The organism is Sandarakinorhabdus cyanobacteriorum (genome assembly GCF_002251755.1).
Classification (GTDB): domain Bacteria; phylum Pseudomonadota; class Alphaproteobacteria; order Sphingomonadales; family Sphingomonadaceae; genus Sandarakinorhabdus; species Sandarakinorhabdus cyanobacteriorum.
This window is the reverse complement of the sequence record NZ_NOXT01000121.1, coordinates 1-57359: the sequence shown is the minus strand read 5'-3', so window position 1 is coordinate 57359 and position 57359 is coordinate 1. Positions and strand designations below refer to the sequence as shown.

Genomic DNA, 57359 nt, shown 5'->3' with positions numbered 1-57359 from the left:
TTGATGGTGGCCGCCGTTGGCCGCACCAGCAGCGCGTTGTTGCCGGCATCGACAATCAGTTCGTCGCCATCATTGACCTGGGCAAACAACTGGCCGACCCGGCCCAGCACCGGCACGCCCATGGCGCGCGCGACGATGATGACATGGGCGGTGAGGCTGCCTTCTTCCAGCACCACGCCCTTCAGCTGGCGCTTGTCATACTCCAGCAGCTCGGCCGGGCCGAGGTTTCGGGCGATGAGAATGGTGTCGGCCGTAAGCCCCTGCTTGGCGGCGGTGTCGAGCTGGCCCGACAGGATGCGCAGCAGCCGGTTGGACAGATCATCGAGATCGGTCAGCCGTTCGCGCAGATAGGGATCATCGATGCTGCGCATGCGGGTGCGGTTGCGCGCCTGCACGCGTTCCACCGCGGCTTCGGCGGTGAGGCCGGTTTCGATCGCCTCGTTGATGCGGCGGGCCCAGCCTTCATCATAGGCGAACATCTTGTAGGTTTCGAGGATCTCGTGGTGATCGGTGCCGGCGACGAAATCGGCCTGGCCCATCATCCGTTCGATCTGCTCGCGCATGCGGCGGAAGGCTTCGACCAGGCGGGCGCGTTCGGTGTCGACATCATCGGCGACCGTGTGTTCCACCACCACGCGCGGCTGGTGAAACACGGCCACGCCGCGCGCCAGGCCATCGACCAGCTTCAGGCCGTTCAGCCGGGTCGGCCCGCTGTTGGCGGCGCGCAGGCGGGCGGCCTGGGCATCATCGACCAGCCCGGCACCGTGGATGAGTTCGGACAGCACCATGGCAACGGTTTGCAGCGCCTCGATCTCCACCTCGGCATAATCGCGCGGCTCGCGGTGCTGCACGGCGAGCACGCCGATGGCGGCCTCGCGGCGCACGATGGGCACGCCGCAGAAGCTGTGGAAATCATCTTCGCCGGTTTCCGGGCGATAGGCGAAATCGGGGTGGGCCTTGGCTTCGGCGAGGCTGAGCGGCTCGCGCCGGGCGGCGATATTGCCCACCAGGCCCTGGCCCATCGACAGCCGCGTCACGTGCACGGCCGATTGGGCAAGGCCTTGCGTGGCAAACAGTTCCAGCACGCCATCGCGCAGCAGATAGATGGAGGCGACCTCGCTGTTCAGCTCGGCCGCGACGATGCGCACCACCTGGTTCAGCTTGGCCTGCGCGCCCGTCTTGGCCGCCATCACATCGTGAAGACGGCGCAGGATGATGCGGGCGGCGCTGGCAGGCGGCATCAGGCGGCGGCCTCCCGCGCGTTGGCGCGGGCCAGCGCGGCTTCGGCCTCGGCGACCAGTTCGGCGATGATCTCGGCCACCGGCTGCACCTTGGTGACCATGCCCACCGATTGCCCAGCCATCAGGCTGCCGGTTTCGACATCGCCTTCGACAACGGCGCGGCGCAGGGCCCCGGCCCAATAATGTTCGATGGCCAATTGGCCGGCGGCCAGGTCCATCTCGCCCCGGTCAACGGCGGCGGCCACCTCGCGCTGGCGTTCGTTGAAGGCATCGCTGCCGGCGTTCTTCAGGGCGCGCACCGGGATCACCGGCAGGCGTGGATCGATCTGCACTGATGCGATGGCTTCGCGGGCGCTGGCGCGCACGAAGGCCTGCTTGAACCGGTCGTGCGCCACACTTTCAGCAGCAGCGGCAAAGCGGGTGCCCAGCTGCACGCCCGACGCGCCCATGTCGAGATAGGCGGCAATGGCGTTGCCGCGCCCGATGCCACCGGCGACGAACACCGGCACATCGGTGATCACCGGCAAAATCTCCTGCGCCAGCACGGTGAGGCTGACGGGGCCGATATGGCCGCCGGCTTCCGACCCCTCGATCACGATGGCATCCACGCCCGACCGCACCAGTTTCTTGGCCAGCGCGGCGGTGGGGGCAAAGCACATCAGCTTGGCACCAAAGCCCTTGATCGCGGCAATGGCCGGGCCGGGCGGCAGGCCGCCGGCCAGCACGACATGGCTCACCTGTTGCCGCGCGCAGACCTGGATCAACTCGTCCAACTGCGGGTGCAGGGTGATGAGGTTGACGCCAAACGGCTTGTCGGTGAGGGCGCGGGTGGCGGCGATTTCGGCTTCCAGCATGGCCGGCGGCATCGCCCCGCAGGCGAGCACGCCAAAGCCGCCGGCGTTGGAGATGGCGGAGACGAGGTTGCGCTCGCTCACCCAGGTCATGGCGCCGGCCATGATGGCGTGGCGCGTGCCCAGGAATTCGCGACCGCGCGCCGAGGCGGCATCAAGATGCGGCGTGGCCGTCATGCATCGTCCCCATCGGCGGGCGCCGGCCCATCCAGGCCATAGGCGGTGTGCAGCACGCGCACGGCCAGTTCGACATAATCCTTGGGGATCAGCACGCTCACCTTGATTTCCGACGTGGTGATGGCCTGGATGTTGATGCCGCGGCTGGCCAGTGCGCGGAACATGGTGGCGGCGACCCCGGCATGGCTCTTCATGCCGACGCCGACCACGCTGATCTTGGCGACATCATCGTCGGCGATCAGGCTCTGGAAACCGATGGCGTCCTTGGCCTTTTCCAGCACGTCGGTGCTGGCCGGCAGCTGCGCGCGTGGCACGGTGAAGGTCACATCGGTGCGGCCTTCGTCCTTGGCGATGTTCTGCACGATCATGTCGACATTGACATTGGCATCGGCAAGCGGGCCGAAGATGCTGGCCACCACGCCCGGCCGGTCGGCCACGCCCACCAGCGTCACCTTGGCTTCGTTGCGATCCGCGACCACGCCGGCGATCAGTTCACGTTCCATCTCGTCATCCTCGTCCACCACCAGCGTGCCGGGCGCGTCGGAGAAGCTCGACAGCACCTGCACCACCACCTTTTCCTTCATGGCCAGTTCGACTGACCGGGTTTGCAACACCTTGGCGCCCACGCTGGCCAGTTCCAGCATTTCTTCATAGGTGATCTTCTGCAGCTTGCGGGCGCGCGGCACGATGCGGGGATCGGTGGTGTAGACGCCGTCGACATCGGTGTAGATGTCGCAGCGATCCGCCTTCACCGCCGCCGCCAGCGCCACCGCCGACGTGTCGGACCCGCCGCGGCCCAGCGTCGTCACCCGGCCATCGCGGGTCATGCCCTGGAAGCCCGGCACCACGGCCACGGCCCCGGCCTTCATGCTGCTGATGATCGCGTCAGTCCCGATCTCCTCGATGCGGGCGACGCTGTGCGCGGCGCTGGTGTGGATCGGCAATTGCCAGCCCAGCCAGCTGCGGGCGTGCACGCCCAGCGCCTGCAGCGTGATGGCCAACAGGCCGGAGGTGATCTGCTCGCCGGCCGCCACCACCACATCATATTCGGCCGGATCGGCCAGCGGCGAGGCTTCGCGGCAATAGCCGACCAGCCGGTCGGTCTCGCCCGCCATGGCCGAGACCACCACCGCCACCTCGTTGCCGGCATCCACTTCGCGCTTCACCCGGTTGGCAACGTTGCGAATCCGCTCCGTTCCCGCCATCGAAGTGCCACCAAATTTCATCACGATCCGGGCCATGGCCGGCATCATCCTTCGTGCTGCTTCACTATTGCCCTTGCCTGATAGGAACGTGGAGGGGCAATGGCAAGAAAGCCCTGCCCCAGATGGGAACAAGAAAATGTCTCAAGCTGCCAGCATCAACCCCGATGAAGCCGCATTCTTCGGCAAGCTGGCGGCTGACTGGTGGAACCCCAAGGGCACATCGGCCATGCTGCACCGGATCACGCCGACGCGGGTGGCGCATATCCGTGGCGAAGCGCTGGCGCATTTCGGGCTGGATGGCCGCAGCCGCCGGCCGCTGGCGGGGCTGAGCGCCCTGGATGTCGGCTGCGGCGCCGGGCTGATGGCCGAGCCGCTGGCCCGCATGGGGGCGGCGACCAGCGCCATCGATGCCGCGCCAGAGAATATCGCGGCCGCCCGCGTGCATGCGCAGGGCCAGGGGCTTGCCATCGATTATCAGTGCATCGCGGTGGAGGATCTGGCCGCGACCGGCGCGCGTTTTGATCTGATCACCTGCCTGGAGGTGGTGGAGCATGTGGCGGGCCGCGATGCCTTTTTCGCCGCCATTGCCCAATTGCTGAAGCCCGGCGGGCTGGCGGTGTTTTCCACGCCCAACCGCACGCCGGCCAGCTGGGCGGTGGTGATTGCCGGCGCCGAATATATCACCCGCTCCATCCCGCGCGGCGCGCACGACTGGAACCGTTTCTTCACCCCGGCCGAACTGGCCGAGGCGCTGACCCATGCCGGCCTGGTGCCGGGCGAGCCGGCCGGCCTGAGCTGGCGGCCGGGTGCGGGCTTCGTGATCGGGAGCGATGTCAGCGTGAATTATTTCCTCACCGCCACGCCTCAGGCCTGACGCAGCACCACCACCAGCGCCCGCACATCGACCAGCATGGTGGCCAGTTCCATCATGGCGACAAAGAACATCGGGTAGAACAGCGCCGGCTGGCGGCTGGCCCAGGCGGCAGCCCATTTGACTGGCGCCAGCCGTGGCAGCAGCCGGGCGCCGGCCAGCGAAACCACCACCCCGATGGCGGCCCCGGCCAGAAGATCGCTGGCATAATGCAAGCCGAGATAGAGGCGGGGCAGGGCAATCATCACCAGCGCCCAGGTGAAGGCCAGCAGCCCGGCCCGGCGCGAGACCAGCCAGATGCCGGTGGCCAGCGCGAAGAACAGCACGCCATGATCGCTGGGGAAGCTGCTTTCGGTGGTGATGCCCAGCGCCTCGGCCGTCAGCCCGCCGGGCAGGCGGAACGGCAGGTCGGGATCGAGCAGCGGGCGGGGGCGGAACGGCAGTGTCTTGGACAACAAACAGCCGGGCCAGCACCTCACCCAGCCCGCAACTGGCCAGCACGGCGAGGATCAGCCGCCGGTCATGCTGGCTGCGTTCACCCGGGGCATCGCCATGGGCACACCAGGCCCACCACAACAGGCCGCACATCTCCCCGCCCTTCAACAGGGCATTGGCCGACAACGCCAGCACGAAGGCATCGAACAACGGCCAGTGGCCGTTCAGGCTGGCCATCGCATGCGACAGAACAAGATCGGGGTGGGGCAGCATGGTGAGCCTTCTTGCAAAACGGCGTGGAATGATGCCCTGCGTCGCAAGAGTGGTGCCAATCTGCGATTCCTCCAGATTTCAATGCCTTGCCTGCATAAGGCCGGCGATGGCTGCAACCGGAATTGCAGGATGAGATGCCATGCCATTGCGCAATGCGCAGATTGCGCAGCTTCGGCAGGCTTGGCGGGCCATATGATCTGGTCGCCACCGAGACGTTCGGCAACGGCAAGTCCACCGCGCCCAGCAATTCGATCGAGCAGATCGACGGCCCGCGCCGATCGGCGGCCGTCACGCCGCCGCAAGTGCTGCCTTGCGCCGCCGCATCGCCACGCCGACCAGGCCCATCCCGGCCATCATCATCGCCCACATCGCCGGTTCCGGCACCGCGCCTGCCTCGCCCACGCCGCCGATGCGGAACTGGCCGGCATCGATGATCGGGCCATCAAGCATGAACCGGACGTTGGTGATGAGCTGGTTGTCGAAGGCGCGGGCCGAGAAGAAATTCCCGCCCTGGTGGATGGCATAGGTGCCGGCGAAGATGGTGCTGAACTGGTCAGTGAAATTCAGAACCACCTGCGTGGCCTCGGCATGGGTGCCGAACAAGTCGAACTCCACCTCCTTGAAGCCCAGACCGGGATCAAGCCCGAACGACAGCTCGGTCAGCCCGCCGTCCGTCGCCTCGATCCGCGCCTGGCCGGCTGGCGGGCTGACCAGCGGCTCGATTCCGTTGAAGGTCACGCGGGTCTGGGTCTGGTTGGTGAAGCCTATCACGGTGTTGCCGATGGGATCGGGGCCGCTGAACAACACATTCTCTGCCGGCTGGACGGCGCCCGGTGAAGTATAGATCGCGATGGTTGCCGCAGCGGGAAAAGCAATCAAGCTGATTGCAGCACACTGGGCAGCAAGAAATATTCCGCGCATGGCAGTTTCCTTTCCAAGCGGCCATGTGATTATGATTCACGCAAGATAGATTATCATGAAAACATGATCTTCTATCTTCACATGAAGGACTGTTGGCCTTTCCTGAGTGCCAAGACTGCATAAGAAATTGCTGCGCTGGCAGACTCGGAAACTACCCGTCGCATGATCCGTGATTGCGTATGCTTACCCATGCGGTCTGGCGCAGACCGCCAGTTCGGGCAGGCTTGGCGCAGCGCGGCGCTTGTGCCAGCCTTGGCGGCAAGGGAGGACACGGCCATGACGACACCGCTCAAGGGCATTCACCACAGCGCCTATCGCTGCCGCGATGCCGAGGAAACGCGCGCCTTTTACGAGGATGTGCTGGGCCTGCCGCTGGCCGCCGTGGTGCAGGAGGAACGCGAGCCCGGTTCGCGCCTGCCCAACCCGTTCGTGCACCTGTTCTTCCGCATGGGCGACGGCAAGTTCATCGCCTTCTTCGACGCGCCGAACACGGTGAAGGAGGGGGATTTTGCCCTCGTCCACGGCTTTGACCGCCATGTCGCCTTCGAGGCGGAGGATGAGGCGCGGCTGCTGGAATGGCAGGCCAAGCTGAACGCCGCCGGCGTGCCCTGTTTCGGGCCGATCGATCATGGTTTCGTGAAATCGGTCTATTTCGCTGATCCCAACGGGCTGCCGCTGGAAATCACCGCCCGCGTTGCCAGCCATGATGCCATCCTGGCCGAAGACGCCAAGACCGCCCATGCCATCATCAAGGCCTGGACCGAGCGCAAGGCCGCCGCCCGCGCCGAAGGGCGGGCGGCGTGAGCTTTGCCCGCGTGCCCCTGTTGATTGCCTTCCGCGAGGCGGTGGGCCTGCGCGACACCTATGGCGGCATTGATGGGGTGGTGGCGCTGCAGGCCCATCATCTGAAGCCCGAAGCGCCGTCGGACACGATTGTCATTTTCATGCACCCGATGGGCATCATGCATTATCTGCCGCTGCCCCCGGCACTGGCGGCGGCCGGCGTGCATGTGCTGACCGCGGTGTCGCGATATCCGAACAATGATTCGGCGCTGATCATGGAGAAGGTTGCGGTCGATCTGGGCCGCTGGGTGGCGCATTGCCGCGAGGTGCTGGGTTACAAGCGGGTCGTGCTGGCCGGCTGGTCGGGCGGGGGCAGCCTGGCGCTGTTCTATCAGGCCGAGGCGAGCGACCCGCAGGTGACCCACACGCCAGCCGGCGAGCCCTTCCCGCTGGCCGAGGCCAAGCTGCCGCCGGTGGATGGCGTGATGCTGCTGGCGGCGCATGTCAGCCGGGCGCAAACGCTCACCGAATGGCTGGATGCCTCGGTGATCGACGAGGCGGGACGGTCGCGCGATCCCAAATGGAATCTCTACAGCCCGGAATGCCCGCAGCCTCCTTACAGCGCCGATTTCCTGGCCGAATATGCGGCGCGGCAGGTGGCGCGATCGAACCGCATCACCGCCTGGGCCGAAGCGCAGCTGGCCGAATTGACCGCGCGGGAGGGCCCGCATGCCGAGCGCGCCTTCATCGTGCATGGCACCATGGCGGCGCCTTGTTGGCTGGATCCGGCGGTGGATGCCAATGACCGGGCGCCCGGCCGCTGTTACCTGGGCGATCCCAGGCTGATCAACGATTCGCCTGGCGGGCTTGGCCGCTTCACCACACTGCGATCCTGGCTGTCGCAGTGGAGCCTCAAGTCCAACGCCTGTTCGTTGAAGGTTGGGCATCGCATCCTTGTGCCGGTGCTGGTGGTGGGCAACACGGCCGATGATGCCTGCACGCCCAGCCACACGCAGCGCCTGTTCGATTGCGTGCCCAATGCCGCATCGCGCGAGCTGCACGCGGTGAAGGGCGCGACGCATTATTATGCCTTCCAGCCCGAACATCTGAAGCAGGCCGCCGGGTTCGTGACCGGCTGGTTGGGCCAGCACGGCCTGGCCTGAGGCGGGGGCCCGGATCGCGGCCGGACCCCCCAAGCGTTTCAGGCGGAAACCACCGGCAGACGGCGGCGGGCGGCGACGCCAACCAGGCCGAAGCCCATGATCAGCAGCGCCCAGCCCTTCGGTTCGGGAACGGCGGTGATCGTCACATTGTCGATCACCGCACCAAAGGGCCCATCGGTGCGCCCGATGAACGAGAAGTTCTGATTGTTGGCAACGGCGACGAAGGTGACGAAGCGCCGGCCCCAGCCCATGTTGGTGGGTGAGTTGGCGGCGGTCACATCGACGGTGAAATTGGTCACCTGGGCGCCGGAGGTGGTGGTGCCAAAGCCATAGGTGGCCGGGCCGCCGAAGGGATTGCCGGCCACATCGAAGCCAACGCGATAGGTGCGGCCGACGGTGAGGCCGGTGAGGCGCTGGAAAATCTGGCCGCGATCGGTGGAGGCCAGTTCCAGCGAGCGCAGACCGCGCGAGGCGTTCCACAGGCTGGCGACCCAGTCGACACCGAGCGGGCCGACCTGCCAGCCGGTGATATCGGTGCTGGGCGCGGTGAGGTCATCGGAGGGGGCTCCGCTGAAGTTACCGAGTTCGAAACTGCCGTTTACAAAACTGACGGCGGCAGCGGGCTGTGCGGCGAGGGCGAGCAGCCCCGTGACGAGAAATCTGAACATGATACGCTACTCCACAACAACAGGGGGACAGGCCCCATGCGATGCTGTGCAAATTGCGTGCCAGCCAAATTCCGACGATCTTCGAAGTGGCTATCCTTGTGACAGATTCGTGACTGTAAACTCTGCCTGAAAATATTGCGTTTCAATTGGTTACAGAAATCTTGCGACAACATCCCGGTAACTTCTGGAAACTTTTACTTGCGTGCCGCTGCCAAGAATCAAGAAACATTCACCATTGGTGTGCGGCTTCACACTCTTGATGTTATCAAGGTTGACGATTGTTGAACGGTGGATGCGCTGGAACTTCTTCGGATCGAGCCGGCGCTCCAGATCCTTCATCGTTTCGCGCAGCACCAGCGTCTGATCGGCGGTGTAGATGCACATATAATCGCCGGCGGCATCGATGCGTTCGATATCGGCGACATCGACGCGGAAAATCTGGCCGCGATCCTTGATGTTGATGATCTTCTCATAGCGGCTGGTCTGGCCGGCGTCGCCCAGATCGTCGGGCAGCGCATCGGGCGCCACTTCGGACAGGATTTCCTTCAGCCGTTCCGCCCCGGCCATGCCCTGTTTTTCGGCGAGGCGCTGGCGGACGCGTTCGATGGTGGCGGCCAGACGCTCTTCGTCGACAGGCTTCAGCAGATAATCCACCGCCTCGGCCTCGAAGGCTTTCAGCGCGTGCTGGGTGAAGGCGGTGACGAAGACGAACAGCGGCGGCTCGATATCGGCAAGGCCGGCGACGACCTGAAAGCCGTCAAAGCCCGGCATCTGGATATCGAGGAAGACCAGATCCGGCTTGTGGGCGCGCACGGCCTTGATGGCCTCGCGGCCGTTGGCGCAACGCTCGATGATCTCGATATCCTCGAACGGTTGCAGGCGCAGTTCCAGGCCCTGGATGGCCAGCGGTTCGTCATCAACCAGGATGGTGCGGATCGGCATGGCTTACACCTGTGGTGCTGCGGCCGGCACGGCAACCGGATTTGCGACGAGTGGAGGCTTTGCGGCGAGCGGCGGCGGGCTGCCCTGCGGCGACTGCGCGTCGGTCTGGTAGGGCACGTCGATCAGGACGATCAGGCCGTGCGGTTCATTGTCGGCCAGTTCGAAGCGGTGATCGGGGCCATAGCTTTGGGCGAGGCGCTCGCGGATGTTGGTGAGGCCGACGCCAGTGCCGCCGGCTTCGGGCGCCACACCGCCCAGGCCGGGCCCGGTATCGGCGATGGTGATCACCAGCCGGTCGGCCATGCGGCGGGCGTCCACCAATATGTCGGCGCCGTCTTCCGCTGGGGTGACGGCATATTTGATGGCGTTTTCGATCAGCGGTTGCAGCAACAGGCTGGGCAGCCGGGCCTCCATCACATCGGGCGCGATATCGAAGCGGGTGCGCAGCCGGCTTTCAAAGCGGGTGCGCTCGATATCCAGATAGAGTTTGAGCGCCTCGGCCTCTTGCGCCACCGTTGCCAGGCCCTCCCGCTCGCCCACCAGACTGTAGCGCAGGAAGCTGGCGAGGCGCGACAGCATGGCGTTGGCGCGGTCGGTCTGTTTCAGCAGCACCAGGGTGGAGATGCTGTTCAGCGTGTTGAACAGGAAATGCGGGTTGAGCTGATAGCGCAGCATGGCGAGCTGGGCATTGTTGGCCTGGGCTGCCATGGTCAGCATGCGTTCTGACTGTTCGGCCAGCAGCAGATAATAGTTGATGCCGTAATAGAGCCCGGTCCAGGCGCCCAGCACCGAGAAATCCAGCAGGATGGCGCCAAGGAACTCCACGCCCTTGGGCTGCCAGCCCGGCTGGTAGAAGGTGGCATGGGCCCACACCTCCAGCGCCGAGAACAGGGCCGAGGCCGAGACCAGCAGCAGCGCGGTGGCCGTCCAGGTGAACAGCGGCTTCATGGTGATCAGCCGGCGATAGGCGGCGGCGAGCAGCAGGGTGATGGACGCCCCGGTGGCGGTCACGATGATGGCCGGCAGCACGAAGGCCAGGCCCATGGAGTTGGCCAGGCCCGACAGCGCCCGCAGCAGGAAATAGGCCAGCCAGCCACCGCCCTGCAGCAGCCAGAAGGCGCGGTTCTTGTCGTGAAAAAAGCCTCGGGCCACGCGCTCAACCATGGCGGCACCATAGCCTGCCCGGCGTCAAAGGCCAAATATCCTCAGATTTCAACCTGGCTGCCAAGCTCGACGACGCGGTTGGTGGGCAGCTTGAAGAAGTCCATCGCGCTTTCGGCGTTGCGCATCATCCAGCTGAACAGATGCTCGCGCCAGATCGCCATGCCGGGCTTGTCACTGGCCAGCAGCGTCTGGCGCGACAGGAAGAAGCTGGTTTCCATCATCTTCAGCCGTGGTCCGCAGTTTTCCACCTTCTTCAGCACGGCCGGAATGTCGATTTCCTGCATGAAGCCATAGCGGATGAGGATGCGGTAGAAGCCACCGCCCAGATCCTTGACGCCAATCCGATCCTCGTCGGAGACATAGGGCACTTCGTCGATCACCACGGTCAGGATCATGATGCGTTCGTGCAGGATCTTGTTGTGCTTCAGATTGTGCAGCAGCGCCTGCGGCACACCGACCGGACTTGTCGTCATGAACACCGCGGTGCCGGGCACGCGGGTGGCAGCGGCGGCGGCGGACTTGATGAACACGTCCATCGGCATCGAACTGTCGCGCAGGCGATCCTGCATCAGGGCGCGGCCGCGCGACCAGGTGGTGAGGCCGGTGAAGCCGATGAGTCCGATGACCAGCGGGAACCAGCCGCCATCGGGCACCTTGGTGAGGTTGGAGGCAAAATAGGCGAAATCAACCAGGGCGAAGATCGCCAGCAGCGGCGCCGCCCACCAGGCCGGCCAGCGCCAGATGGTGAGCACCAGCACGCTGACCAGCAGCGTGTCGATCAGCATGGTGCCGGTGACGGCGATGCCATAGGCGGCGGCGAGGTTGGACGAGGTCTGGAAGCCCAGCACCAGGAACATCACCAGCACCAGCAGCGCCCAGTTGACCGCCGGGATATAGATTTGCCCGAATGCCGATGCCGAGGTGTGGACGATCTTCATGCGCGGCAGGAAGCCGAGCTGGATGGCCTGCATGGTGACAGAGAAGGCGCCCGAGATCACCGCCTGGCTGGCGATGATGGTGGCCAGCGTGGCCAGCACCACCAGCGGCAGCCGCGCCCAGTCTGGCGCCATGAGGAAGAAGGGATTGGCCACCGCTTCGGGGTGGGCGGTGAGCAGGGCGCCCTGGCCAAGATAGTTGATCATCAGCGCCGGCAGCACCAGCGCATACCAGGCCAGCCGGATCGGCCGGGCACCGAAATGCCCCATGTCGGCATAAAGCGCCTCGGCTCCGGTGACCGACAGCACGACGCTGCCCAGCGCCAGAAAGGCTGCCAGCGGTTTGGCGGCGATGAATTTCGCGGCGAACAGCGGGTTGAGGGCATTGATGATGCCCGGATTGGCGATGATGTTGGTGATGCCCAGCACGGCCAGCGTGGCGAAATAGACCAGCACGATCGGGCCGAAGATGGCCCCCACCCTGGCGGTGCCGCGGCTTTGCAGCAGGAACAGCGCGAGCAGGATGGCGATGGCGATGGGCAGCACCAGCGGCGCCATGCGCGCTTCCACCACCGTGATGCCCTCCACCGCCGACAGCACCGACATGGCTGGCGTGATGATGGCATCGCCAAAGAACAGGGCGGTGGCCATCACGCCCAGCAGCACCAACTGGGCCGAGCGCGTGTCGCCCGGTGACAGGCGGGAGATCAGCGCGATGAGGGCAAGCGAGCCGCCTTCGCCACGATTGTCGGCCCGCATGATGACGGAGACATATTTCACCGTCACCACCAGCATCATCGTCCAGAAGATCAGCGAGATGACGCCATAGATGGAGGTGGGATCAAGGGCGAGCGGGTGATGCCCCGCAAAGGTTTCCTTGAACGCATAGAGCGGGCTGGTGCCGATATCACCGAACACGACCCCAACGGCGCCCAGCGCCAGCTTCAACAGCGATTGGTCGTGCCCGTGGTGATCAGCATGAGCGGACGCATCCGGTGACGCACCCTGGTTTGACATGCGAATATGCCCACCCGTTGAACAGGCGGCGGCGATTAGCATGGCTCTGCTGATGCTGCAATGCGGCAGCGCTGGCCCCAGCCATGCCAGCGCGCTATGGCTGCGGCCTCGAAGGGAGTGACGCTGATGCGCATCGGATTCCTGCTCTATGACCAGCTGACCCAGCTTGACATGACCGGCCCGGCCCAGGTGCTGAGCCGCATGCCCGGCGCCACCGTGGACTATGTCGCCAAGACGATGGACCCGGTGATGAGCGATTGTCGCCTCGCCCTGATGCCCACCGCCACGCTGGCCGATGTGGGCCAGTTGGATCTGCTGTGCGTGCCTGGCGGCTTTGGCTGTTCGGCGGCGATGAATGATGCCGAGATTCTGGACTGGCTGCGCGCCCAGGCGCCCGGGCTGCAATGGATCACCAGCGTGTGCACCGGATCGCTGGTGCTGGCGGCTGCCGGGCTGCTGAAGGGCCGCAAGGCCGGCTGCCACTGGGCCTGGGGCCATTATCTGCCGCTGTTCGGGGCCGAGTTCGTCGCCGAACGCACCGTGTTCGATGGCAACATCATTTCGGCCGGCGGAGTGACGAGCGGCATCGATTTCGCCTTCCGGGTGCTGGCGCATCTGCATGGGCCCGATGTGGCGGCGATGCTGCGGCTGGCGCTGGAATATGATCCGGAACAGCATGATGGTGGCACGCCGGCCACCGCCCGGCCCGAGATCATCGCGCAAGTGCAGGCCGCCACGGCCACGCGCCTGGGCCACCGCGACGCCGAAATGCGGGCCGCTGCCGCCCGCCTGATGGGAGAAACCGCATGATCCGCATCTTGCCGCTGCTCGCCCTGATCGCTGCTGCCCCGGCATTGGCGGTGCCCACCCCGGTGACGGTGCGGGTGATCAGCCAGGGCGCCAAGTTCATCGGCACCGGCATGGGCGGGGTGGAAGTGACGTTGGCCGATGCCGCCACCGGCGCGCCGCTGGCCAGCGGCCGCATCGAGGGCGGCACCGGCGACACCGCGAAGATCATGCCCGGCGCTCCGCGCGGCACGCCGCAGGCCGATGACAAGACGGCGAAATTTGATGCCATGATCGATATCGATGCGCCGCGCGCCGTGCTGGTGACGGTGAAGGGCCCGCTGAAGCCGGCCGGGGTCGCGGTGACCGCAAGCGCCTCCCATTGGCTGTTGCCCGGCCAGCCGGTGGTGGGCGATGGCTGGGTGCTGGAACTGCGCGGCCTCGCGCTCACCGCAAGGCGCGAGGGCGGGCAGGTGGTGGCCGATGTGTCGATGCTGTGCGGCTGCCCGATCGCACCCGGCACCTTGTGGGATGAAAGCCGGTTCCGCCTGAACGCCTGGGTGGGTGCACAGGCCGTGCCGCTGAAATGGGCGGGGCAGACCGGGCGCTTCGCTGCCGAGGTGCCGGCCGGGGCCAGCTGGGTGACGGCGGTGGACACGCTGTCGGGTGCCACCAGCGCGGCGAAGATCAGCCCCTGAGCCGGAGCGCCCGCGCCGCCACCGGCACGCCAGTCAGCGAAATGGCGGCATCGGCCCAGAACAAGGCCCGCATCATGCCGGCGGTATCGGCCTGCGCCCAGGCTGCGAACGACGCGGCCGAAGCTAGGCCATAGAATAGTGCCAGCCCGGCCAGCCACCGGTCCCGCGTCGCTTTCCAGCGCATCGCCACCACAATCGCCGCCGGCACGAAGACAAACAGGTACATGAACTCGGTGATCGCCACCGATTGCAGCCTTTGTGGCCCTGGCAGATCGGCGGGCCAATCCCGCATCGCATGGGCCAGCCAGGCATACAGGCCGGCCATGGCGATTTCGGCGGCCAGCCACAGGCGCAGCAGGGCATCGGGCACGGACGGGCGCGGGTGCGGCATGCCGATGGCATAGCGCGGCAGCTCGCCGAGCGCGAGGCTTGAAGGCCGGCGCGCCGCGCCCATCTGTGCTATGATCCTGCATCCAAAGGAGCCGACTCATGGCCAATCCGCTTGCCCGTCTTGCCGTTCGCGCCGCCGCTGCCGCCGCCACCCGCCAGATTGCCGCCCGGGTGAAGGGCGCCGATCTGGGGCCCATCGGCAATGTTGCCGCCGTCGCCCTGCCGTTTGCGCTGCGCCGCGTCTCGCCGCTGGGCCTGGCGGCCATGGCGGTGGGGGCGTGGGGGCTGGGGCAACTGGCGAGATCGGCCCCGGCTGCCGCCGCGCCGGTGGAACAGCCCAAGCCGGCTCGCGCCCCCATCGTCACCCCGCCGCCGATTGCCTGGGCGGCCGCGTCTGACGGCTATTGATTGCGCGCCTTCCCATGGCCGGCTAATCACGTCGGCAAGATGGGGAGGATGAAGATGCTGCGTTTCGTTTCGCTGTTGGCCCTTTCGGCTGCCCTCGCACTGCCGGCCGTGGCCCAGACCGCCGACAAGCCCGCCGAAAAGGCGGACAGCGCCATGCCCAGCCCCAACCGCGTGGTGGTCAAGCGCAGCGGCACCTTCGGCGGCGTCAAGATGAACTACACGGCGATCGCCGGTGAAACCTTCCTGAAGGACAAGGACGGCAAGCCCACCGCCGCCATCTTCTCCACCACGTACCTCAAGGACAATCCGGAGCCGAACCGCCCGGTGTTCTTCCTGTTCAACGGCGGCCCCGGTTCGGGTTCGCTGTGGCTGCACATGGGCGCTTTTGGCCCGAAGCGGGTGAACATCCCTGATGCCAAGGATGATGGCGCCCCGCCCTATGACATCACGGACAACCCCGAATCGCTGCTCGACGTGGCCGATCTGGTGTTCATCGATCCCGTTGGCACCGGCTGGAGCCATGCCCTGGGCAAGACCGATCCCAAGGAATTCTGGGGCGTCAACAGCGATGCCCGTTCGGTCGCCGAGTTCATCCGGCTCTGGCTCAATGAGCACAACCGCTGGAACGCGCCCAAGTTCCTGGGCGGCGAATCCTATGGCACCACCCGCTCTGCCGCCGTCGCCCATGAGCTCAACAAGGGCTATAATGATGTGGCGCTGAACGGTGTCGTGCTCATTTCCGCCATCCTCGATTTCGGGCTTGAGGCCGAGGATGAAGGCAACGAGATGCAATATATGGGCCTGCTGCCCAGCTATGCCGCCGCCGCCTGGTATCACGACAAGATCGCGGGCAAGCCGGCGAGCGTGGAGGCCTGGGCCGCCGAAGCCCGCGCCTTTGCCACCGGCCCCTACATCAGCGCGCTGATCAAGGGGAACAGCCTGCCCGCCGCCGAGCGCGCCGCCATCCGCAAGGAATTGGCCCGCCTCACCGGCCTGTCGGAAACCTATCTGGAACAGGCCAATCTGCGCGTCACCCCGGGCCGCTTCTACAAGGAACTGCTGCGCGACCGCGGCCTCACCATCGGCCGGCTTGATGCCCGCTACACCGGCAAGGATTATGACAATGCCGGCGAGGGGCCCGACAACGACCCCAGCTTCTATGGCATCGATGCCTCCTACCCGGCGGCGGTGAATGCTTACTTGCGCGGTGATCTCGGCTACAAGACCGACCGTAGCTATGTCTCCATCGGCGGCGTTGGCCCATGGGATTGGCGGCTGGGCAATGGCCGCGATGCCTATGTCAACGTTGCCCCCGGCCTTGCCCGCACGCTGCGGGAGAACAGCCGCACCAAGGTCTGGGTGGGCCAGGGCTGGTATGATTTCGCCACCCCGTTCGCCTTCGCCGAATATTCGATGAACCGCCCCGGCTGGCCCACGGACCGGGTGGAATATCATTATTACGACGCCGGCCACATGATGTATGTCCACGGCCCCAGCCGGGTGAAATTGTCAAACGATCTCAGGGATTTCATCCGTCGGCAGAAGTGAACGGCGCCGCCGGCCACGGCGGGGCCAGCATATCATCCTCCGGGTCGTATGGCATCTCCGCCAACGCCCGCAGTTCGGCGCGCAGTTTTGACACAATTGTCGAATCCACCGGATTCTGGCGTTGCAATTCCACGATTTTCCGCTGTTCCACCCGCTTGAGGTGGAACAGCAGCAAGCGCACATCCACCGGCCGCCGCCGCACCGCCGCCACCACGCCCTCGCGCTCGATCACCTCCTCCTCCCCATCGAGCAGACGATCCATCGCCACATCATCAATCAACCGGTCCCGGTCCGCCAACGCCGCATCCCAGGCCGCACCAAATTCCGCCCCCAGCGGCTGCCGCCGCAACCAATAAGCCGATTGCCGGCTCATCCCCACATGCCGCGCCGCCGCCGCCACACTGCCATGCACCCCAAGATGGTTGAGAAACCGCTGCTGCCGCTCCGGCGTCCAGCCGTTGTGGTTCTGGCGATGCGGGGCCTGGGGCACGAGGTCGAGATAGCTGTCCATGAACGAGAATGTAACCCATTTGGTTCGTTGTAGGACAGGGCGAGAATGCAGGGTCGGCGTTGGTGCCATGGCTCCGGCGGCGCGACCCCTCCACCAGCTTCTGTGGTCCCCCTCCCCATCCTGCGGCTGGGGAGGATCGATTGGGGATCGACTTACGCCGGTGGGACCACGCGGGGTTTGCCGTCGGCGTCGATGGCGACGAAGATGAAGCGGGCGTGGGTGACCTGGGTGCGTTCCTCGGCGGAGCGGGGGCGGCGCCAGGCTTCGACTTCGATGGTGATGGAGGTGCGGCCGACCTTGACCAGATCGGCGTAGACGGTGACTTCGTCGCCGATGCGCACGGGTTGCAGGAAGGTCATCGCCTCCACGGCGACGGTGGCGCAGCGGCCCTTGCTGCGGCGGGCGGCGGCGATGCCGGCGGCCATGTCCATCTGGGCCATCAGCCAGCCGCCGAAGATGTCGCCGGCCGGGTTGGCATCGGCCGGCATGGCGGTGATGCGGATGGCGGGTTCGCGAAAGCCGTCTGGTGCCAATTCATGCCCCCCGGTATGGTGCACCTGTGGTGCGCTGTGGTTCGTCCCCGGTGGCATCCTATCGGGACAGATGGGGCGGAAACCAATACGGCAAATGGTGTCTGGCGCCCAGGCGCGGCGCGTCATGGGCTGGGGTTGTTCCCGGCCCATGACGCGCGCGATGTTTGAGCCCGGGCGGATCAACTGCCGGGGACGAGATCAGGATGGTTCGGGGCGCACCAGATCCCAGTTCGGCTTGCCATTGGGGTGCCCGGCTTCCTTTGCACCGAAATCGATCAGGCAGCGCATGAACATCAGCGGGAAGCCTTCGTTCTGTTCGGCCTTTTGCCAGTCCTTGCACATCATGCTTTGGTTCGGAACCGGATCGCCGGTTTTGCTGGCATAGACATGCTTCTCATAGTTGCGTGCGGTCTTGATGCGCACAACGCCCTGGGCCACGGCAAAATCGCGCACGCGTTCCACCGATGATTGATAAAGCTGATCCGTCACCAGGGCCTGGGCCCGCCGCACCAGACCGAGCAGATCCCATTTCGCCATCCAGCCGGAATCCCCGCTGCGATCCGCAGGGGTGAGCGTGCCGTTGATGATGACGGTGGTTTCCTGCTTCGTCTGTCCCTGGGCGGCATCGACGACCTCACGCAGGAACACGCCGTGGCGGACACCGCCATCCATGTACATGCGGGTTGGTTCATCATCCTGCTTCTGTCCCTTTGGTGCTTGTCTGCGGATGAACACTGGCTGGGCCAGCAGTGGTTCCGATGAGGATGCGACCAGCACATCGTGGAAGCAGCCGATCAGCCGGGGTTTGTCGGTATCGGCCGCATCCGTATAGGCTTTGGCAAGCTTGGTCATGTCGACGGCGAACGGGCGTCCGCTGTCGAAATCGACGATGCCGACGAAGAGTTTGCGGTCAGCGTCTTCGCCCTTGGCAATCGCTTCCAACATGCCATCGTCCACCAGGGCGGCGAGCCGGGTGCGCAGCCCCTTCAGATCGCCCAGACTGCCCTTGCGCAGCGCGGTGATGCCGGCCCAGAGATCAAGGCTGCCGGCCGATTTGACATGAAGATCAACGACGCTCTTGGACCGGCTGATGCGATAGGCAAGCGGCAGATCATCGAGGTAGGTGCGCTTGCCCACCGGCACGTCGGTTTTGGCCAGCAGAGTATCGGCGGCGGCCGTGTAGCGGGTGTTGCCGTTTTTCACCTTTTCGGCGGCGACAAACATGAAGGGCGCCTGCAATGCGCCGGTGCTGACCCCGGTCACCACGGCGAACTCCTTCGGGCCACCCGCCCAGCCGGCATCATTGCCATAGAGCGCCTGCAGGAAGCCGGCGCCGAAGCTGCCCCATTTGCCGCCGCCCGACAGCACCAGCGCGCGCCGTTCAAATGGCGGTCCGCTGGGCGCTGGGGCCGCCGCTGGGACGGCGGCGGCTGCGGGAACGGCCCCATCAGATGGGGCAGCCGTGGGCTTCGGCGTGTAGCGATACGATTTCAGCGCCCGTTTCACCTCTGAGAAAAATGGGCTTTCCGGCGGCGGTGGTTCGGCTTTGGCGGTCGCGGCTGTTGCAGTGGCAGCGCCGGTGGCCGGCTTGCTGGGGATCGGATCGGTGCTGATATCAAGCAACGTCAGCGGGCAGACCTGTGGATCGGCAATCTGCACGCGGGTCTTGCCGCCGCAGCCGGCCAACAGGGCGGCGGTGCCGGCCAGCAGGGCCAGCCGCAGGGTGCGCGGGCGCCGGCTCACAGGGCACCTGCGGCGCGCAGGAAGGCCTCAAAGCCATCGATGGGCCCGTGGGTGGCAGCGCCAGGTGCTGCCGCCGGGGTCCAGCCGCGGCCGGGGTAGGCGCGGGGATCGTTGAGCAGCAGGCCCCACAGGGTTTCGGCGACGATGCGCGATCCCAATGGCCCGAGATGCGGGCCGGAGGAAATTTCAGCCTCGCGCAGGATATAATACCAGAGCGGGGTGTGCTGCACGAAGTTGCCGGCATCGAGGGCGGCCCGGCGCTGGTTGTCCGGGCCGCGCAGGTCCGCATCGCTCATCACCGGAATATCGGCGATGCCGGCGGCCTTCATTTCGGCGATCAAGGTCTGGGCGCTGGGCAGGCCCAGGGCATAGCCACGGCGCAGATTGCGCCGGGCCAGCGACTTGATCAGATCGTTGAAGGTCGGGCTGCTTTCATTGGGCAGCCTGTTCAGGGTTTGCGCCAGCCGGGTATCGATCGGCCGGGCCAACCGATCCTGGTCGTGCCTGTCCACAAAGCGTGCCCAGTCGATCACCCAATTGTCAGGCAGGCCGGTGACGCCTTCCCCGCCGAGCGGGTTCGAGGAGCGCCCGGTGAACAGGAACAGGAGATTGAGCGTCGCGGCTATGCCACCAATCTCGAAATTGCTGTTGTAGTCATAGGCTTCGCGCACCATCGAGTGGCCGAAGCGGAAGGCGGCGGTGGCGAATTCCACCGGCACGGTGCCCGCGCGCCGGCCGGCAGCCAGCATATGGGCATAGAGCGGGGCGCCGCGCGCCTTCACATCGGCAACAATGGCCGGATCGCAGATGCCGGGCAGATAATGTTCGCCCACCAGCCATTGATAATGCAGCACGGTCAGATCGCGCGCCGCCTCGAAGGTGGCGGCATCGCCGAGCCGATCGACCATGGCATTGTGGAAGCGCAGCACCGCGGTGTGCAATTGGGCCACCACCAGATTTTCATCGTTGCGGGCATCGGCGATCAGCGCGCGCCGCTTGAGGCTGTCCTCTGGCAGGCTCGCCAGTTGTGGCGGCAGTTGATCCTGGGGAATGACGGACGGCACCACCAGCCCCATGCGCGGCAGATCGGCCTGACGCGGATGTTTGCCCGGCAATTCAACCGGCAGGCGGGGCGGTCGGCCGTTGGCGCCCGGCGTCGGCACCACGCTGCCCACCCGCATGCGCAGGCCATCGGGATCGCGCAACTGCCGTTCCAGCCGCAGCACGGCCGGCGACTGATCGGTGCCATCGCCATAGACACTGTCCAGCCCCAGTGTGCCCAAACGCAGATTCTGCAGGGTGGTCACCACCAGGCTGCGATTGGCCTGCTGCAGATCATTGACCATGATCCGCAACGGCGAATTGTTGCCGGGATCGCTGTCGGTGGCGGCGGTGATGTCGTGATCAACGAATTGGCCGAAATAGGTGAAGATGGCCGGCAGGCTGGGCTTGGGCGGGGTGCTGACCTCCGCATCCGATGTTTCGGCCATCGCATTGCCCAGATTGTCGAGCAGCGTCCCGATGTTGGGCTGGGCCGGGAACAGCGGCGCCCCCGGGAACAGGAAGCCGAAACTGCCGGTGGCGCCAGTGGTGCCGGCAGTGCCGGTGGCCCGACGGCCGTTATCGGCAAAGGCGGCCACGATGCCAGCCGCCATCTCGCCCTGGCCGCCTTCCGGTGTGCCAGCCCGCAACACCACCACGGATCCGTGACCGATGGAATAGAGCATGTCCTGTCTCCCCTCGTGTTTCGATTATTTGCTGTCGGTTTTCGTCTTGGCGTCGTCGCTCTTGATCCCGGCGGTCTTTTCGATGAGCTTGGCCAAGGTCTTGGCCAGGTCATCCTTGCCGTCGGCATAGGCATCGACCAGCGCCTTCAGGGCCGGCCCGGCCTCGCGGCTTTCGGTCACCAGCGCGGCCATGTTGAAGCCCTTGGTGTCCTTGGGCAGCGAGGCCATAACCGCGGTGCCTTCCAACAGGCTTGCATCATATCGCTTGCCCATCTCGAGTTCGCCAAAGTTCAACCGGAAGGACGCGAGCGCCTTTTCCTCATTGACCGTTTTGCCGTCACTTGGCGCCTGGCTGCTGAAAGCGGGCACGATCGACACATGCTTGGTTCGGGTTTGCCGAGCAGCAGAGGTGCTCCCGTAGGACAGCTGGTTCGGTGTCAGCGTGAGCTGGCCGTCCTTGTTCGCCAGTTTCGCGGTCAGTTCGAATGGCTCCATCTTGCCGCCGCTGACAAGCAGCTTGCGCTCAATCTTGAGGGTGTGGACGCCGTTGCAGAGTGGGCTATCGACCACACCGGTGGCCAGGAATTGGCCGCTGGCACCGTCGCGCCATTGCTGCAGCAGGCTGCCGACCAAATTCACGGCAGCCGAGGCCACGATGCCGATCAGGACGGGGCCGGCAGCTGTGGCAGCGGGGGCGGCCTGCTCATCGGGACCCTCGCATTGCCCGCGCGTCAGCGTGACTGTCGCGGCCAAGCGGTTGGTGGCAAGCGGGAGCTCGGCAGCGGTTGCGCCTGTGGCCCAGAGCATCATCCCGGCAGCAAACAAGTTGATCTTCATGGCAAATCCTCCCCTTCGGCAAATTCGGATCAAGTGCGGCGGCGTGCGGTGGAGACCAGGACATCAACGCCCTGATTGAGGGTGGCCCAGGCACCAAAGCCGGTGGCGACAGCCGTCACCACGTCGCCAATGCCGCCCCAGGTCGCGCTCCATTGCGCGACGAAGGCCACGAGCACGAACAGGCTGAGCAGAATGTAGTGCACCTTGCCATCCTGCCAGCGCAGCTGGCGGCGCAGGTCGGCCGGCGCGCTGTCGGGCTCCAATTGTGTGGCCGATATTGGCAGCAAAGCCTGGGCGCCAGCGGGAGCCATTGCTTGCGCCATCACCACCGCCGGCGTGAGCTGCTGCAGTTTCTCTTCAACCTCGGCTGTCGAGACCGGCTTGACCAGACCGTCCGGCCGGTCGCCCAACCAGACCAGCATTCCGCTGATCACCTCGGCAGACGTGCTGTCTGATCCGTCAATCAATCGGGTGGCGATCCCGATCCGCCGCTGCAGTTCCGCCACCTCCGCCTGCAGATCATGTGGCTCTGCGGCAATGCGCTTTGCCAGATCATCGGCCAGGCCCAGCAATTGGCTTGCACCAAAGGCCGTGCCTGCCAGCGCCGCATGCAGCTGTGCCCGGGCGCTGTTGACCGCCAACAATTGTTGCACCTGGGCCCGGCCACCGTCCCGCCAACGGCCCACCAGCACGCCGCCGCCCGTGCCAGCCACCAGGGCCAGCAGCAGCCAGATCCAGCCCCAATGGCGATCGGCCAACAGATCGAAATTGCGGATTTCGCCATTGCCATCGATCAGCGCCATCCGGATGCGATGGCTCCCCGGTTCCGGCAGCCCCAACCGGTCCAACGGCGTGTCGTTCGGCTGGAGGATGAAGCTGCACTGGCGGAACGCCTTCTGGGTTGTGGGCGGAACCTTGCAGCCGGGTGTCGTTGTGGACAGCGACCAGCCATTTGCCACTTCAAAGGCCATGTCCCCGTGCGTCACCTCCACACGGCGGACGAAAAGGCCGTTGATGTTCGCTGCGGATTTGCCGGTGGAAACCACAAAGGTCGGCCCGCCACCCCGATTCGGCCTGTCGCCATGATCGATGGTCAGGTTTGCCACTGCGGCCGAATTCGGTGGCGCCAGCGAGTCCGTTTTTGGCGGTTCTGGCGCTGCCATCGCGGCTGAAGCGGAAAGGGCCAGCAGCACAGCGCATCCCGCCCGCGCCATTCCACAAGGTAACGGTTTCATTTCATTTTCCTCCCAACCGTCACACAATTGCAAAGCAAAAAACCTGCTACTGGCGGCTTCATTGCTGAACAGTCGTTCGTCCAGCGTTCGCGCAGCGTGAAAAAAACGCTGCCGGTTCACAAATCATGCTAATCTGTTGGCTGATGGGGGAGCATCGGGATGGCCACGGGCAAATATCGCCTGCAAATTCTTGGCCCGTTCGCGCTGTTCGAGCCGGACGGAAGCATAATTCGCATCGCCAGCCGGCGTGCCCAAGCGCTGATTGCCTTGCTGGCCATGGGGCGCAACGGCCGTCGCGATCGGCATTGGCTGGGCAGCCTGTTGTGGGGTGAGGTTGATGCCGCGCGGCGGGATGGCAGCCTGCGCCGCGAGCTGTCGACGCTGCGGCGTTGCCTGAACCCAGTCAATGCGCCACCGTTGCTGGTCATTGATCGCCAGCAAGTTGCACTCGACTTGACCAGGATCGAGGTCGATGCCCTGCTGCTTGATCCGCCCCATCCCGCCGCGGCAAATATCGATCCCGACATCACGCTGCTGGAAGGCATTGATCTCTCGGACGCCGAGGCCTTTGAAGACTGGCTGACCGAACAGCGCAGTTTTGTGCGCCGCATGCTGCGCCACGCCCGCGATCAAGTCTGGCGCCGCCGTGTTGCGGTGGCTCTCAAACCCACGCTTGGTATCGTCGATTTCGGCTGGCACGATGGGGACGGCAGCCTGGCGGATTCGGGGCTTGGCGGGTTGATGGCGCGCTCGCTGATTGATGGCCTGTCGTCATGGTCAACCCTGTTTGTGGTGCAGGCCGGTCCGCACCGGCCCGACCAAACGCCGATGGTCACGGCGCGGATGCACGATGTTCGCTATCTGCTTGATGGTCAGATGCGGGCGCATGCAGGCGGCATGATTCTCACCATCTGGCTGGTTGATGCCGCGGTGGGGGAACGACTGTGGTCGGCCCGCCGGCAGATCAGCCACGCCAATGTTTTTGCCATGCTCGACGAGATTGTCAGCGAAGTGGCGCCATTGATCGACAGCAAGATCGAAAAGCACGAGCGCCAATTGGCGGTGCAGCGCCCGATCACCGCTCCGGAAGCCCATCATCTTTATTGGCGGGCCAACGCCGATATCCGTCTCTGGCAGCCCGACAGCACTGCCCGGGCGCGCGACATGGCGCGCCAGGTGCTGGTGATTGAACCGGGCAATGCCTGGGCTGCATCCTTGCTGGCCTTTGCCAATGCGGTGGCGCTGATCAACGGCTGGGCTGCGGATCCCATGACGGCATTGCAGGAGGCGCAGACCCACTATCAGCTGGCGCTCGCCGCGGGCAGCAGTGATCCGATGGTGCTGAGCAACCTTGCCGCCACCCTGATCGGTACGGGTGGCCAGTTGGACGAAGCCCAGAGCCTGATCGAACGGGCAATTGCATTGGGGCCAACCATGCCGGGCTGCCGCTTCTGGGCAGGCTGGATCGCGCTGGCACGGGGCCGTGCCGGGGATGCCATGCGGCAGCTGGAACTGGCCTTGCGGCACAATCCGGAACTGGCGGTGCGTCCCTATGCACTGGCCGGCCTGTCATTGGCGCGGTTGCTGGCCGATCCGCAAGGCGATGCTGCCGACGCCGGCACGCATGCCGCCATGGCGCTCGAGGCGGCCACGCTGGTACCGCATTTCGCGCCGGCCCTGCTGGCCGCGATGGTCTGGGAGCGCCGAAGCGGTCACATCAATGCAAGCCGCCACTGGGCGGATCGACTTGCGGCCGGCAATGGTGCGCTGGTCATCCGGGCGGTGCTCCGGCACCCTGATCACCAGCGCCAACTGCAGCAATGGCTCGCACCCTGATATCGGAACCGGCGCCGCCTGCGTCCGTCAACCCAACTGCCAGTCCTGCAAGCTGTCGTTGGTCAGGATATCGTGCATCGGCGCGGCCAGCAGCCGGGCTCTGGCCGCCCGCCACCTCTGGGCCCGGTCCTGCCCCAGCGGGTTGCCATCGTTGCCGCCATCATATTCACGCGCCACGCGCGATGCGGTGATCTCGCCCTGTTTGCCCCAATGCTGGCTGAACGGGATGTCGGCCATTTCCAGCGCCAGGGCGATGCGTGCCGCGGCCTGGAAACAGGCGGTTGAGCGCAACCCATCCATGTTGATCACCACGGTTTCGGGAAAACGCTGAAATGCCAGCAAGCCCGCTGCCCCCTGAACAAAGCGCAGAGTGAACACAACCGGAGCCGCTCCGCCAATCCCATCGGCCAGAAAGGCCTTGTGGATGACGTCCAGCGCCCCATCCAGTTGGGCGCGCGGGATGGCATAGGCCGCGTTGAACAGATCGATGGGCAGCTTTTGATGGGGGCCATTGGCTTTGCCCCAGGTGGCGCGGCGAGGACGATCGCCCGCGTCGGGCGTCTGGCGGAACATGGCGCCGACTGCATCGCCGACGGCCCACGGCACGGGCAAGGTGTCAGCCAGGCTCTGGGCGATGCGGTCAAACAGGTCGCCGGGCAATTCCGATGGCCGGCGGCGCACGAAGCGCTCGAGCAGGTTGAGCGTATCGTCGAACCAGCGCGCATCCTCTTCATCGGCCGGTGCAGCGCCTTGCCAGTATAATGAGATGAGCGCGGGGCGGGGTTTGTTGAACGGCGGCGGCAGATTCTGGACGACATTGCGGAACGGATGCAGGATCACCTCGATATAATAAGGCGGCTGCTTGCCGAATTGGGCAATGGCGTCTGGCCAAACCTGTGCTGCGAACGCGGCATATTGCCCATCCTGCAGCAGGCGGCTCAGCCCTTCGTCCCACAGCTGCCGGCGGCGCACCACGGCCACGCTGTAGGCCGGACTCACTTCAAGCACGAGCACGTTGACGATGCCCAGTCCCCCCAAATGGACCAGGGCCGCAGCAAACAACTCATCATCGGGCATCCGCCGGGCCACGCCAGCCAGCAGCGCGTCATCCACCCTGGCGCCCCGGTCTTCCTGGGGTTCAAGCCAGACGGAATCCTGCGGCCCGGTCACCAACTGGATTGCGCGCACATGATTCTGGAAGGCGCCATAGCCCACCACCGACCCATGGGTGCTGGTGGCGCAGGCCCCTGCCACCGTCTGGCCATCATGGGCGCCCGATGTGAACAGCGAAAGCTGCCGGGCCTCCAGCCAGGCGTTCAACTGGCCGATGCGCACGCCGCCGCCGACGAGCACGCGCGGGTTTGCGGTGTCGGCGCTTGTCAGTCCGAAGATCGGCAGGTCATCGACATTGACAAGCTTCGGGTCTGCCAGGATGCCGTTGCCCGACAACAGCCGGCTGAAGGACCAGGTGCCGCCCAAAACCTGAACCATGGTTCCCGCTGCCGCCGCTTCGGTCAGCAGCGCTTGCGCGGCGGCGGTGCTGGCCGCCAGCCAGGCCGCCAGATTCCCGCTGCTGACAGTTGCCAGATCACGCAGATCGGGCGCCGTCCGCTCCACAGTCTCATGATAATTCTGCCATTTGAGTGGGCGCTTGCCGCTTGTCTGAGTCATGCCTTTCTCCTGCAGCAAGGCTTGCCGCAGCAACGTTCGCGAATCGTGAAACTTGCCAACGGGGCAAGGCGGCAGACGCGCGCGACGGCGCGGCGCGGCCGATTGCCGAGGCGAGGGGCCATCAATGATCCCCACAGGCGCTTGATCAAGCGGCATGCCGGAAGGACGCTGCAAAGCGTCAAGCCGCGTTCAGCGCAGACAAAAACGCGGGGCCCGTGCCATCCCCACCCAGCCGGCGCCACCAACGGCATACGGCTCACCCTGGTTGGTGGGATGGTTACAGCATTGACGCATCGGCGGGCAGGCCGAGCAGCACGCGGCCGGCCAGTTCGAGCGTGGGCGGGGCGACCATCACGTGCTGGGTCGCGACATGGGCATCGCGGAAGCGGCGGTTCAGCGGGTGGCTGGCATAGACCGAGGTGCCGCCGGCCAGTTCGTGCATCTTGGCCGCCACCCGGGCCGCCACCTGGGTGAGCCGGGTTGCCGCCAGCCGCAGCCGGGCGCGGGCGGGCAGATCCAGGGCATCGCCGGCCACCACCTTCCCCCACGCGGTGGCGATCTCGGCATGGACCAGCGCGCGGGCGGCATCGAGATCGGCCTGGGCCACGGCGAATTCCGCCTGCACCACGCCGCGTTCGGCGAGGCTGCGGCTTGACCCTTGGCCTTTCTTGGCCACGGCCAGCGCCTTCAGATCATAAAGCGCGCCCAGCGCATTGCCACTGGCCACGGCGGCAATGCCGAGTGCCAGCAGGCCGAACGGGGCGAAGCGATAGAGCGGGCCATCCTCCCGCGGGGTGTCGGTGATGAACGACACGCTGCGGCCCTGCGGCACGCGCACGTCCTTGGCGGCCAGATCGCCTGACCCGGTGCCGCGCATGCCCAGGGCGTCCCAGGTGTCGATCAACTCCACCTCTGCTGCGCGCATCACCATCATGCGGTGATCGGGCGCGCCCGATGGCAGCCGGCGCAACTCGCCGCCGTCCATGATCAGCGCGCCGCCCAGCAGCCAGGAGCAATTGGCGCTGCCCGATCCCCAGGCCCAGCGGCCGCTGACCAGATAATCATCGCCGTCCACCACGGCCCGGCCCATCGGCGCGAACACCCCGCCGGTGATGACATTGGGATCAGCCCAGATTTCGCGGGCATGGTCCATCGGCAGCCAGGCGGAGATCAGCGCCGTGGTGCCGCCGATCATCACGCACCAGCCGGTGGCGGCATCGGCGCGGCCCAGTTGTTCCAGGCTGTCGAACAGGCGGGCGACATCGGTTTCGGCGCCGCCCAGCGATCTGGGCACCAGCATCCGGAAGGCGCCGGCTGCGGCCAGTTCGGCGGCGAGATCGGCCGGCAGGCGGCGGGCCTGTTCGGTGTCGGCCGCGCGGGCGGCGATGGTGGTGAGGAGGGGTTGGGGGATCATCGGGCAAGTTTTCGATTGAGGTTCACAATCCTCCCCCTCTGGGGGAGGTGCCCGCAGGGCGGAGGGGGCTTTGGAGGCGGCGCTCGCCCGCCCCCTCCGCCTCCCTGCGGTCGGCACCTCCCCCAGAGGGGGAGGATCTGGAAACAAGGCCCATCACAACTTCCACAGGCTGGCCAGATTGTTCTTCTGCATGTCGCTCGATCCGCCGACGATCGGCATGCCGAGCAGATCGCGCACATGCCGTTCCATGTCGAACGCGTCGGACAGGGCATAGGAGCCGATCACCTGCTGGCAGGCGAGCGCGATCTCCACGCCGACATCGGCGACGAACAATTTGGCCATGCTGGTTTCGGTGCTGCACGGCCGGCCTTCATTGGCGAGCCAGGCCGCATGATAGAGCATGTGGCGGGCGGCCTGCAGCTTGGTGCGCGCCACCACCAGCTTGTGGCGGATGGCCTGGTGCTGGCTGATCGGCTTGCTGAACTGCACGCGTTGCTGCGCATAGTCCCACGCCTCATCCAGCGCGGCCCGGGCGATACCGAAGGCCACCGCTGTGATTTCCAGTTTCTCCACGTCGAGCGCGCGGCCGGCGAGCAGTTTCCAGCCCTGGTTCCACATCTGCGGCCCGCCAACGATGTGGCTCACCGGCACGCGCACGCCGTCAAAATACACGTCCTGGCTGGCGGTGTAGCGCAAATTGGCGTGATGGATATCCTGCATGCGCACGCCGGGGGCGTTGGTCGGGATCAGCACGAAACTGAGGTTGCGATAGCGGTCCTCCGCAGGGCCGGAGCGCACCAACGTGTAGATATAATCGCTCCAGTCCGCCCCCGTGCACCAGCGCTTGGCGCCGTCGATCACCACCTCGTCGCCGTCGAGCCGGGCGCGGGTGGTGACGCTGGCCAGATCGCCGCCAACATCGGGTTCGGACAGGCCATAGGCAAAGAACAATTCGCCCCTGGCCAGCCGGGGCAGAAACTCGGCCTTCTGTTCCGGGCTGCCGTTTTCAGAGAGGTTCATGCCGCCATAAAAGGCGGTGTGGATATAGGGGCCAGCCAGGCACGGGCCGGCCTGGGCCAGTTCCTCGATCACTGCGATGGCGGCGACCAGATCCTGCCCGGCCCCGCCAAATTCCTCCGGCACGGTGAGCGCGGTGAGGCCCAGTTTGTTCAGTTCGGCGTAAACGTCACGCGGCCAGCGGTGATCGCGATCCCACTGGATGCGCGCCTCACGCGGGGCATGGTCCGCAACGAACCGGCGCAGCGTGTCGCGCAGCTGGGCGACATGATCCGGCTCGTCGGTGAAGGTCACGGGGGGCAGCGGGGGGGCCATGCTCATTCGCCCGTCAGCTTCGGCGCCCGGCGTTCGCGGAAGGCGCGCACCGCCTCTGCCCGGTCCGCCGCCAGGTTGGACAGGGTTTCATAGGGGATGGAGGCGTCCATCAACTGCTGCGCCAGCACGCGCAGCGGCTGGTTGGCCACAACCTTGGACCAGCGCACGGCATATTTGGGATTGTTCATCAGCTTGGCCACAAGTTCGGCAACCTTGGCATCCAGCTGGTCGCCGGGCACGGCATAGTTGATCAGGCCCATCGCCTCGGCGCGCGGGGCCTTGATCAGATCGCCGGTCATCAGAAACTCCTTGGCGCGGGCATAGCCGATCAGTTGCGGCCAGATCACCGCGCCGCCATCACCGGCCACCAGCCCCACCTTCACATGCGGGTCGCCGATCACGGCATGTTCATCGGCCACGATCATGTCGCACAACAGGGCGATGGTGGCGCCCAGGCCGGCGGCGGCGCCGTTCATGCGGCAGATCACCGGCTTTTCGATCTCCAGCAGGCTGGTGACGATGCGCTTCGCATCCCAGCCGATGTCGCGGAAACTGGCGGGATTGGCGATCTGTTCCTCGAACCAGTCGAAATCGCCGCCGGCGCAAAAGGCCCGGCCGGCACCGGTGAGCACGATGATGTCGCTGTCCCGATCCTGCTGGAGATCGGTGAACACCCGCGCCAGTTCGTGGTGCATCTGTTCGTCCACGCCGTTCACCGGATTGTTGCCGGTGATGGTGGCGGTGAGCACCCGATCATGCCCGAACTGGCCGCGCGTGAAGGTGAAGCGTTGATAGCCTTGCAGCAGCGCCATGCGCCTGTCTCCCCAATATGTTGGCGCCAAGGTGGCGCAGTGGGGAGGGCCGGTCAATCTGGCGCTTCAGGGGAGGCGAAGCGCCGCCTTCACCCGGGCCCAGCTGACCAGCTTGAAATTCTGCGCCGGCTGGTTGTCGCCATCCTGCACCACCAGCAGGCCAGCCGGATAGGCCGGGCCGAAATCGCCGGTGGCGAGCGCGATGCCGTCGGTTTCCTGCGTGCTGCCAACGCGGCCGGCCACAATGCGGAACCGGCCCATGTAACGGTCATCGGCCAGCCGCCACACGGCATAGGCATTGTCGCCCTGGCTCGACGCCACCAGCCAGCCGCCATTGCCGGCGCCTTCGGCCGCGATGGCCAGCCCTTCGGCATCGGCGACCAGCCGGGACGTGTCGGTGCCGGCGATCTTCACCGGCGTGGGGCTGCCGCTGGCCCGCGCGTCAAAGCGCCAGAGGCCGACATCTTCTTCCGCCACATAGAGGCGGGCGGTGCGGGGATCGACCACGCAGCCTTCGGACTGGCTTGCGAGCTTCATGCTGCGCACGATGCGGCCCGTCGCCGTCGTGGTATCCAGTTCAACCTGGCGGATGGTGCCATCCTTGATGACGATGAAGGCGGTCAAAGCACCCGGTGTTGCCCACAGGCACAGGCCATAGGCTTCGCCCGCTCCGGCCGGCACCTTGCCCAGCGGGACAAGGCGCGCGCTGGCGGTGTCAAGCCGGAACAGCGCGATCTGCGCCCTGGCCTCATCATTGCGGTCGCTGGCCGCCACGATCACCCCGGCCGGGGTTTCGGCCAGATCGACATTGTTGACCCGGCCGGCATCGAAGAAATCGCGCACCCGGCCATCAAGACCATAGACATAGAGCCCGGCCTGCTTGTCGGTCCCGACGATCAGGCTGGCGGCCGGGTTGGCGGCGCTCTGCCAGATGGCGGGATCATCGGCGGCATCATCGGCGGAGCGCACGGCCATGGTTTCGGCCGTGGCGGTGACACTGGCGGTGGGAATGCCGGGCGCCACCGCCGCCGGCGCGCAGGCGCCGAGCAGCAGGGGCAGAAGGACGGCAGCGCGCATCAATAGGTGACGCGCACGCCGGCCTGGAAGCGGCGGCCGAATTTCTCGAATTCCAGAGTCCGCACCTTGTTGCCGACATAGCGGCGGCCGGGGCCGTTCAGCAGGTTGCCGCCTTCGGCATAGATTTCGAAATTGGGGGTGATGGCATAGCGGATCGAGGCATCGAGTTCGCCATCCGTATCCCAGAACAGGTCGCCGCCGGTATCCGGCCCACCCAGTTCCGACAGCCATTCGGTGCGCTTCTGGTAGACGATGCGCGCCGACACGCCATATTTCTCGAAATAGGGGCCGACATTATAGACCCAGCGCGAGGTGCCGGGGAAGCTGATGCGGCGGCCGTCGGGCGTGGTCACCCGGCTCTTGTTCCAGGTGACGTTGGCGATGACGCCAAAGCCGCCGATGAAGCCATGGTCGCCGCCGAAATCATCGACCTGCAACTGCAGCGCGGCTTCGGCGCCGCCAATATAGCCGCTGCCGCCGTTGACCGTGGTGGAGAAGCGGTAATCGCTGCGTTCGAACTGGGGCAGGGCATCGAAGCGGGTGTCGCCAAAGATGCGCGTGTCGTTGAACAGCGCGCTCGACACCCATTTGTAGAAGACGCCGACGCTGGCGAAGCCGCCGTCGCGGCCATAATATTCCCAATAAAGATCAAGCCCGCGCGCCCGTTCCGGCCGGGCAAAGGGATTGCCGCCCGACACGGTCTGGTTGGCATCGTTGAAGGTGAGGTTGGGGCGGGCCACGGTGTAATCCGGCCGCGCGGCACCGGTGGTGAACGACAGGCGCAGCTTGTGCTCGTCGCTCACGTTCCAGTTCACATGGGCGCTGGGGAACACCAGGGTCTGGCTGGTATCGATGGTGGTCAGCACGGCCGCGGCGCCGGGCAGGCCGAACACGAAGGCGGTGCCGCTGTTCTTCACATGCTCCACCCGCGCGCCATAGACGATATTGCCCCAGTCAAAGCGGGTGGTGCCCATGGCATAGCCGGACCACACGCTTTCCTCGACCCGGTAGAAATTGGCATCCACCGGCGCGAACGTGCCCAGCTTGCGGGCTTCGGCGAGGATGGTTTCGGCACGCGGGTCACTGAAATAGTTGAAGAAATAGCCAGGGCGCAGCTTGCCTGCATAAGGTTCGTTGCTGGTGATGCCGGCCAGCGTGTTGGGAATGCCGAGTGCGGCCAGATTGTTGGCCAGCGGCGATCCGGTGGCACCCGAAACCGACAGCTGGCTTTCCCGCGCCGTCTTGGTGCGATTGTCATACTGGGCGCCAAAGCGCAGGCGGGTGTCGCCAAACAGGCCGGTCTTCCAGAACAGCTCCAGCTTGGCGGTGTAGGCGTTGGTCACATCCAGCGCATCAAGGCTGGTGACATTGGTCATCGCGTTGGGGAAATCGCTGTAACGGGCAAGCGGCGTCCCGGCCGAAAGCACGCCGGTCGCGCTGCGCAGCGTGTTGAACAATTGCACCTGGCTGTTGAACGCATTGGTGAAATCATAGGTGGCAGCCACGCGGCTGGTGGCGGTGGCGCCGCTGCTGCCAAAGCCCGGCGACTGATAGGAAATCAGATAGGGCTGGCTGCGATCATCTTCGGAACGGGTATAGTTGCCGCGCCAGCGGATGGTGATGGCATCCGACAGCGTGTGATCGCCGCCAACCGTGTTGGTGAACACGCTCTGGCGATAGGCGGTCTGGCGGAACCGGGCATCGAAATCGACGCCATAGATGGTGCCCTTGAGCGGCGTGTTGCCGGTGCAGACATCGGCATAGCCGGTGGTGCCCGCCGCCGGCAGCTGCGGCGTGGTGCCGGTGCAGGCGGCGCTGGGCACGCGGCTCTGCTGGTCATCGGCGTCGATGCGGAAATTGTCGCGCAGCTCATCGTCGATGAAGATCGAATAGATGCTGTTGAGGAAGATGCGGTTGTTGGCATCGGGCTGCCAGTCAAGCCGGCCGGTGACCGACCAGTTCTGGCGGGTGAGGCGATAGAATTTGTTCTCGATCTCCCGCGCCCACACGCGGCGCGGGCCGGCGGCGGTGTCCATCAGCGTATTGGGATCGCTGCCGGTGACAGGGCGAACATCCTGATCCACGGTTTCCCAGTCGATCTCGAAATTGTCGGTGCCCATGCGGCGCTGATAGAAGCTGCCGGAAATCAGCGCGCCAATGTCGCCGATGCCGGTTTCCCAGCGGTTCGACAGCACGCCGGAGATTTCATACTCCATGCCGCCGCCCAGATCATTATAGCCCAGGCCAGCCTTGGATTGGAAATGCATCCCCTTGTAATCAAAGGCGGAGCGCGTGACGATATTGACATTGCCGGCGATGGTTTCGCCGTTCAGATCGGGGGTCACCGCCTTGTTCACCACCACCTGGGCGGCAATGGCCGACGGCAGCGAATCAAAGCGCGCGTCGCGGCCTTCCGGGCTGATCACATAGATGCCGTCGAACGACAGGGTGGTCCATTGCAGCGGCGCGCCCCGGATGTTGACATAGCGCGCCTGGCCCTGGTCGCGCTGCACCGACAGGCCGGGCAGGCGGCTGATGGCCTGGGCGATGTTCTGATCCGGCAGGCGGCCGATGCTGTCGGCCGCCAGCACGCTGACCAGGCTGTCGCTGTTCTTCTGCACGGCCAGCGCGGCGGCCAGCGATTCGGCAATCGGCCGGCTGCCCACCACCACGATCTCGCCATCCTGCCCGCTGGTGTCGCCGGCGCTGGCATTGGCAGGGGCATTGGCTGGGGCCGGCTGGTCCTCGGCGGCGGCGACGATCTGGCCAAAGGCCGGGGTGGCGGCCAGACTGGCCAGCAAGGCAAGCCGGAGACCGGCACGGCGGGAAGACAGGATCATGGCAGCAGGCCCCAGTGCGCCGCACGGGATCGCGCAGCGCTGCGGGCCGGCCATTACCCAGCCGCCATGACGTCATGATTGCACCGGGATGACGATTTGGCGTCGGGCGGGTTGCAGCTTTGTGACGGCCGGCGTCAATAATTCCACTGCACCTGGGCGCGCAATACCTGGCCTTCGGCCTGGCCGGCCCGGCGTTCATCGGCTTCGCGGCGGCGGGCCCAGCCATAGGACAGGGTGAACTCCAGCGGCACCCCCGGCTGGAATTCGATGCCCAGTTCCAGTTCATCGGTTTCCAGGCGCGGCGCGTTCAGCCCGGCCTTGAAGCCGCCGCGATAAAATTGCCAGCGCGCAAACGGCATGAACGGCCCCAGCGGCGATTGCCGCACCCGGCCCATGGCCTGAACATAGCCGCCGGTCAGCGGCTTGGCCTTGATGGACTGCGTGGCCGGATCAAATTCCGGCCCGGTGCCCCAGTTCCATTCGGCCTGGAATCCGATCGGCTGCGGATAGAGCATGGCGTGCACGCCCACCCGATTGTCGGTGATCGCCGTGGGGTTCACCCCGCCGCTGCGCAGTTCGGGCTGCACCTTGTTGCGCATGATGGCGCCGCCCACTTCCAGCACCTGGCCATCAAGGCCCAGCCCGTCCAGCGCAAAGGGCCAGGTGGCCATCGCCACCGCCATCAGGCTGTTGTTGCTTTCGGCCCGGTTGGTGCCCTGGCCATTGTAGAGCGCGACGCCGAAGGCGCCATAATTGCCGAACAGCTTTTGCCCGTCGGATGCCAGCCGGTTCCAGATCTGCTGCACCTGGGGCGGGGTGTAAAACAGCACCGCACCCAGATCCCGTTCGGTGGGAACCGCGGTGTTGATGCCATCGGTGCGGTCAAGCGCCAGGCGGGCGCTGGAGCTTTGCAGATTCTCCCACCCGAACGGCACCTTGGACTGGCCCAGGCGCAGGCGCAGGCTGTGATCTTCGGTGGGGAAGATATCGACATAGGCATCGCGCAGCTGGCCAAAGCCCTCGCGCCGTTCCCCGACCGACTGGTTGGACACGGCCGAGGCGAAATCCGGCTGCAGATAGAGCGAGACATGATCCGACAGATCGCCCTGCAGGATCAGGCGGACGCGGCGGAAGCTGAAATTGTTGCGGTCGCTGATGCTGTTGTCACCGATGGACCGCAGCCGCGAGACGCCGGCCGGCGCGGTGGCCGCGCCCGCCACGATCTCGTTGACCCGCATCTGGGTATAGCCGCGCAGCGTGAGCTTTTCATACCAGGGCTTGCCGCGCCGGGCCGGGGCCTTGAGCACGATGGCATCGGGCGCGCGGGCAGCGGCGAGCTGGACCGTCGGCGCTGCAGCCGCCACGGCCGCGGGCGGACTGGCCGCCGGTGGGGCGGCAGCGCCGGCCTGAACCGCCGCGCGCAATTCGGCCACCATCGCCTTCAGCTCGGCAATCTGGCGCTGCATCTCGGCAATGGTGGCCGCCGGATCGGCCGGCGCCGGCTGGGCCGCCACCGGTTGGGAAAGGCCGGCAACAACCAGCAGGGGAGCAAGCGAGACACGCATCATCAAGGCGACCCAGTCAGCGCCGGCCGGGCCAGCGCGAATGCTGCGGCGGTATGACAATGGCGTGACTGTTTGACGTCAGTTGGATGACGTTTGCGTTACAATGTCAGAATTGTGAAGTTCAGACCAGCGGCAGGTGGCGCCAGGCCCAAAGCGCCATGCCGGCGGCAATGGCCACGGCATAGGGCAGATCGGCGCCCACCCGGATCAGGCGCGGTGCATCGTCACCCACCACGCCGGCCAGGCTGAGCGAGCGGCGCAGCAGCATGAGCAGCAGCGCCAGCACCCCGCCGGCCAATGCGATCAGCACCACCTGTTCGGCCAGGGTGGCCAGGCTGGCCCAGCAGGCGCAGCCGGTCATCACCTTGACATCGCCGCCGCCCAGCCAGCCGCGGGCAAAGGCCAGCAGGCCAAAGGCAAAGAAGATCCCGCCGGCCGCCGCATGGCTGGCCCAGGCAAAGCCCGGCGTGCCCAGCCCGTGGAGAACAGCGGCAATGATGATCAGGACGGTCAGCGTGTCGGGAATTTCATAGCGCCACAGATCAAAGCCGGCCGCGGCGATGACGGCGATGGCCAGCAAGGCCAGGCCAGCGGTGGCCAATGTCATGCCAAGGTCATTGTTGGGCGGTGGCGGCCTGCGGGCCAGGCTGCACCCCCATCGCCGGCCGGCTGCGCGCCTTCAGATCGGCCAGATATTGCAGATTGGCCCAGGCGGTGCGGTCAAACTGGGGATTGAGGCTGAGCGCCCGGTTGAAATAGGCTTCGGCGACGGTGAGATCGCCGCGCGCCATGGCGGCATAGCCTACGGTGTTCAGATCAACCGCCAGGCTGGCGCGGTTGCTGTGGCGGAAGGCCTCCTGGTAACGGCCCTGCATGGCACGGGCCAGCGCCAGATTGGTGCGCACCACCCGATCATTGGGGGCCAGCGCCTGCGCCCGTTCCAGATCGCGCTCGGCCGCGACATGGTGGCCGCGCAGCAGCATCGACCAGCCCCGGTTGGCCAGCATGGCCGCATCACCGGGCGCGGCCGCAATCGCCTTTTCATAGGCCGCATCGGCAGTGGCCCAATCCTTGCGGCGATCGGCAATCACGGCCCGGGCGTTCCAGGCCCGGGCAAGGCCGGCATCCAGCGCCACCGCCTTGTCCAGCGCGGCGATGGCGTCATCCAGCCGCGCCTGCTTCAGCCGGGTGATGCCCAGCCCCTGCCAGGCCCGGGCGGCAAGCGCCCCTTCGGTCAAGGCACCAAAGCCGTCGGCGGCTTCGGGCAGCGAGCCACCGGCCAGCGCCAGTTCGGCCCCACGCAGGGCCACATCCGCGCTGCCGGCGGCCCACATCGGGGCAATCAGGGCGCGGGCATCGGCCAGCCGGCCGCTCGCGATCGCCGCATCCAGCAGCGCCAGCGCCTCGGGCGTTGGTGGGGCACTGGCCTGGGCCAACACAGCGGCCGCATCGGCGGCGGGCTTGCGCTCGCGGGCGAAGGCCGGCGCAACCAGCGCTATCACCATCGCCATCAGCAGCACCAGCACCGCCAGCTTGTGCAGCCGGCGGATGCGCCCGGCCTCTGCCCCGGCCGCAAAGGATCGCGCCTCGGCCAGCACGCTGCTGCGGCCGCCGTCTGGATCGAGACCGAACCGGTCAGGCACGGCTGGCCTCGATGCGGGCGACCAGCCGTTCCAGCCGGGCGATGGCGCGGCGGATATCGGCGGCCGGATCGGCCGGTGCCGATGGCGGCAACAGCGGTTGCGGCGTGGCGCGGCGCGGCGGCGCCAGCAGGGTGCGGTGGTCCATCGGCAGCACGGCCGCCTGGGCCAGGATCAGCAGCGCCTGATCGTTGCGACGCGGCGCGGCGGCGAGCGCCGGCGGTGGCGCCAAGGCCGGGGCGGGATCGGGCGCAGGATTGGGCAGTGGCGCGGGCGCAACCGGGCGTTGCGCCTTCTGGGCCGGGGGCGATGCATCCGCCGCCCTCGCAGCGGCCACGGGGGTGGCCAGGGCCGGGGTCGGCGATGCGGGGGGCAATGGCTGCGCCGGGCGGGTGAGATCGGCGGCATCGCCCAGGCGCGCCGCAAGTTCGGCCGGCAAGGCTTCGGCCTGGCCTTTGGGGGCCGCCAGCCGCTGGACTGGCAGCACCGGCACAGCGACCGGAGCCGGCGGCAGCGCGGCCGCCAGCCGGGGCGTGGCGGGCCGGGCGGCTGCCACCGCGGTGGGTGGCGGCGCGGGGGCGCGGGCCGGCGCTGGCGTCTGGGGTGTGGGCAGCACCAGCACGGCTTCGCCGTTGGCCACCATGTCGATGCGGGCCGCCGCCAGCCGCAGCGGCGCCGCTGCGGGCGGCAGGGCCGCGGCCGGCGCGGCGGCGGCCTCCAGCCGGGCGGCAATCTGGGCAAGGGCGCGGCGGGCGGCGCCGGCAACGCGGGGGTCGCTGCCGGCAGCCGCGCGCTGCAGCGGCGCGATGGCCTCGCGGTCGTGGCCGGCGCGCGCCAGCGACCAGCCCAGATTGTAGGCGATGTCGGCGGCGGTGGGTTCGATGGCGAGGGCCTGTTCGAAATGCTGGCGGGCCAGATCGGCCCGGCCCAGCCGGTCATAGGCGACACCCAGGCCATTGAGCGCTGCAACATTGCCGGCATCGACAGCCAGAACCGTGCGGAAGGCGGCGATGGCCTGCACCGGATTGGCCGCCAGCAGCAGGGCGCGGCCTTCATCAAGGCCGGATTCAACCGAAGCGGCCGGCCCGAGGCCCGGCGTGGCACCCGGCAGCGCGCTGACGCGGCTGCGCATGTCGGACGGCAGATCGCGCGCGCTGGCCGCCGATGCCAGCAGCATGGCGCAGACAAGGCTGGAGCGGCCGACCATCATCACTTGCTCTCGCTCGCGTCAGTGGCGGTCTGCATGGCATCGCGCATCCCGATCGCCGCCGGCAGCATCAGCACCGCCACCATCACCGGCAGCATGAAGCACACCAGCGGAACCGACAGCAGCACGGGAATGCGGTGAGCCTTTTCCTCGGCGCGCAGGCGACGGGCCTCGCGCATTTCGGCGCTGTAGATGCGCAGGGCGCTGGCGACCGATGCCCCCAGCTTGTCGGACTGGATGATGAGGGTGGTGAAGGCGGTGATCTCGGCCACGCCGCTCTTGCGGGCAAGCATGCGCAAGGCCACCTCGCGGCTGCGCCCGGCGCGCAGTTCCAGGCTGACCTGGGCAAACAGCCGCGCCAGCAGCGGGTGCGAACCGGTGATCTCGGCGCCGACACGGCTGAAGGCGGCATCGATGCCGAGGCCGGCTTCCAGACAGACGAGCATGAGATCGAGCGTGTCGGGAAAGCCGTTCAGGATTTCCTTGGCCCGCTCGCTGGCGCGCGACGAGACGATGATGCCGGGCACATAAAGGCCAAGCGCGGCCGCACCGATCAGCATGACATAGAGCTTGGTGGACGATGGCCAGTTGCCGCTGATGGTGATCAGGAGCAGCACGAACGAAGGCAGGGCCAACGTCGCCACGGCCCGGGCCAGCGTGAAGGCGCGCGGCGCATAGCTTTGATCAAAGCCGGCCATCGCCAGCTTCTCGACCAGCTTGTCGGACGTGGAATCGGTGAGGCCGATGCCGCGCCGTTCGATTTCCTGCACCAGGCGCGACCAGGTGCCGGTGGCGATATCGTTGCGGATGCTGCCGGGGCCTGCATCGGGCGCGCTGCCGCCGCCCTGTGCCGCCAGCCGCGCCTTGATATCGGTGCGGCCCAGCACGATCGGCGCCAGCGCCAGCACCACCAGCACCACGGCAATGAACACCAGGCCCAGCACGATCCAGTTGGCAAGATCTCCGGTCAATGCCATCGCCCGCCCCGCCTCAGACCTTGATCGCGATCAGGCGGCGCATGATCACCACCCCCAGAACATACATGAACAGCACGCCCAGCACGCCGGGCATGAACCAGCGATCGTCCGCCACATCCAGATAGAAGGATGGATCCTTGGTGAAGACGCTGATGAAGGTGAGCACCGGCAGCGCGGTGAGCAGGCTGCCGGTCATCTTGCCTTCCGAGGCGAGCGCCCTGACCTTCAGCACCATGGCGGCGCGGTCGCGGATCACGCGCGACAACCCGTCCAGAATGTCGGCCAGGCTGCCGCCGGTTTCGGTCTGGATCGAAACCGACACGACGAACATCGCCAGATCGGGCGTCTGCACCCGATCGGCCAGATTGGCCAGCGCATCGCGCAGCGCATAGCCATAGTTCATTTCGGCCAGCACCAACCCCAGTTCGGACGAGAGCGGATCCGGCAGCTCCTCCACCACCAGTTCCAGGGCCGAGTTGATCGGGTAACCCGCGCGCAGACCACGCACCAGCACATCAAGCGCGGTGGGGAACTGCGCCTCGATCAGCTTCAGCCGGCGGGCGGCGACATAGTTGATCCACAGCACCGGCAGCACCATGCCGATGCCGGCGGCGAACAGCAGCAGCACCAGCACCGCGCTGGGCGACCGGATCTGGCCGGTGATGCCGCCGAGCACCGGGAAGATGAAGGCAATCAGCGCGGTGGTGGTGGCCATCAGGGTGAGCATGCGTTGCGCGCTCATCCGGATGCCGGCCTGGCTCATCCGGCTGTCGAGATAGCGGATGACCGATGGCAGCAGCGATTTCGACACGTCGGTGGTCTGCCGGCGCAGCGCCGTGATGATTTCGGCGCTGCTGGCGCCCTGTTCGATCAGGGCCATGCGCTTGGACACCCGGCGCTTTGCGCCATAGGTGTCGCGCCACCACAGGAACACGCCTTCGAACAGCAACACCGCCGCCAAGAAGATGATGCCATAGAGCACCAGTTCCGGATTGATGAAGGCGGGCAGCGTCATGGCTCAGCTGTCCTTGCGCCGGAACGGGTCGAACATCGTCGACGGCAGATCATAGCCGCGCGATTTCAACACTTCCATGAACTTGGGCCGCACGCCCATCGGCCGCATCTCGCCGATCACCTTGCCTTCGGCATCCACCCCTTCGCGCACGAACTTGAAGATTTCCTGCATCAGGATGATGTCGCCTTCCATCCCGGTGATTTCCGCCACCGAGGTGACACGGCGGGTGCCATCCTGCAGGCGTTCCAGTTGCAGCACCACGTTGATCGCCGATGCGATCTGGGCGCGCGCCGATTTCGGGCTGATATCGATGCCCGACATGCCGATCATCTGTTCCAGGCGCGACAGCGCATCGCGCGGCGTGTTGGCATGCAGCGTCGTCATCGAACCATCGTGGCCGGTGTTCATCGCCTGCAGCATGTCGAAGGCTTCACCCGATCGGATTTCGCCCAGGATCACCCGGTCGGGCCGCATCCGCAGCGCGTTCTTCACCAGATCGCGCTGGTTGACCTCGCCGCGGCCCTCGATGTTGGCCGGGCGGGTTTCCAGCCGCACGACATGGCTCTGCTGCAACTGCAGCTCGGCCGAATCCTCGATGGTGACCACGCGTTCATGGGCACCGATGGAGGCCGACAGGGCGTTCAGCATCGTCGTCTTGCCCGAACCGGTGCCGCCCGACACGATGACGTTGCGCCGGCTGGCCACCACCGCCTTCAGCATGGTGGCGCAATCCGGGGTCATCGATCCATACTCGACCAGCTTGTCGATGCTGGTGCGGCTGGGCGGGAATTTGCGGATCGACAGGCAGGGCCCATCGATGGCCAGCGGCGGGATGATGGCATTGATGCGGCTGCCGTCGGGCAGGCGGGCATCGACCATCGGCGAGCTTTCGTCCACCCGGCGGCCAACGTTGGAAACGATCTTGCCGATGATGCGCAGCAGGTGCTGGTCGCTGGCAAAGCGGGTGCCCACCTCCTCGATGCGGCCGCGCCGCTCGACGAACACCTTGGTCGCGCTGTTGACCATGATGTCGGAAATGGTCGGATCCTTCAGCAACGGCTCCAGCGGGCCCAGCCCCAGCAACTCGTCCAATATGTCCTCAACCAGCTGGCGCCGCTCGGCAGCGTTCAGGGCCTGGTTGTTTTCCTTCAGCATTTCCTGAACGATGTCGCCGATGTCGCGCTGCATCTGATCGCGCGTCATGGTTTCCAGCGCGGCCAGATTGATGCGATCGATCAGATTCTGGTGCAGCGTCACCTTCAGTTCGGTGTAATCGTCGCGCCGCCGGTCCTTGATGCTCACCACCGGTGCCGGGGTCGGGGCGGCAACGGCCGCCGGTGCATTGTCGGCAGTGGGCGGTGCCGCCGCCGCGGGCTTGCGACGGGTGGGGAAAATCATGCCCCGACCTCCAGCGCCAGCAGTTCATCGGCCAGGGCGGCCGCCATGGTGCGCATTTCCTTGTCGATGCGCGCCTTCAGCTTCATCTGGCCGACCGGCTTGCCTTCATCCAGCGCCGCCGACACGGTGGGATAATCATTGCACAGCGCGAAATGCACCTTGTGGCGCAGCACGGATTCCGCCTCCGACAGATCATATTTGCCGAACAGGCCGGGGGTCATGCGGTTCATCACCACCCGCACCCGCTCACCCAGATTATTGGCTTCCAGCACATCGAGCTGGCGGCGGCACTGCTGCACGCCCGACACGGTGAGCTGTGACACCAGCAGGATCTGATCCGCCTTCTGCATGGCGGCGGCCGACCAGTCGATCCACACGCCGGGCATGTCGAGCACGACCAGATCATAATTCTGCGCCGCCACATCCAGCAGCCGTTCCATGAATTCCGGCGTCAGGGCGTCCAGCGGGTTCATGTCGGCCGGGGCCGCCACCACGCCCATGCCGGATTGGTGGCGTTCCACCACCATGCGCAGGAATTCGGCGTCCAGCCGGTCTTCGGCCTCGATCAGATCGGCGATCGACAGCCGCGGCTTGAGGTTGAGATAGAGCGCGGCGTTGCCCCGCTGCACGTCCAGATCGATCAGCAGCACCTGCTTGCCATCAGCCCACAGCTGCGCCAGCTGGGTGGCCACCATGCTGGTGCCCATGCCGCCCAGCACGCCCTGCACGGCAATGATATTGGCCTGACGCGCCGGGCCCTGGCCCGTGGCGCGCGCCACCCGGTCCCGCCCGGCATCGATGGCCTGGCCCAGTTCCTCCAGGCTGAAGGGGATGGGCAGCACATCGGCGATGCTGGAACGCAGCAGCCGGCGGGTGATGGCGATGGTCAGATCCTCCACCGCAGCCACCACCGGAATACGCTGGCCGGGGCCGGCGGCAAAATTTTCCAGTGCGGCCAGATCGGCGGCATTGTCGGGATCGATCTGCACCACCAGCAGATCGGTGCGGCGGATCAGCGGCGCATTGCCGGCAAAGGCGGCAAAGCCACCGTCAAACAGCCGGATATCGGCGTTGAGCACGTTCAGCCGCCCGCCATCCAGCTTGGCGGCCGTCTGCGGGTGCAACACCATGGTCACGCGCAGGTCGCCGCCCTCGCGCGCGGCTGTATCGCCGGCATCGGCGGCCTTGCCGGCAAAGGCACCAAGGCGAGCCAGCAGAGCCATCAGCGTGGCCCCGACGGGCTGGCGGCGGGGCCGCCAGAGCCCCGCTGTTGTGCATTGGCACCCACCTGGGATTCACCGCTGATCGAACGCAGCGGGGTCACCCGGCCATCAAGATAGCGGTTGATGGCAGCTTCGGAGCGCACGCCATTGCTGCCCTCGATCTTCACGCCGGCATAGGTGGGATGCAGATCAACCACATGGGCAGCCACATTCTTCTGCACCGAAGCACCCAGTTGGCGGTCTTGCGCGGCAGCCGGTGCGGCCAGCACCAGGGCAACCAGAAGGATGGCAGCCTTGCCCATGCATCACCTCACGATATGGCCGTGGTCGGCTGCGACGCCGCCTGGCTTGTTGATGGCATTGGCCGGGCCCGGCAGCGGCAGCGCCGGCAGCATCGGCCCGCGGCGTTCGCTGTTGCCCAGCAGGAAGAAATCGGTGTCGCTCGGCTCGTCCACCTGGTCGGTGGGCAGGGCCAGCGCGCCGCTGTCGGCCGCCACCGGCCGCACGATGCGCGGTGTCACCAGGATCACCAGCTCGGTTTCCTGGCGGTTGAAGCCGCTTGACCGGAACAGCGCGCCCAGGATCGGCAGGCGACCCAGCAGCGGCACCGCATTGATGGTGTCGCGGAAATCATTCTGGATCAGCCCGGCCAGCGCAAAGGTCTGGCCATCGCGCAGTTCCAGCGTGGTGCGGGCACGGCGCACCTTCAGGCCGGGAATGCGCAGGCCATTCAGGTCAATCCCGGCCGTCGGGTCAAGGCTCGACACTTCGGGTGCGACCAGCAGGTTGATCAGCCCATCTTCCAGCAAGGTGGGCGTGAAGGCCAGCGCCACGCCAAACTGCTTGAACTCGATCGAAACCTGACCGTTCACCGCAACACCGGTGGGCACCGGAAACTCGCCGCCCGCCAGGAAGTTGGCGGTTTCACCCGACAGCGCGATGATGTTGGGCTGGGCCAGGGTGCGGATCAGGCCCTTGCTCTCCAGCGCCTGGAACGAGACGTTGAGGCCGGGAAAACGCAGGGCGGCGCCAAAGGTGCCGCTGATGCCGGCGCCCGGCGTCGAGATGGTGCCGCCTTCGGTCACCACCCCTTCCGGGGTCAGAGTGCCGCGCGCCGGGCCGCCAAAGGCCACGCTGTTGATGCCCAGGGCCTTGACCGTGCCGCGCTGCATCTCGGCAAAGCGCACCTCCAGCAGGATCTGCTGGGCGGTGCCGACACCGGCCATGTTCATCACCTTGCGCGGGGCATAGGCCTCCGCGATCGAGGCCGCGCGCTGCAGCGCCGCAGCGCTGGAGGCGGTGCCCGACAGGATCAGCGTGTCGTTCGCCACCTGGACGCCCAGATTCTCGGTCGGCAGGATCTCGGCCAGCTTCTGCTTCAGGCCCATGGCATCCGGGCTCACGGTCACATCAACCACTGCGATCACGCCGCCGGCCTTGTCATACAGGGTCAGGTTGGTGGTGCCGATCTGCTTGCCCAGCAGATAGGCGACACTGGTGGTGACCGCCGAGACATCGGCAATATCGGCATTGCCGATCGCCAACCGGGCAAACGGGCGCGGCACGCGCAGCGTCTGCGACTTGTTGATCGGCAGGTTGAGCGACAGGCCGGTGTGGGCCTCCATGCTGGCCTGCGCCATCGCCGGCAACACCGGCAGGGCAGCGGCGGCCAAGGCCGCGATCAGGAAGGCGCGTTTCATCATTTGCCCATCACCGGCTGAACGGATTCCGTTGTGCCCCGCATCACCACCACCCCAGGCGGCGGCGGCGCCGGCGTCGAACCACCGGTCGCCGGCGCGCCGGCAGGGCCGCCACCGCCGCCACTGCCCGCGCCGGGCTTGCGCACCAGCCGGGTGATCGTGCCATCGTTCAGGTCCATCACCTGGGCGGTTTCCAGCCGCACGCGGGCTTCATCGGTGAAGTGGCGCAGCACCAGGTTGAGCGTGCCGACAGTCTGGGCGAGCGAGATTTTCTGCGCCTGCAGTGGCGTCACCTCGATCGTGGCCGTCTTCACCACCTCGGGCTTTTCCTTGCCCAGGTTGGTGTCGCTGCCCACGGCCAGCACGCGCACGCCCTGCGCCAGCAGCTCGGCATAGGGCATCGCCTCTTCCGGCTGGCGGGTGAAGAACACGTCCACCCGGTCGCCGGGGAAAATCAGGCCGGACACGCCCGCGACCTCGTTCACCGGCACCGCGATGGCGCGCATTTGCGGATTGAGCAACGGCGCGGTCGACAGGCGATTGGCACCCGTGGCGAGGGATTTTTCCGTCAGGATCTCGTTGGCCACGATCGGTCGCATCGCGGTGCGGCCGTCGGCGCTGGTCAGATCCTCGATGCGCTGGAAGCTGCCCGCCGGCACATTGTCGGCCGGCCATTCGACCAGCTTCAGCTTGGCCGGCGCAAGCTTCTCGCCGAAATTGATGTCTGCCGCTGCCACCACGGTGGGCACGGTGCGCAGCCGACGGCTGGAATCGGCCCCGGCGCCACCGCCGACGCCCATGAAGGTGCGGGCAAACAGCACGGCCACCAGGCCCAGCGCCACGGCGGCAATCAGCATGATGATGGAAGACCGGCGCATCAGCGCGGCAACCGCATCCGGGCGGCGCGCGGCGCCGGCATCCGGGCAGGATCACGTCGCGCCGGGCGGCCATGGCCGGCATCCGGGCGGACGGACGGGAGAAACTTCGCGAACTCGGGCATGCCCACGTATCGACCCCTTGGATGGTTCATGCCGGCCTGGCCTGGCATGTCGTCCGGCCCTGCGCCGGCGCACGTCCAAGGATAACGCACCCCTGCCCCTTACGCTGGTCGGGGTCCTTGCTTGTGCCGGGTCGCACCAGCTGCTGTTTGCCTCGCCTGGCGCGCGAACCCCGTCGGACCGTCTGATCAATCAGCCTGATGTTCCGGCTGCACCTGTGGCCAAAGGCCAGAATCTTGTTGGCTGGCCGGGCAGTCGCCCGGCCAGCCAACCCGACCAGCTTACTTGGCGGCGTTGAAGTCGCCGTCCGACTGACCTTCCAGCGCGGTGCCGGCGCTGGTCATGGCGGTGCTCAGCGAGCCACCGAAGGCGTTGGCGCCGGCAACGACCAGGCCGCCCAGCACGGCGACGATCAGGGCGTATTCGGCAGCCGAAGCGCCCGACTTGTTCGACTTCAGGTTCTTGAGGATCTTGATCATTTCAACTGTTCCCGCTGTTACGGCCGTAGCCGTTATTGAGACCGGATAGAAAAATACTTCTATCCAGGGGATCACCGTTGATGCCGGTCGGATGAAACCACTGCTCCCTCCAGCCGGTATCCCAGAAACATGCATATTGGTGCTTTTTTTTCAGCACAATATCCAAAATGGTTACAGCAATATTCATTAAAACTAACGACATGCTCCATGTTTACTTGAACGAAGCAAAGTTTTACAGAAATTGATTAATTGCAAAAAAAGGCGGATATCAACGGCTTAGCGGCACGCAGCGAGAAATTGGCAATCTCCCTTGCCAAAATATTCGCTGCCGTGAAAAGCCCGTGAAATCAGCGTGCTAAATGGGTCAGGCCCGCAGGTGCGGCGACCGGGGCCATTTACCATCTGCCGATGCCGGAAATGGCAGCGCGCACGCCAAATGCGCACCGCTCTGCGTCATTTGGCGAGGGTGGAAATGACAAAAGTTAAGGTCGATTGCGTCAAAAAATTACGCGATTTGGCATGATCAGCGCCACATTCGTTCGAATCGGTGCCGAATCGGCCGCCGAATCACCGTTTCGCAAGCTGCCATTCAATCGCGCCGCGATAGGTCCAGGGCATCGGGCTGCCATCCACATCCTGGGCCGGCACGAACCGCGCCCGGGCCTTCAGCAACACGCAGGTGCCGCGATCCAGGCTGGCGTGCCCGCTTGACGCGTCGATCTGGCAGGATTCCACCCGGCCATCACGGCCGACCTCCAGCCGATAGCCCACGGTGCCACTGTGCCCGGCCGCCAGCGCCGCCGCCGGATAACTGCCATCATGGAACCAGCGGTCCTGCATGCAGGGCTCGGCCACCATCGGCCCGCTGATCTGGCGGTCGGGGCAGCGGATCGGCGGCGGTGCAGCCGGCGGCGGCGGTGCCACCTGCGGCAGCTGGCGGACCTGGCCCTTGAAAAACTCCAGGCTGGCCATCGCCTGTCCGGCATCGTTCAGGGCCGGCTTGAACCGGGCGTTGGCGATGATCTGCTGGCACAGCGCCTTGTCCAGGCGGGCAACGCCGGTTGATTGCGCCATGCTGCAATCGGCAACGCGGCCATCACCGGCAACGGCCAGCCGCACCTCATAGCGATAATCGCCGGCGGGCGCCTGCAGGGCGGCCGCATCGATCCAGGCCCTGGTATCGCCCACGGGCCGGGCCGGCTGCCACTTGCCTTCCCGGCGCGGCGGCTGCTGCTCGCCAGCCGGCGGGCGTTCCCACAGGCCAGCCACAATGGCCACCAGCACGGCAATCACCACAAAGCGCACCAGCCAGCCGCCGCCATCGCCCTGGTTGCCGCGCAGCATCCGCCACAGCGAGGTGGCGCCAAACACCAGGAAGAACAGCAGGCCAGTGCGCGGCAGGCCGGTGCGTTCGTCAATCCACCAGCTGCTGCTGCCCAGCCCGGCGATGATCCCGCCGGCGCCCTCAACCGATGGGTCGATCAGGCTGATCAGTTCAAGGCACAGCAGGGCCAGCCCGGCCAACGCCACGACCGGCGCGATCTGTTGCCAGCCGCTGGTCATCCGCAAGGCCACCAGCCCTGCCAGCGCCGGCAGCGCCAGCAGGCCCAGGGCCCGGCCCACCAGCCCGGCATCGATCAGCGCCAGGCCGGCCGCCAGACCGGCAGCGACCGCGCCGGCCGCCAGCACCAGCCAGGGCGCCAGCGGCCCGCCCGCCTGTTGCCCCCAGCGCGACAGCAGCCGCCGTGCCGCCCAGCTGATCTGGTCTCCCGCCTGCCACCAGGCCAGGCCGCAACCGCAGATCGCCATGGCCCGGATCGGCCCTTGGCCATCCGCCGCCGGCGCACCGCCCACCAGCAGCGCCAGGAACAGCCAAACCGGCAGGGCGCGGATCAGGCCGGGGGCAAGATCGCGCCAGCCTTCCGGGTGCAATTGATCATTGGCCAGCAGCATCCAGCCACAGGCGAGCAGCAGCGGCAGCAGGAACAGGGGGTTCAGCAGCGGCACCGCCGGCCACAGTGCGGCCAGCAGCGGCAGCGCCAGCACGGCCAATGGCCAGGCCGCATAATGCCATTCCGGCCGGTCCCAATCCGATTGCCAGTCCAAGCGGCGGCGGAGCAGCCACAACAGGCCCCACGGCGCCGCCCAGGCCAGCAGGCTGAGCCCGGCCGCGGCCGGCTCCGCCCAGCCCGCGCCATCGAGCGCGGCAACCAGCAGCACCGATGCCAGCGGGATCATGACAAGGATCATCCACAGCCGCAGCCGGGGCTTGCCATGATAGCTGCGCCACCAGGCCAGCGCATCGGCATTCAGCCAATCGGCAATGCCCGGCAAGGGCCCGTCCACCAGGCCCAGGATCTGCCGCGTCTGCGCCGGCTCGGCCGAAAACAGCGCCTTCAGCTGCCGCCACCAGCCCATGCCCGGCGGCGCCGACAATGCGACATAGCCCAGATGCAGCGGCGTGTGGCGGCGGGCCATGTTGACGACGAACTCGCCCTCCTCGCGCCGGCGCAGCAGCCGGTCGATATCGGGGCTGCGCTGGCCCGGCGGCAGATCGGACCAGCCAAAGCGTTCGATCGCATGCACCACCAGCGGGTCGCTGTCGGGCAGATGATGGGCCATCACGGCCGCGACCCAGGGTTCGATGCGGTCGCGCGCCGCAATGTCGATCAGCGCCGGGGCCGCCAGCAAATCATCAAGCGCGCGCTGCTGGCGCGGCTGGTCGGGCCCGGCGATGATGGCATCGAACAGCGCCTGCTGCCGTGCCAGCAGATCGGCCTGATCCGCCGCCCGCTCGGCCGCCAGCGCAGCCACTGCCGGATCGACCGGCGTGGTCAGATCAGCCTGGGGCGGGGCGGGTTCGGGCGGCGGCGCGGGGGAAGGGGCTTCGGCGGTCGGCGCTTCGTCGTCGGGCGCCTCGTCCGGCCATTGCTGGCGCCATTTCAGCTGGTTCAGCGCCGCATCATGGGCGGCCCGCAATGCCATGAAGCCTTCGGGATCATCCTCCGGGTTCACGCCCTTCAGAGCTCGCGCATAGGCACGGCGTATCGCGTCGCGGTCTGCGCCCGGCGGCAGGCCCAGAATTTCCCAGGGGTTCACAGCCAGCGCGGCCCATCAATCTGGTCCAGCGCGGCCATCAATTCGTCACGGGCGGTGTCGGCCACCCGCACATCCTGCGTGGCCAGCGCGCCCTGGAACTGCTGGATCAGGCGGCCGATCCAGTCCCGCTCGTCGCCCAGTGCGTCTTCCCACAGCCGTTCGGCCCGGGCCAGCGCCGCACGGTTGGCCTCGCTGTCGCGCGGGTGCTGCTTCAGCAGCGCCAACGCCGCCCGCCGGCGCTCCATCTCGGCCGGGCTCACCTGATCCTCCGGATCGGCGATCACCAGATTGTGCCGCTCCCCGGTGGGAATCACGTGGACATCCACCTCCAGAAGCCCGTTGATGTCGTAACTGAAGCGCACCTCGATGGGCTGGCCTTCCGGCCCGCGCGGCATCGGCACCTTCAGCTCGCCGATGCGCACATTGTCGGCCACGCGCCGTGCCTCGCCCTGGTAAATGCCCAGCACGATCTGCTTCTGGTTGGCCGACATCGTCTCATAGATGTTCACCCGGCTCACCGGCACCGTGGTGTTGCGCTCGATGATCGGCGAGAAAATGCCCTCTTCAATCGCCCCGCCGGGCAGCCGCTCGGCAATATTCACCCCCAGCGAATAGGGGCAGACATCGGTGACCACCACTTCCTTCAGGGCGGCGTCACGCGCCTTCAGCCCGGCCTGCACGGCAGCGCCCAGGGCGACCGCCTCATCCGGGTTGATGCTGGCGTTGGGGAAGCGGCCAAACATCTTGGCCACGGTGCGGCGCACGATCGGCATGCGGGTGGCGCCGCCGATCAGGATGATTTCCGACAGGCTGTCGGGCGCGATATCGGCATCGCGCAGCGCGCGCAGCACAGGGTTGCGCATGCGGTCGAGCAGCGGCTGGGCGGCGGACTCAAAGCCTTCCGCCGTCACATCATGGGCAAATTGCTCGCCCTGCCAGCTCAGTGTCATTGTCGTGCTGCTGGCGCTGGTCAGCGCCCGGCGGGCCCGCTCGGCCGCTTCCATCAGCTTGGCCGACAATTGGCGGTCGCCCTGCAGGCCGGCCGCCAGCCGCTTGTCGGCCGCCGCCATCAGGTTGGCCAGCGCCTGGTTGAAATCCTCGCCGCCCAGCCGGTTGTCCCCGGTGGAGGCGCGCACTTCGATCACCCCTTCGAAAATCTCCAGCACCGACACGTCAAAGGTGCCACCGCCCAGATCGAACACCAGGAACCGGGTCTCGCCCGCCAGCTGGTGGATGCCATAGGCCAGCGCCGCCGCGGTCGGCTCGTTGATCAGCCGCTCCACCTTCAGCCCGGCCAGTTCGCCGGCACGGCGCGTGGCCTTGCGCTGCTTGTCGTTGAAATAGGCCGGCACGGTGATCACCGCTTCCGTCACGGCCTGGCCCAGATGCGCCTCGGCATCCTCCTTCAGGCTGCGCAGCACCATCGCCGACAATTCCTCGGCGCCATAATCTTTTCTGCCCAGCGTCACCCGGTGCTGGGTGCCCATATAGCGTTTGAAGGCGGTGGCGGTCAGGCCGGCGTGGCTGGCCATGCGCTCCCGCGCCGGGCGGCCGACCAGCAGGCCGCCATCATCATCCAGCCCCACCGCCGACGGCGTCAGCAGCTCCCCCAGCCGGTTGGGGATGAGAACGGGCGCGCCATCCGCCCAATAGGCTGCGGCGCTGTTGGTGGTGCCAAGATCGATGCCGATGATCATGGCGCTGCCATAGCCGGTCTGGTGCGGCCTGCCAAACGCGCGGGCTATTGGCTCAGCGTCTTCACCGCCGCCGCCGCCGCCGAGGCGCGATTCTCGATGCCCATCTTCTCGAAAATCTGTTCCAGATGCTTGTTCACCGTGCGCGGGGAAATGCCCAGGATTTCCGAAATCTCGCGGTTGGCCTTGCCGCGGCTGATCCACAGCAACACCTCGGCCTCACGCTCGGTCAGGCCGTGGCGCTGGGCCAGCAATTTCTCTTCCGCCCCTTCCAGCGTTTCGGTCAGCCGGTAATGGCGTTCGTCGCCCTGGGTGGCGACCACGGTGAACTCCACCTGGCCGCCGGGGAAATCCTGCTTCACCCGGCCTTCGCCCAGCCGCTGCAGCTGGCCCACCAGCGGGCCGGGCAGACGGTCGCCCACGCCGGCGCCAAAGCGCTGGGCCAGGATCTCGGCGCTGCGCGGCGTCGTCCAGGCGATGCGGCCCTCGCCGTCCAGCGCCATCAGCGGCCGGTTGCTGGCATCCAGCGCGCCCTGCGCCCCGGCGGTGATGCGGGCATTGCCCAGATGCACCTTCAACCGCGCCAGCAATTCGGGCAGCACGATCGGCTTCTTGACATAATCGACGCCGCCGGCGGCCAGGCCGTCCACGACATTCTGGGTATCGGTCAGCCCGGTCATGAAGATCACCGGCACCAGCGCCAGCGCCGGATCGGCCTTGATGCGGCGGGTGGTCTCAAACCCGTCCATGCCCGGCATCATCGCATCCATCAGCACCAGATCGGGCAGTTCCTCGGCCAGGCTGGCCAGCGCCGTCTCGCCATTCAGCGCGATGCGCACGGCATAGCCTTCGGCCTCCAGCGTGTCGGTGAGGAAACGCAGGCTGTCGGGCGCATCATCCACCACCAGGATCGTGGCCTGAACATTGGCGCGCGGGCTTTCGCTCATCGGCCGGTCTCTCCCCTGTCGTCGCGACTGTCTGTCGCCTGTTCGTTCAGCAGCTTCTGGAATTGCACTAGATCAAACGCATCCAACGCCGCCGTCAAGCGGCCGACCAGCGGCTTGGCATCGGGCACCGCGGCATCCAGCGCCGCCAGCGCCGCTGCCAGGCCGCGCACATGCCCGGTCCGCGCCAGCCGCGCCAGCTCTGAAAGATGGGCGCGTGCCGCATCGGGCAGGGCGCTGGCCCGCCATGGCGCCCGGTCGGTGCCTTCATACAGCCAGGTCAGGTTCAACTGCCGGCCCAGCTGTTCGAAAAACAGCGCCTGGTCCACCGGCTTCAGCACGAAGCCATCGTGCAATCCCTTGCCTTCGGCCCCCACGAGTTCGCTGGCATTGCCCGAAGCCATCAGGATGGTGATGCTGCGGCCAAAGCGGCTGCGCAGCCGTTCGGCGACTTCCCAGCCATTGAGGCCCGGCATCGACACATCCAGCAGCACCAGATCGGGCCGGCCCAGATCGGCCAGCGACAGCGCCGCGCCGCCCGATCCCGCCACAAACAGGTTGAACCCCAGCGGCCGCAACAGTTCCTGCCACAGGGCGAGCTGGCCGGGATCATCATCCACCGCCAATATGGTGCGGCGCTGGCCTTCATAGCCGATGGGCAGGCCGCGCGCCTCTTCATTGGGCGGCTGGTTCGGTTGCGGCAGCAACAGCTTGAGCACAAAGCGGCTGCCCTGGCCAGGCACGCTCTTCACCGAAATATCGCCGCCCATCACCTGGGACAGCATGCGCGACAGGGCGAGGCCCAGGCCGATGCCCGGCGCCACGCCCGCCGCCCGGCCACCGCCGCGATCAAAGGGCAGAAAAATCCGGTCCATATCCTCGGGGGCGATGCCGATGCCGGTATCAGCCACCTCGATCTCCGCCACCATCGACCGGTAGCGCACGGTCAACACCACGCTGCCGCTCTGCGTGTATTTGATGGCGTTGGAGAGGAGGTTGATCAGCACCTGGCGCAACCGGCGTTCATCGGCCAGCACCCAGGCCGGCAGATTGGGCGCGGCGTTGTAGGCGAAATCCAGCCCCTTGTTGCCGGCCTCGATGCGGAACATCGCCGCCACCTGTTCCAGCAGCGCGCGCAGGCCCACGGTTTCGCGGTTGAGCTTGAGCACGCCCGATTCAATCCGGCTGATGTCCAGCAGCCCTTCGACCAGATCGGCGAGATGTTCGGAGGACCGGCGGATGATGCGCCCGGCCTCGCTGGGGGAGATTGCCGCGCCGCGCTCCAGCAACTGGGCATAGCCGTGGATGGCATTCAGCGGCGTGCGGATCTCGTGGCTCAGGCCCATCAGGAACCGCGTCTTGGCCAGATTGGCCGCTTCGGCGACATCGCGCGCCTGGGCCAGCGCCGCCAGTTGCTGCGCCGTGCTGTCCTCCCCTGGCGGCCGTGATGGCACGCTGCATCCCCCGTCTGTGCTGCACTGCGGCAAACATTAGGGTGACATTGCGTCCGTTGCAAATGGCAGCGGGGCTGGCATGAGCAGGCCACACGCATTTGCGAGGGGGATCATCGATGCGCACCACCCTGTTTGCCCTGCTGCTGGCCAGCACCGCCCCGGCCCTCGCCGCGCCTGCGGTGGGCGTCTCTGCCCCGGCGGTGGGCGTTGCCGAAGCCAACACCACCGCCGCCATCACCCGCATCAAGGCGCTGAACCCGCGCCTCAACGCGGTGATCGCCATCGATCCCACCGCGCTGGATCAGGCGAAAGTGCTGGATGCCGCCAAGACGCGCGGGCCCCTGTTTGGCCTGCCGATCCTGGTGAAGGACAATGTCGACATGGCCGGCCCGCTGCCCACCACCGCCGGCAGCCTGGCCCTGAAAGACAATGTCACCGGCCGCGATGCGCCGTTCCTCGCCCGGCTGCGCGCTGCCGGCGCCGTGCTGCTGGGCAAGACCAACCTGTCGGAATGGGCGAATATCCGCGCCGATGCCTCGATCTCGGGCTGGAGCGCGGTGGGCGGGCAGACCCGCAACCCGCAACCCGCATGCCCTGTCGCGCAACACCTGCGGCTCCTCCTCGGGCAGCGGCGCGGCGGTGGCTGCCCAGATGGTCGATGCCGCGATCGGCACCGAAACCGATGGCAGCATCACCTGCCCGGCGGCGATGAACGGCATTGTCGGCATCAAGCCGACCGTTGGCCTCGTCAGCCGCACCCATGTCGTGCCGATCAGCCACAGCCAGGACACGGCGGGCCCGATGACCCGCGACGTGCGCACTGCCGCCCGGCTGCTCACCGCCATGGCCGGCAGCGACCCGGCCGATCCGGCGACGAAAGAGGCGGACGCGCGCAAGACCGATTACACCGCTGCGCTGAAGCCCGATGCCCTGAAGGGCGCGCGCATCGGCGTGCTGCGTTGGGCCACCGGCTGGCACGCCGGCGTCGATGCCCGCTTCGAAGCCGCGTTGGCCGTGCTGAAGGCGCAAGGGGCCACGCTGGTGGACATCACCACCGGCCCCAACCGGCGCGAAATCGGCCCCAACGAATTCCAGGTGCTGCTGACCGAACTGAAGGCCGATCTGGCGGCCTATCTCGCCAGCACGCCGGCCACGGTCAAAACCCGCACACTGGCCGACGTGATTGTCTTCAACAAGGCCAATGCCGGCACGGAAATGGGCCTGTTCGGGCAGGACACGTTTGAAAAGGCCGAAGCCACCAAGGGCCTGACCGATCCCGCCTATCTGAAGGCGCGCGAAACCTCGCTGAAATTCGCCGGCAAGGAAGGGATCGACAAGATGCTGGCCGAGGCCAAGGTGGAGGTGCTGGTCGCCCCCACGGCCGCGCCGGCCTGGTTCATCGATCCGGTCAACGCCGATCAGGCGCCGGGCGGCGGTGCCGGCGGGCTGGCGGCAGTGGCAGGCTACCCCCACCTCACCGTGCCGATGGGCGGCGTGCGCGGCCTGCCGGTTGGCCTGTCGTTCATCGGCCCGGCGTGGAGTGAGGCACGGCTGCTCGCCATGGGTTATGCCTTTGAACAGGCCGCCCCGACCATGAAGCTGATCCCGGCCATGGTGCAGACGGTGGAAGAAAGCGCCGAGGTGCAGGCGCTGTTTGCCCCGGCCAAACGCTGATCCTGACCCTAGCGGGCCTGGTTGCGCCAGCGCGCCAGGCCCTCGCGGATCAGCGCGCCCACCTCGCGCCGTTCGGGGGCCGACAGGAACTGGCCAACCCGCAACCGCCTGCCCTGGCTGGCCAGGAACAGATGCGCGTCGCCCAGCGGCGTCTCCTCGATGTGGACACGGGTGAAATAGGGCTCCAGCTCGGCCACCCTGGCCTCCCCCCACGGCGAGATGCGGGTGAAGGTGAACTGGCCATCATCGGCCAGCACCAGCCGTTCCCGCGCCCCGCCCGACCGGTAACTGGCCCGCAAGGCCCAGGCCAGCAGCGCCACATCGGCGACCATGAACGGGATCACCGGCCATAGGCCCAGAATCAGGAAGCGGATGGACCCGATCAGGAAAAACCCACCCACCAGCACCAGCAACCACCGCGCCTGATCCCTGCGCAGCGAACGATTGGGGGTGAGGGTGAGATCGAGAATCACGACGCCCCGTTCTTTATGTCACAGCCACTTTACCCGCCACCGGCTTTGGTGGAAGCAAGGTCGCACCATGACCAAGCTTGCCCGCCGGCAGATGACGCCGCCCGAGATCCACGCGTTTTTCGCCCGGCTGTCGGCCGCCAACCCGGCGCCGGTGACGGAATTGGCCTATGGCAATGGCTACCAGCTGCTGGTGGCCGTCGTGCTGTCGGCCCAGGCCACCGATGTGGGGGTGAACAAGGCGACGCGGCGGCTGTTCGAACTGGTCCACACCCCGGCCCAGATGCTGGAACTGGGCGAGGAGGGGCTGAAGGCGCATATCCGCACCATCGGCCTGTTCAACAGCAAGGCCAAGAATGTCATCGCCCTGTCGCACCGGCTGGTGGCGGAGTTTGGCGGCGAAGTGCCCGACAGCCGCGATGTGCTGGAAACCCTGCCCGGCGTTGGCCGCAAGACCGCCAATGTCGTGGTGAACGTGCTGTTCGGCCAGGAAACCTGTGCGGTCGATACCCATGTGTTCCGGCTGGCCAACCGCACCGGCCTCGCACCCGGCAAGACCCCGCTGGCGGTGGAAAACGGCATCATGAAACGGGTGAAGGCGCCGTGGCGGCGCGATGCCCATCATTGGCTGATCCTGCACGGCCGCTATGTCTGCACCGCCCGCAGCCCGAAATGCGGGGAGTGCGCGGTGGCCGATCTCTGCCAGTTCCGCGGCAAGGCGCTGGCGGCCGGCTGAGTTCAGCACGGGTTCAGCCGCCAGTCCGCAGCCTGCGCGGCGAAGGGAGTGACTGATGCGCCATCTGATCCTCACTCTGGCCCTGCTGGCCGTTCCCGCCAGCGCGGCACCGCCCGAACCCGGCACCACCCGATCCTGCCTTGCGCTCGCGATGATCCGCGGCACCAAGGTTGTCGATGGCAAGACCATCGATTTCACCCTGCGCGATGGCAGCGTGTGGCGCAGCACCCTGCCAGCCGGCGAATGCCCGCAACTCGGCTTTGAACGCGCCTTTTCCTACGCCACCGCGCAAAGCCAGCTGTGCAGCCAGGACATCATCACCGTGCTGCAGAACATGGGCGGCCTGATGCGCGGCGCCAGCTGCGGCCTGGGCAAATTCGTGGCCCAACCGCCGCCACCCCCAAAGACCAAACGCTGATTCCCGCTGGCGCCCGCCCGTCACCCCTGCTAACAGCCCTGCCCACGCACCCGTAGCTCAGCTGGATAGAGCGCTGCCCTCCGAAGGCAGAGGTCACAGGTTCGAATCCTGTCGGGTGCGCCATATTTTCAAACACTTATGCCCTTTCAGTTTCATCCGTATGGAAAAAATACGGAAAACCGTGGTTGTGGTTTCGGTGCACCTGGATCGATTCTTCAGCTTGTAGCAGCAGAGGCTGCGCCCATGGCCGGTGTCGCTTTCCCACTCCGCGAGGAGGTGGGTGACTCGTTCTTTGGTGTGCCATCCCGTCGGTGTGACGGCGCAAGTAGGGCTGTTCCAGCTAAACTTGCTAAGATCGCTAATCGCCCTGACACCAGTCATTCGAGTGGCCGCGAGACCATCCTGAAGCCCGCCGTTCCATGGCAACCTGTGAGGCGCTCGCCAAGTTCTACCAGCCCAGAGAGCAGACCGTGCGGCATGTGCATGTGAACCACGGCGGGGAAGCCATCGTCGCCGAGCAATCCCACTATCACACGCGGAGGGGGCAAAATGCCAAACCAGCCGAACAATCCAATGCAACCGGCGGTCGCGTCCCGGCAGGTGGTGTAGGTTATGAGGGTAGCG

The 57359-nt window shown here is 66.6% G+C and carries 51 protein-coding genes, 1 tRNA gene and 2 pseudogenes (1 of these 54 running past the window's edge); 14 read left to right on the top strand and 40 right to left on the bottom strand.

Features of this window, described 5'->3' with window-relative positions:
* The 3 genes in view from ptsP to CHU93_RS13190 are tightly spaced (each overlapping or abutting the next) and all read right to left on the bottom strand, a layout consistent with a single transcriptional unit that may run on beyond the window.
* Positions 1–1241, bottom strand: partial view of a phosphoenolpyruvate--protein phosphotransferase gene (gene ptsP, locus CHU93_RS13200; RefSeq protein ID WP_094474639.1) — the 5' portion only. The gene continues 1021 nt to the left of window position 1, outside the view; only the first 1241 of its 2262 coding nucleotides appear in the window; the start codon lies at positions 1239–1241; its stop codon lies off the left edge, out of view.
* The gene (locus tag CHU93_RS13195) at positions 1241–2269 is read right to left on the bottom strand and encodes an NAD(P)H-dependent flavin oxidoreductase (protein WP_094474638.1); all 1029 of its coding nucleotides are present in this window, start codon (positions 2267–2269) and stop codon (positions 1241–1243) included. The genes ptsP and CHU93_RS13195 overlap by 1 nt, the downstream gene beginning before the upstream one ends.
* Positions 2266–3510, bottom strand: coding sequence for an aspartate kinase (locus CHU93_RS13190; protein WP_094474721.1), 1245 nt, complete (start codon positions 3508–3510; stop codon positions 2266–2268). Before CHU93_RS13190 ends, CHU93_RS13195 begins: the two co-directional genes overlap by 4 nt.
* Positions 3511–3610: 100 nt before the next feature.
* Here CHU93_RS13190 and ubiG point away from each other — a divergent pair, with 100 nt between their 5' ends.
* Positions 3611–4348, top strand: coding sequence for a bifunctional 2-polyprenyl-6-hydroxyphenol methylase/3-demethylubiquinol 3-O-methyltransferase UbiG (ubiG, locus tag CHU93_RS13185; protein ID WP_094474637.1), 738 nt, complete (start codon positions 3611–3613; stop codon positions 4346–4348).
* On the opposite strand, the gene CHU93_RS13180 is transcribed toward ubiG, so the two are convergent.
* A complete protein-coding gene (locus CHU93_RS13180; protein WP_165768734.1) occupies positions 4339–4800 on the bottom strand; it encodes a phosphatase PAP2 family protein in 462 nt (153 codons plus the stop codon). The genes ubiG and CHU93_RS13180 overlap by 10 nt on opposite strands.
* Before the next feature lie 541 nt (positions 4801–5341).
* Positions 5342–5932, bottom strand: coding sequence for a PEPxxWA-CTERM sorting domain-containing protein (locus CHU93_RS17775; RefSeq protein ID WP_243375679.1), 591 nt, complete (start codon positions 5930–5932; stop codon positions 5342–5344).
* A 318-nt stretch (positions 5933–6250) separates the two neighbouring features.
* Here CHU93_RS17775 and CHU93_RS13170 point away from each other — a divergent pair, with 318 nt between their 5' ends.
* Positions 6251–6778: a VOC family protein gene (locus CHU93_RS13170; protein WP_094474634.1), complete on the top strand. Its 528-nt coding sequence runs from the start codon at positions 6251–6253 to the stop codon at positions 6776–6778.
* Entirely contained in the window at positions 6775–7920 is a 1146-nt protein-coding gene (locus CHU93_RS13165; RefSeq protein WP_094474633.1) for an alpha/beta hydrolase family protein, read from the top strand. The genes CHU93_RS13170 and CHU93_RS13165 overlap by 4 nt, the downstream gene beginning before the upstream one ends.
* A gap of 38 nt (positions 7921–7958) precedes the next feature.
* On the opposite strand, the gene CHU93_RS18025 is transcribed toward CHU93_RS13165, so the two are convergent.
* The 4 genes from CHU93_RS18025 to CHU93_RS13145 form a co-directional block, all read right to left on the bottom strand.
* Positions 7959–8588, bottom strand: coding sequence for a PEPxxWA-CTERM sorting domain-containing protein (locus CHU93_RS18025; RefSeq protein ID WP_094474632.1), 630 nt, complete (start codon positions 8586–8588; stop codon positions 7959–7961).
* 150 nt (positions 8589–8738) lie between these two features.
* Positions 8739–9530, bottom strand: a complete 792-nt coding sequence (locus CHU93_RS13155; protein ID WP_086115922.1) for a LytR/AlgR family response regulator transcription factor — start codon at positions 9528–9530, stop codon at positions 8739–8741.
* Positions 9531–9533: 3 nt separating this feature from the next.
* Complete coding sequence (locus CHU93_RS13150) at positions 9534–10694, bottom strand: sensor histidine kinase (protein ID WP_094474631.1); 1161 nt, start codon at positions 10692–10694, stop codon at positions 9534–9536.
* Positions 10695–10735: 41 nt separating this feature from the next.
* Positions 10736–12646, bottom strand: a complete 1911-nt coding sequence (locus tag CHU93_RS13145) for a potassium transporter Kup (protein ID WP_094474630.1) — start codon at positions 12644–12646, stop codon at positions 10736–10738.
* A 126-nt stretch (positions 12647–12772) separates the two neighbouring features.
* Between CHU93_RS13145 and CHU93_RS13140 the strand changes: the two genes are divergently transcribed.
* Complete coding sequence (locus CHU93_RS13140) at positions 12773–13456, top strand: DJ-1/PfpI family protein (protein ID WP_243375676.1); 684 nt, start codon at positions 12773–12775, stop codon at positions 13454–13456.
* Positions 13453–14130 (top strand): hypothetical protein, encoded by a 678-nt coding sequence (locus CHU93_RS13135; RefSeq protein ID WP_094474628.1) that lies wholly within the window; start codon positions 13453–13455, stop codon positions 14128–14130. Before CHU93_RS13140 ends, CHU93_RS13135 begins: the two co-directional genes overlap by 4 nt.
* Here the strand turns inward: CHU93_RS13135 and CHU93_RS13130 are convergent.
* Positions 14120–14584 (bottom strand): hypothetical protein, encoded by a 465-nt coding sequence (locus CHU93_RS13130; RefSeq protein ID WP_094474627.1) that lies wholly within the window; start codon positions 14582–14584, stop codon positions 14120–14122. The genes CHU93_RS13135 and CHU93_RS13130 overlap by 11 nt on opposite strands.
* Positions 14585–14619: 35 nt before the next feature.
* Here CHU93_RS13130 and CHU93_RS13125 point away from each other — a divergent pair, with 35 nt between their 5' ends.
* Both CHU93_RS13125 and CHU93_RS13120 read left to right on the top strand, forming a co-directional pair.
* Positions 14620–14928 (top strand): hypothetical protein, encoded by a 309-nt coding sequence (locus CHU93_RS13125; RefSeq protein WP_094474626.1) that lies wholly within the window; start codon positions 14620–14622, stop codon positions 14926–14928.
* Between the two features lie 54 nt (positions 14929–14982).
* Complete coding sequence (locus CHU93_RS13120) at positions 14983–16476, top strand: S10 family peptidase (RefSeq protein WP_094474720.1); 1494 nt, start codon at positions 14983–14985, stop codon at positions 16474–16476.
* Here the strand turns inward: CHU93_RS13120 and CHU93_RS13115 are convergent.
* The 6 genes from CHU93_RS13115 to CHU93_RS13090 form a co-directional block, all read right to left on the bottom strand.
* Positions 16457–16987, bottom strand: coding sequence for a hypothetical protein (locus CHU93_RS13115; RefSeq protein ID WP_094474625.1), 531 nt, complete (start codon positions 16985–16987; stop codon positions 16457–16459). The genes CHU93_RS13120 and CHU93_RS13115 overlap by 20 nt on opposite strands.
* Positions 16988–17139: 152 nt before the next feature.
* Positions 17140–17475, bottom strand: coding sequence for an acyl-CoA thioesterase (locus CHU93_RS13110; protein ID WP_086115929.1), 336 nt, complete (start codon positions 17473–17475; stop codon positions 17140–17142).
* A gap of 243 nt (positions 17476–17718) precedes the next feature.
* Complete coding sequence (locus CHU93_RS13105; protein ID WP_133064403.1) at positions 17719–19263, bottom strand: patatin-like phospholipase family protein; 1545 nt, start codon at positions 19261–19263, stop codon at positions 17719–17721.
* Entirely contained in the window at positions 19260–20990 is a 1731-nt protein-coding gene (locus tag CHU93_RS13100; RefSeq protein WP_094474623.1) for a peroxidase family protein, read from the bottom strand. Before CHU93_RS13100 ends, CHU93_RS13105 begins: the two co-directional genes overlap by 4 nt.
* A 24-nt stretch (positions 20991–21014) precedes the next feature.
* Complete coding sequence (locus tag CHU93_RS13095; protein ID WP_094474622.1) at positions 21015–21827, bottom strand: hypothetical protein; 813 nt, start codon at positions 21825–21827, stop codon at positions 21015–21017.
* A gap of 29 nt (positions 21828–21856) precedes the next feature.
* A complete protein-coding gene (locus CHU93_RS13090; protein WP_133064402.1) occupies positions 21857–22933 on the bottom strand; it encodes a hypothetical protein in 1077 nt (358 codons plus the stop codon).
* A gap of 288 nt (positions 22934–23221) precedes the next feature.
* Between CHU93_RS13090 and CHU93_RS13085 the strand changes: the two genes are divergently transcribed.
* Positions 23222–24898: a hypothetical protein gene (locus tag CHU93_RS13085; RefSeq protein ID WP_094474620.1), complete on the top strand. Its 1677-nt coding sequence runs from the start codon at positions 23222–23224 to the stop codon at positions 24896–24898.
* Positions 24899–24925: 27 nt separating this feature from the next.
* On the opposite strand, the gene CHU93_RS13080 is transcribed toward CHU93_RS13085, so the two are convergent.
* The 23 genes from CHU93_RS13080 to CHU93_RS12975 all read right to left on the bottom strand — a co-directional run bounded on the left by CHU93_RS13080 (position 24926) and on the right by CHU93_RS12975 (position 53437).
* Positions 24926–26569, bottom strand: a complete 1644-nt coding sequence (locus CHU93_RS13080) for an FAD-binding protein (protein ID WP_165768733.1) — start codon at positions 26567–26569, stop codon at positions 24926–24928.
* 277 nt (positions 26570–26846) lie between these two features.
* A complete protein-coding gene (locus tag CHU93_RS13075; RefSeq protein WP_094474618.1) occupies positions 26847–27983 on the bottom strand; it encodes an acyl-CoA dehydrogenase family protein in 1137 nt (378 codons plus the stop codon).
* Between the two features lie 153 nt (positions 27984–28136).
* A complete protein-coding gene (locus CHU93_RS13070; RefSeq protein ID WP_243375675.1) occupies positions 28137–29321 on the bottom strand; it encodes an acyl-CoA dehydrogenase family protein in 1185 nt (394 codons plus the stop codon).
* On the bottom strand, positions 29318–30127 hold the full coding sequence (locus CHU93_RS13065; RefSeq protein WP_094474617.1) for an enoyl-CoA hydratase/isomerase family protein: 810 nt from the start codon (positions 30125–30127) through the stop codon (positions 29318–29320). The genes CHU93_RS13070 and CHU93_RS13065 overlap by 4 nt, the downstream gene beginning before the upstream one ends.
* A gap of 66 nt (positions 30128–30193) precedes the next feature.
* Positions 30194–31204 carry a phytase gene (locus tag CHU93_RS13060; protein ID WP_094474616.1) on the bottom strand — a complete coding sequence of 337 codons (1011 nt, stop codon included), beginning with the start codon at positions 31202–31204 and terminating at the stop codon, positions 30194–30196.
* The gene (locus tag CHU93_RS13055; RefSeq protein ID WP_094474717.1) at positions 31204–34044 is read right to left on the bottom strand and encodes a TonB-dependent receptor; all 2841 of its coding nucleotides are present in this window, start codon (positions 34042–34044) and stop codon (positions 31204–31206) included. Before CHU93_RS13055 ends, CHU93_RS13060 begins: the two co-directional genes overlap by 1 nt.
* 134 nt (positions 34045–34178) lie before the next feature.
* On the bottom strand, positions 34179–35612 hold the full coding sequence (locus CHU93_RS13050) for a porin (RefSeq protein WP_423825910.1): 1434 nt from the start codon (positions 35610–35612) through the stop codon (positions 34179–34181).
* Between the two features lie 118 nt (positions 35613–35730).
* The gene (locus CHU93_RS13045; protein ID WP_094474615.1) at positions 35731–36216 is read right to left on the bottom strand and encodes a prepilin peptidase; all 486 of its coding nucleotides are present in this window, start codon (positions 36214–36216) and stop codon (positions 35731–35733) included.
* Between the two features lie 7 nt (positions 36217–36223).
* Positions 36224–37252 (bottom strand): tetratricopeptide repeat protein, encoded by a 1029-nt coding sequence (locus tag CHU93_RS13040; protein ID WP_094474614.1) that lies wholly within the window; start codon positions 37250–37252, stop codon positions 36224–36226.
* Positions 37245–38459 (bottom strand): tetratricopeptide repeat protein, encoded by a 1215-nt coding sequence (locus CHU93_RS13035; RefSeq protein ID WP_094474613.1) that lies wholly within the window; start codon positions 38457–38459, stop codon positions 37245–37247. The genes CHU93_RS13040 and CHU93_RS13035 overlap by 8 nt, the downstream gene beginning before the upstream one ends.
* Entirely contained in the window at positions 38459–39433 is a 975-nt protein-coding gene (locus CHU93_RS13030; protein ID WP_094474612.1) for a type II secretion system F family protein, read from the bottom strand. The genes CHU93_RS13035 and CHU93_RS13030 overlap by 1 nt, the downstream gene beginning before the upstream one ends.
* A gap of 13 nt (positions 39434–39446) precedes the next feature.
* The gene (locus tag CHU93_RS13025) at positions 39447–40448 is read right to left on the bottom strand and encodes a type II secretion system F family protein (RefSeq protein WP_094474611.1); all 1002 of its coding nucleotides are present in this window, start codon (positions 40446–40448) and stop codon (positions 39447–39449) included.
* Positions 40449–40451: 3 nt separating this feature from the next.
* Positions 40452–41846, bottom strand: a complete 1395-nt coding sequence (locus CHU93_RS13020) for a TadA family conjugal transfer-associated ATPase (protein ID WP_094474610.1) — start codon at positions 41844–41846, stop codon at positions 40452–40454.
* Entirely contained in the window at positions 41843–43069 is a 1227-nt protein-coding gene (locus tag CHU93_RS13015) for a CpaE/TadZ family protein (protein WP_086115944.1), read from the bottom strand. Before CHU93_RS13015 ends, CHU93_RS13020 begins: the two co-directional genes overlap by 4 nt.
* The gene (locus tag CHU93_RS13010) at positions 43069–43371 is read right to left on the bottom strand and encodes a hypothetical protein (RefSeq protein ID WP_086115945.1); all 303 of its coding nucleotides are present in this window, start codon (positions 43369–43371) and stop codon (positions 43069–43071) included. Before CHU93_RS13010 ends, CHU93_RS13015 begins: the two co-directional genes overlap by 1 nt.
* Positions 43372–43374: 3 nt before the next feature.
* The gene (locus CHU93_RS13005) at positions 43375–44772 is read right to left on the bottom strand and encodes a type II and III secretion system protein family protein (protein WP_094474609.1); all 1398 of its coding nucleotides are present in this window, start codon (positions 44770–44772) and stop codon (positions 43375–43377) included.
* The gene (gene cpaB / locus CHU93_RS13000; RefSeq protein ID WP_094474608.1) at positions 44769–45647 is read right to left on the bottom strand and encodes a Flp pilus assembly protein CpaB; all 879 of its coding nucleotides are present in this window, start codon (positions 45645–45647) and stop codon (positions 44769–44771) included. The genes CHU93_RS13005 and cpaB overlap by 4 nt, the downstream gene beginning before the upstream one ends.
* 401 nt (positions 45648–46048) lie before the next feature.
* Positions 46049–46246 carry a Flp family type IVb pilin gene (locus tag CHU93_RS17120; protein WP_106408487.1) on the bottom strand — a complete coding sequence of 66 codons (198 nt, stop codon included), beginning with the start codon at positions 46244–46246 and terminating at the stop codon, positions 46049–46051.
* A gap of 1 nt (position 46247) precedes the next feature.
* The gene (locus CHU93_RS17605) at positions 46248–46433 is read right to left on the bottom strand and encodes a hypothetical protein (RefSeq protein ID WP_165768732.1); all 186 of its coding nucleotides are present in this window, start codon (positions 46431–46433) and stop codon (positions 46248–46250) included.
* 380 nt (positions 46434–46813) lie between these two features.
* Positions 46814–49345: a TonB family protein gene (locus CHU93_RS12990; RefSeq protein ID WP_094474607.1), complete on the bottom strand. Its 2532-nt coding sequence runs from the start codon at positions 49343–49345 to the stop codon at positions 46814–46816.
* Entirely contained in the window at positions 49342–51042 is a 1701-nt protein-coding gene (locus tag CHU93_RS12985) for an Hsp70 family protein (protein ID WP_094474606.1), read from the bottom strand. The genes CHU93_RS12990 and CHU93_RS12985 overlap by 4 nt, the downstream gene beginning before the upstream one ends.
* Positions 51043–51086: 44 nt before the next feature.
* Positions 51087–51986, bottom strand: coding sequence for a response regulator transcription factor (locus CHU93_RS12980; protein ID WP_094474605.1), 900 nt, complete (start codon positions 51984–51986; stop codon positions 51087–51089).
* Positions 51983–53437: an ATP-binding protein gene (locus CHU93_RS12975; RefSeq protein ID WP_243375672.1), complete on the bottom strand. Its 1455-nt coding sequence runs from the start codon at positions 53435–53437 to the stop codon at positions 51983–51985. Before CHU93_RS12975 ends, CHU93_RS12980 begins: the two co-directional genes overlap by 4 nt.
* Positions 53438–53553: 116 nt before the next feature.
* Here CHU93_RS12975 and CHU93_RS18180 point away from each other — a divergent pair.
* Positions 53554–53958, top strand: a pseudogene (locus CHU93_RS18180) (amidase family protein); the annotation flags it as partial.
* Positions 53867–55111, top strand: coding sequence for an amidase family protein (locus CHU93_RS12970; RefSeq protein WP_341476587.1), 1245 nt, complete (start codon positions 53867–53869; stop codon positions 55109–55111). The pseudogene CHU93_RS18180 and the gene CHU93_RS12970, both read left to right, overlap by 92 nt.
* A gap of 8 nt (positions 55112–55119) precedes the next feature.
* Here the strand turns inward: CHU93_RS12970 and CHU93_RS12965 are convergent, their stop codons facing one another.
* Positions 55120–55584 (bottom strand): DUF2244 domain-containing protein, encoded by a 465-nt coding sequence (locus CHU93_RS12965; RefSeq protein WP_094474604.1) that lies wholly within the window; start codon positions 55582–55584, stop codon positions 55120–55122.
* A 91-nt stretch (positions 55585–55675) separates the two neighbouring features.
* Here CHU93_RS12965 and nth point away from each other — a divergent pair, with 91 nt between their 5' ends.
* From nth to CHU93_RS17765, 4 genes and pseudogenes are all read left to right on the top strand, one after another.
* Positions 55676–56317: an endonuclease III gene (gene nth, locus CHU93_RS12960; RefSeq protein ID WP_094474714.1), complete on the top strand. Its 642-nt coding sequence runs from the start codon at positions 55676–55678 to the stop codon at positions 56315–56317.
* Positions 56318–56372: 55 nt separating this feature from the next.
* Positions 56373–56735 carry a hypothetical protein gene (locus CHU93_RS12955; protein ID WP_094474603.1) on the top strand — a complete coding sequence of 121 codons (363 nt, stop codon included), beginning with the start codon at positions 56373–56375 and terminating at the stop codon, positions 56733–56735.
* A gap of 46 nt (positions 56736–56781) precedes the next feature.
* Positions 56782–56858, top strand: a tRNA-Arg gene (locus tag CHU93_RS12950).
* A gap of 296 nt (positions 56859–57154) precedes the next feature.
* A pseudogene (locus CHU93_RS17765) lies at positions 57155–57359 on the top strand (hypothetical protein); the annotation flags it as partial.

Excerpts from the sequence above, each read along its gene's own strand:
- CHU93_RS13195 (WP_094474638.1), bottom strand. The coding sequence starts at position 2,269 with ATGACGGCCACGCCGCATCTTGATGCCGCCTCGGCGCGCGGTCGCGAA.
- CHU93_RS13190 (WP_094474721.1), bottom strand. The coding sequence starts at position 3,510 with ATGGCCCGGATCGTGATGAAATTTGGTGGCACTTCGATGGCGGGAACG.
- ubiG (WP_094474637.1), top strand. The coding sequence starts at position 3,611 with ATGTCTCAAGCTGCCAGCATCAACCCCGATGAAGCCGCATTCTTCGGC.
- CHU93_RS13170 (WP_094474634.1), top strand. The coding sequence starts at position 6,251 with ATGACGACACCGCTCAAGGGCATTCACCACAGCGCCTATCGCTGCCGC.
- CHU93_RS18025 (WP_094474632.1), bottom strand. The coding sequence starts at position 8,588 with ATGTTCAGATTTCTCGTCACGGGGCTGCTCGCCCTCGCCGCACAGCCC.
- CHU93_RS13155 (WP_086115922.1), bottom strand. The coding sequence starts at position 9,530 with ATGCCGATCCGCACCATCCTGGTTGATGACGAACCGCTGGCCATCCAG.
- CHU93_RS13150 (WP_094474631.1), bottom strand. The coding sequence starts at position 10,694 with ATGGTTGAGCGCGTGGCCCGAGGCTTTTTTCACGACAAGAACCGCGCC.
- CHU93_RS13145 (WP_094474630.1), bottom strand. The coding sequence starts at position 12,646 with ATGTCAAACCAGGGTGCGTCACCGGATGCGTCCGCTCATGCTGATCAC.
- CHU93_RS13140 (WP_243375676.1), top strand. The coding sequence starts at position 12,773 with ATGCGCATCGGATTCCTGCTCTATGACCAGCTGACCCAGCTTGACATG.
- CHU93_RS13135 (WP_094474628.1), top strand. The coding sequence starts at position 13,453 with ATGATCCGCATCTTGCCGCTGCTCGCCCTGATCGCTGCTGCCCCGGCA.
- CHU93_RS13130 (WP_094474627.1), bottom strand. The coding sequence starts at position 14,584 with ATGGGCGCGGCGCGCCGGCCTTCAAGCCTCGCGCTCGGCGAGCTGCCG.
- CHU93_RS13125 (WP_094474626.1), top strand. The coding sequence starts at position 14,620 with ATGGCCAATCCGCTTGCCCGTCTTGCCGTTCGCGCCGCCGCTGCCGCC.
- CHU93_RS13120 (WP_094474720.1), top strand. The coding sequence starts at position 14,983 with ATGCTGCGTTTCGTTTCGCTGTTGGCCCTTTCGGCTGCCCTCGCACTG.
- CHU93_RS13115 (WP_094474625.1), bottom strand. The coding sequence starts at position 16,987 with ATGGACAGCTATCTCGACCTCGTGCCCCAGGCCCCGCATCGCCAGAAC.
- CHU93_RS13110 (WP_086115929.1), bottom strand. The coding sequence starts at position 17,475 with ATGCCGGCCGATGCCAACCCGGCCGGCGACATCTTCGGCGGCTGGCTG.
- CHU93_RS13100 (WP_094474623.1), bottom strand. The coding sequence starts at position 20,990 with ATGCTCTATTCCATCGGTCACGGATCCGTGGTGGTGTTGCGGGCTGGC.
- CHU93_RS13095 (WP_094474622.1), bottom strand. The coding sequence starts at position 21,827 with ATGAAGATCAACTTGTTTGCTGCCGGGATGATGCTCTGGGCCACAGGC.
- CHU93_RS13085 (WP_094474620.1), top strand. The coding sequence starts at position 23,222 with ATGGCCACGGGCAAATATCGCCTGCAAATTCTTGGCCCGTTCGCGCTG.
- CHU93_RS13080 (WP_165768733.1), bottom strand. The coding sequence starts at position 26,569 with ATGACTCAGACAAGCGGCAAGCGCCCACTCAAATGGCAGAATTATCAT.
- CHU93_RS13075 (WP_094474618.1), bottom strand. The coding sequence starts at position 27,983 with ATGATCCCCCAACCCCTCCTCACCACCATCGCCGCCCGCGCGGCCGAC.
- CHU93_RS13070 (WP_243375675.1), bottom strand. The coding sequence starts at position 29,321 with ATGAGCATGGCCCCCCCGCTGCCCCCCGTGACCTTCACCGACGAGCCG.
- CHU93_RS13065 (WP_094474617.1), bottom strand. The coding sequence starts at position 30,127 with ATGGCGCTGCTGCAAGGCTATCAACGCTTCACCTTCACGCGCGGCCAG.
- CHU93_RS13060 (WP_094474616.1), bottom strand. The coding sequence starts at position 31,204 with ATGCGCGCTGCCGTCCTTCTGCCCCTGCTGCTCGGCGCCTGCGCGCCG.
- CHU93_RS13055 (WP_094474717.1), bottom strand. The coding sequence starts at position 34,044 with ATGATCCTGTCTTCCCGCCGTGCCGGTCTCCGGCTTGCCTTGCTGGCC.
- CHU93_RS13050 (WP_423825910.1), bottom strand. The coding sequence starts at position 35,612 with ATGATGCGTGTCTCGCTTGCTCCCCTGCTGGTTGTTGCCGGCCTTTCC.
- CHU93_RS13045 (WP_094474615.1), bottom strand. The coding sequence starts at position 36,216 with ATGACATTGGCCACCGCTGGCCTGGCCTTGCTGGCCATCGCCGTCATC.
- CHU93_RS13035 (WP_094474613.1), bottom strand. The coding sequence starts at position 38,459 with ATGATGGTCGGCCGCTCCAGCCTTGTCTGCGCCATGCTGCTGGCATCG.
- CHU93_RS13030 (WP_094474612.1), bottom strand. The coding sequence starts at position 39,433 with ATGGCATTGACCGGAGATCTTGCCAACTGGATCGTGCTGGGCCTGGTG.
- CHU93_RS13025 (WP_094474611.1), bottom strand. The coding sequence starts at position 40,448 with ATGACGCTGCCCGCCTTCATCAATCCGGAACTGGTGCTCTATGGCATC.
- CHU93_RS13020 (WP_094474610.1), bottom strand. The coding sequence starts at position 41,846 with ATGATTTTCCCCACCCGTCGCAAGCCCGCGGCGGCGGCACCGCCCACT.
- CHU93_RS13015 (WP_086115944.1), bottom strand. The coding sequence starts at position 43,069 with ATGGCTCTGCTGGCTCGCCTTGGTGCCTTTGCCGGCAAGGCCGCCGAT.
- CHU93_RS13010 (WP_086115945.1), bottom strand. The coding sequence starts at position 43,371 with ATGGGCAAGGCTGCCATCCTTCTGGTTGCCCTGGTGCTGGCCGCACCG.
- CHU93_RS13005 (WP_094474609.1), bottom strand. The coding sequence starts at position 44,772 with ATGATGAAACGCGCCTTCCTGATCGCGGCCTTGGCCGCCGCTGCCCTG.
- cpaB (WP_094474608.1), bottom strand. The coding sequence starts at position 45,647 with ATGCGCCGGTCTTCCATCATCATGCTGATTGCCGCCGTGGCGCTGGGC.
- CHU93_RS17120 (WP_106408487.1), bottom strand. The coding sequence starts at position 46,246 with ATGATCAAGATCCTCAAGAACCTGAAGTCGAACAAGTCGGGCGCTTCG.
- CHU93_RS17605 (WP_165768732.1), bottom strand. The coding sequence starts at position 46,433 with ATGAATATTGCTGTAACCATTTTGGATATTGTGCTGAAAAAAAAGCAC.
- CHU93_RS12985 (WP_094474606.1), bottom strand. The coding sequence starts at position 51,042 with ATGATCATCGGCATCGATCTTGGCACCACCAACAGCGCCGCAGCCTAT.
- CHU93_RS12980 (WP_094474605.1), bottom strand. The coding sequence starts at position 51,986 with ATGAGCGAAAGCCCGCGCGCCAATGTTCAGGCCACGATCCTGGTGGTG.
- CHU93_RS12970 (WP_341476587.1), top strand. The coding sequence starts at position 53,867 with ATGTCACCGGCCGCGATGCGCCGTTCCTCGCCCGGCTGCGCGCTGCCG.
- nth (WP_094474714.1), top strand. The coding sequence starts at position 55,676 with ATGACGCCGCCCGAGATCCACGCGTTTTTCGCCCGGCTGTCGGCCGCC.
- CHU93_RS12955 (WP_094474603.1), top strand. The coding sequence starts at position 56,373 with ATGCGCCATCTGATCCTCACTCTGGCCCTGCTGGCCGTTCCCGCCAGC.